Source organism: Clostridium sp. (assembly GCF_050717535.1).
GTDB lineage: Bacteria > Bacillota > Clostridia > Clostridiales > Clostridiaceae > Clostridium_AD.
The window spans coordinates 1-50,844 of record NZ_JBOITM010000004.1 but is presented as its reverse complement, the minus strand read 5'-3'; the positions used below and the strand labels follow the sequence as shown (position 1 = coordinate 50,844).

Here is a 50,844-nt window from a genome sequence, read left to right as displayed (position 1 = left end):
TTAGTTTCTATATCTGAGACATATTTATTAAAACATTAATTTCTATTGAACCGCCGTGTACCGAACGGTATGCATGGTGGTGTGAGAGGTCGCTAAATAAATTAATTATTTAGCTCCTACTCGATTAGACTTTTTTTAGAAAAATTATACTTCGGTTAAATCAAAGTTCGGTACGAAAGCTTTAGAGGCAGTTCCACACTCTTGAATAAAGCATTTGGTTATGCCCAAATTTAAGCAGTAGTCAATTAGACAATCATAGTGTTTTGGGTTTAAATTTTTATTTATTTCAGGATATTCAAATGCATGGTGCATAGGGGTATATTGATTCATTAAGCTAATATATACTGATTCACTAAAGGTAGTATATATATAATCTATAATTTTTTTAGAATCAAATAACAAGCCAGGCAGCATTAAGTGTCTAATTATTACTCCTCTTTGAATTATTCCATCATTATCAAATTTAGCTTCTCCTACCTGGGAAACCATTTCAGTAATAGCTTCTGAGGCAATATTAAAATAATTAGGAGCTTTTGAATATTTAAAGGCATATTTATTTCTATAATATTTTAAGTCTGGTAAATAAACATCAATAAATCCTTTTAGGGCTCTAATTGTTTCGATATCCTCATATGCATTTGAATTATAGAGAATAGGGATATTAAGGCCCTTGTTTTTAGCAAGTTTTAGAGCTTCTATTATCTGTGGTACATAGTGGGTTGGGGTAACTAAATTTATATTGTGAGCTCCCCTTTGCTGTTGCTCTAAAAAAATTTCGCTAAGGCGATATATGGACACTATTTTTCCAACACCCTCATGACTTATTTTATGATTCTGACAAAATACACAGCTTAGATTACAATTTGAAAAAAACACAGTTCCAGAACCAGATGTACCTGAAATACAGGGTTCTTCCCAGTTGTATAAAGTGACTTTTGCTATTTTTACATCTTTAGAAGCCCTGCAAAATCCTAATTCTCCATTTAATCTATTAACAAAACATTTCCTAGGACATAAATTGCATTTTTCTAGCATGTATAAAAAACATGAATTATTTAATTCTTCTTTACCGCTATTAATCATTTTTAGCTCCTTGTTTGATAATTTCAATTTTTAGATTTAACGACATTTGAGAAGAAAGTCGCCTACGTCTATAAGTGGTAGTTCTGTACTATAACAAAAATAAAATTTTAGTGGGAATCTAAATATTCTTTTGAAGTCATTAATATTGCAGCTTCGCAGAAGATGATTTAACCTATCACTTATAAGAATTGTACAATTGGATATATATAATGTCAATTCGCTTTTTTTGTAGTTCTTATATGAAATACAACACATTGAATTAAAAAAATAAGACTTATTGCACCAAAACCAGGATAAAGGACTTTAATTAAATTTCTGAATCCAATTTGCGAAATAGGCAAAGCTATAATAAGTATTAATAGTACAGCTTTTTTATAAGGAATATTAAATTTTTTTTCAAAGGCTTTTCCTACACTATATATATCAGAAACTTCAGTTGAAAACATTTCAAACCAAATTACACAAAGTAGAAGGATTTGCATTAACATACCAAAACGGTGTGTTATGTATAATAGTGGAATTTCGTACTTGAAAATTTGAGGTATGTTTAATAAAAGCATTATATTTATCAAATAGCTTAATAGAGTTAAAACTAATGCTCCTATTATAACTCCAGGGATAAGAACACGCTTGCGTTTCATTTCTTGGCTTAGTGGGACTAGTACACCACTACAACATAGCATATTAAAGCCAGCATAGAGTAAGGTTGAAAAAAACCATTGACCAGGAATAATATTATTTTTATAAGAGGGGATTTGTTTTATATAAGAAGTACTAACCATATCTTTGTAGAACACTAAGTATAAAACGAATATAGTTATAATAATTGTAGTGAGAACAGGAACTATAAATGAATTTATAGTTATTAGTCCTTTGGTATCCTTAAGTAATGTGTATAAAGAGATTATAGACATAAGTAAAATACCTATCCATTTTGAAACACCAAAATATTGATGAAGAAGTGCTCCGCTTCCAGCTAAGATTATGGAAGCACCACTGATTAAGAAGAAGCTTGTAAAAATATCTGTAATTACACCAAAAAAGCCTGGGCTTACAAGAGTTATAAATTCGGTATAGGAGCTTAATTTATGTTTTAGACTAATAGAGATTATAATAGAACTTAGTAAAATATAGATTAAGCCACAAATAAGAATTCCCCAAAAACTCACATATCCATAAGTACTGAAAAATTGAGTTATCTCTTGTCCTGAAGCAAGTCCTGCACCAACTATGGTACCGATAAATACAGCTGAAGTTTGAAATATAGAACCAATGTTTTTTTTCAAATTATCTCCTCCATAAAATTATTTGATAAGGGTAATAAATAAATTAGATACTTGTCTTAATAAATATATGTGTATTTATTAATAATAAATAATGATTTTATAAATTAAAAATTTATTTATAGGGAAACTATAATTACAAGGATAAATTTGATTTTGTAAAGCACAAGTATAAAAGTAATTATAAATATCATTATTGAATTAAAAGGGAGTGAGAATAATGAAAAAAATATTGTGTTGTTTACTAGTAATATTCTATGTTTTGTCTTTCACTGCATGTACAAAGAAAGAGGAAGAGGAAAAACCAAAGGTTAATGCTTTTGAAATCAAAAGTGCAACTAATGTAGTTAATAATTATATGGATTTTATAATGAGGGAAGATTATGAAAGTGGAAAGAAATTGTATACTAAAGAATTGCTTGGAAAATCTTTAGACTTTCAACTTAGTGAAATGAAGATAAAGGGATATAAAGTTACTGAAAGCAATGAGATTGGAAGAACTGGAGTTTTTAAGGTTAGAATTACAAGAACCTCTATGGTTAGTTCATCTTCTTGTTTGGATGAATATTCTATTAAAGTTGTTAAAGATGGAGCAGAATATAAAATAAGTGAGATTACAAATGCCCTACAGAAGGAAGCCTTTGTTGAAGGCATAGGTATAAGATTCCGAGACAAAAAGAATGTGAAAACAAATTTAATTATTGATGAAGCGGGATTTCCTAAATATATGTATTCAAGAGATGATGGTGCAGAGTTATATAAATTAATTGTGCCCTCAAAAGAATTCGGTGCAATCAATTTTAGTTATGAAGGAGAAAAACTTGCAATTAGTACCTATAAAACAAATTCATTCATTGGTGTTGTAAATATTGATGAGTCTTTAGCAGTCCAAGGCGATGCTACAAAATCAGGAGCTCAGTCTTCAGAAGGTGGAGGATCTGGAGTGGTAGCTAAGGAGAAGCCAATTGGTAAGGAGTTAATTCCAATAGATTTATTGCTGAATTGTAAAGTTGAATTTATGACTTTTTCCTTAGACGAGAAATTTCTACTTGTACAATATACTAAACAAAACGTTGGAAAATGTATTAGGGTTTATCAAGTAGACAATGGAGATATGATCCCTATTAATTTTGAGAAAGATTATCCTATTGAAAAAGTACAGATAGTATTTTCTTCTTTTGGTGAAGGAACTATGACGTATGAAGTGATACCTAAAGCAAATGTTAGTAATTCAGAAACAGATATTATTGGTAAATGGAAATTGGATTTAAAGGATTTTACCGTAGATAAATTATAATTAATACATTAACTATGGACATAAGGTATAATTAACATAGGGCTAATATCTTTAATAAAATAACTAGTCTAATGACTAGTTATTTTATTAAATGGTCCACAAACAAAGAAAGGGTGAGAATTAGTGCAGAAAACATGGGGTCACAAGAAATATCACAGCTTAAATTATTTTTTAAGGAATAAATTTGGGGATAAGGTTTTTAAAATTGCTTTGGACGGTGGTTTTTCTTGTCCTAACAGGGATGGAACTATTAGTAGCGCAGGTTGTTTGTTTTGTAGTGAAAGAGGTTCAGGAGATTTTGGTGGAGATAGGAGATTTTCTATTACAAGTCAATTTGAAGATATAGTTAGTATGATGAGTAAAAAATGGAAAACAGGAAAATATATTGCCTATTTTCAGGCTTATACCAATACATATGCTTCCATAGAAGTATTAAGAGAAAAATATGAGGAAGCAATATCACAGGAGGGGGTAGTAGCATTAGCTATAGCTACAAGGCCTGATTGCTTAGATGATGGGGTATTAGACCTTATAGAGGAGTATTCAAATAGAGTATACACTTGGGTGGAACTGGGACTTCAAACCATAAGTGATGAAAGTGCAAAGATTATTAATAGAGGATATAAATTGCCGAGATTTGAAGAGGCTCTTAAAAATCTTAATAAAAGAAAAATTGATGTGGTAGTTCACACTATTTTTGGTCTTCCTGGAGAAAGTAGATTGGATATGTTAAAAACAATAGATTATGTGGCGCATAAAGAAATAAAAGGAATAAAAATGCACTTGCTCTATCTTGTAGAGCATACACCAATGGTGAATCTATATAATCAAGGAAAACTTAGGTTTATGGAAAAAGATGAGTACATAGACATAATTGTTAAGGCAATCACTATGTTACCGCCTAATATGGTTATTCATAGATTAACTGGGGATGCGCCAAGGGAACTATTAATAGGACCAATGTGGAGTTTGAAAAAATGGGAAGTCTTAAATGGCATAGATAACAAACTAAAGGAATTAGATTTATATCAAGGAATTAATTTTAAGCTTTAAATGTACAACTAGTACAATTGGCTTAATTGGTTCATTTGTGTCTTTCTACAAATTAACTTTACCACTTTTGGGGGTTTTGAGAATAGATAAATATGTTTTAAAGGTTTACAATATATATATAGAAAACATTTAGAATGTACATGTAGGAGGAATAAATTATGTCAAATTTATCATTAAGGCACATATACAAAGTTTATACTGGAAATGTAACAGCAGTTAAAGATTTTAATCTTGAAATAGAAGATAAAGAATTTATAGTTTTTGTAGGACCATCAGGTTGTGGTAAATCAACAACTTTAAGGATGATAGCAGGTCTTGAAGAAATTACAGAAGGTGAAATATATATTGGTGATAAACTAGTAAATGATATGGCACCTAAGGATAGAGATATAGCTATGGTTTTTCAAAACTATGCATTATATCCTCATATGACTGTATTTGATAACATGGCATTTGGTTTAAAACTAAGAAAAATGCCTAAAGATCAAATAAAGCAAAAGGTTACTGATGTAGCTAAAACACTTGATATTGAACATTTACTTGATAGAAAACCAAAAGCATTATCAGGTGGACAAAGACAAAGAGTAGCACTTGGAAGAGCTATAGTAAGAAATCCAAAGGTGTTTTTAATGGACGAGCCTTTATCAAATTTAGATGCTAAACTTAGAGTTCAAATGAGAACAGAAATAGCAAAACTTCATCATAAACTACAAACAACTTTTATATATGTAACTCATGATCAAACAGAAGCTATGACCATGGGAACAAGAATAGTTGTAATGAAAGATGGACTAGCTCAACAAGTAGATACTCCTTCTAATATATATGAGCACCCAGTTAATATGTTTGTTGCTGGATTTATAGGAAGTCCTCAAATGAACTTTATGGAAGCAAAAATTGCAGAACAAAATGGTGAAATCGTACTTACTTTTGATGATGAAATTGTAATATTACCAAAAGATAAAGCTGATGTTATAAAAGAAAAATCTTATATAGGAAAAACTGTTGTAATGGGTATTAGACCAGAAGATATTGATAACACACCTGCATTTATCGAAAAAAATAAAAATTCAGTTATATCAGTTCAAGTTGAGGTTGCAGAGCTTATGGGTGCAGAAACTAATATATACATGAAAAAAGGAAATACAAATATTGTAGCTAGAGTTAATGGATCATCTAAAGTTAAAGTTGGAGATACAATTAAAATTGCAATAGATACAAGTAAAATTCATGTGTTTGATAAAGAAACTGAAAACACAATAATATAGGGGGAAATTCATTATGTACAATTTCACAGAATTCTTGAAGGATTTAAGTCATTCTTCAAATATACCATTTAATGTAGTTACAGAAGATGGTATTGCATTATACATTAGTGACTTAGATATTGAAAATTCACATATAACTAACTTTACTATTATGCTAGGGCGAGTTAAAGGCATAATCAGTTTGGAAAAGAAGTATGAAAATTGTACATCTTTACTTGAATATATTATTGAAAACAAATATACTCAGCATTTTTTAACTAAAGAACAAGCAGTTATTGATATCTTAGAAAATAGAGAAATTTCTATTGATAATATTAGTCTTAATTTACCTTTCCTTAAAAATGGGTGTTATGTATTATTAATAAGTGTAGACGGAAGTAATTATGAATCTCTTAACATAATAAAACAAATATATGATAATGAGCCAGTTGTAAGTTTAATATATAACGATAACATAATTGTAATTGGTGACTTTGATGAAGTAGAGGGCCACACAGAAAGTATAAAAGAATCTATCTCATCAGATTTGTATTGCAAATGTTATGTAAGTTATGCAGATATAACTTATGACATAAAAGGGCTTAAGAAAGCTTACAATGATGCTTTGCAATGTATGGAACTTGGAAAAAAATTCGATATAAAAGACCATACATTTAGTTACAATAAGATGTTATTTGAGAAAATTGTATATAATGTAGATGGTAAAATTAAGCAGGAGCTATTAAGCATGCTAAAAGACAAATTTGATGCTCTTGATAGTGAAATGATAATAACTATTGAGCAATTTGTAGATTGTGGTCTTAACATAAGTGATGCTGCTAGAAAACTATATGTTCATAGGAATACTCTTATCTATAGATTGGATAAGATTAAGAAAGAAACAAATTTTGATATAAGGGACTTTAAAGATGCCTCCGTATTTCTTATAGCCTTTCTAATATGGAAAGAAAATAAGGAATAATTATATAATTAGTTAAAAACTCTACTTTTACTCATTGTAAAAGTAGAGTTTTTTTTGGTAGGTAGGTAGGTAGGTAAAGGGACGGTTAACAATTAATTTACCTATCAAGAAAATAAATGGGGACGGTTAACAATTGTTAACATATTAGGTTATATTGAATTTTCTATAAAAACTTATTTCTTTTATTCCTAAATTCATTTACTTATGGTATATTTTTACTATTTAAATTAATAGAACATTAAGTTTTTAAATGCTTGTCCAACCGTGTTAAAAATAAAATAACTATTTATTAAATATGAAAATTTTTGTTTGTTATTATAAATTTATAAATATATGGGCTAATGAGATTAAATCAATAAATTTTATCTGCTTGCCTTAAATTACTTAACTTAATAGCACTTATATAATTGCATTCTTTCTAAGCATAAATTTAATGAAATCCTCCATAATATTTTCATGTTGTTTCTCAGTTCCAATTAACTCAATACCAATGCTAGTTAATTGAGAAACTCTAGCCTGTGTAATGTTACCAAGTTCGCTGGATATATCACTAAACTTAGAATTGCAGAGACTCCTCATTAATACAACTGCTAATGCTTTTGCACCTACAAGCTTTCTACTGTATTTTGTATGAAAATGAAACTCTAATATATTCATTTTTGATGCTATAAATTTCAGCACATCTTCGGATGTGAAATTTCGTTCAATTATTTTCCGACCACTTCTATATTCTGTTTTTTCATTTTTAAATTCAAGTTCTTCTTTTAATTTTTCATTGGTGCATCCCAAAATAAGGCTAATGTAATTTTTTCTTGCAATGTCAAGATTATTACCGAAAAAGCCCATAACAAATCCATAATCAATTATGTTGAAATGATCTCGTCTTTTACCTATATATATTCCTAAACTAGAAAAAGCATAGGTTTCAGGACAATCCTTAAATTTACCTATAGCTGTAGGATTATTATGTATATATAATGATACGGTCTTCAAGTATGAGTCATTATCAACTATTTTACTCTTGAATCTATCTTTAAAAAGATGTCCGTCCCTTTTATATTTTCTGTTAAAGTATGCTGCATAAGAACAATTTATTCCATGCATGACTTTTGATATGTCTGAGCCATTAGAATCAATCAATAAATGTACATGGTTATCCATAAGACAGTACCCGTAAACCCTAACATTATAGAGCTCTTTATATTTTTTCACAAGGGATAAATACTTTTCCTTATCTTCAGAATCCCTATATAAATTCACCTCACTGATACTTTTACACATAATATGATATATAGCATAAGCTGCTTTTAATCTTGCCATTCTTGCCATGAAAATCACTCCTATTCATTAGTTTTTATATAGATTATTCCCAATGAGAAGGGTAATATTCAAGGCATTAGTTCAATTAGTTGTTAACCGTCCCCAATTATTCTATAATTAAAGATGGTGAATCACAAAGGGGAGAATAAATATGAAAATAGATATAATAGTTTCTGCTGACGATATAAAGAAAGAAAAAATAGCAAATAAAACAGTGGTAGTAATAGATATGCTTAGGGCAACTAGTGTAATAACTACTGCAATGAATAATGGATGCAAAGGTGTTATTCCTGTTTTAACTGTAGAGGACGCATCTGAAATTGTGAGAAATAATAAAGAAGAGTTTATGCTTGGAGGAGAACGAAATGCGTTAAAAATAGAGGGGTTTAACTATTCAAATTCTCCATTAGAATACACTAGAGATACCATAGAAGGGAAAACACTTGTGATGACTACTACTAATGGTACTAAAGCTATAAAGGGCTGCACAGGGGCTAGTAACATCCTAATAGGTGCCATGCTAAATGCTAAGGCTATAGCAAAGAAAATATTAGAGTTAAATAATGATGTAGTAATAGTTAATGCAGGGACATATGGTGAATTTTCTATAGATGATTTTTTATGTAGTGGCTATATAATTCATTGTGTGTTAACAGAAATAGAGGCGGATCTTTCTGATATTGCTTTTACTTCTCATTATATTTATAAAAATAATGAAGATATCCACAGTTTTATAAAATACGCAAGTCACTATAAAAGAATTACAGAGCTAGGCCTTGGTGCGGATTTAGAATACTGCTGTAGAAAAGATATTATAGATAATGTTCCAGAATATAAGAATGGGATTATAAGTTAACAAAATTATGTAATGACAAAATATATAGTCTTAAACGCAATAAAAAAAGTATATATTACGTAAAATAAATTTTAGAATTACTTAGCGAAGTGAAAGCAGTTCTAGTAATATATACTTTTTTATTTTTAAACCACCTGGAATATATAAAATTTTAAGTAGTAAGATTCATCCGAATTCCATAATATTGGGTGATCAGCTGCTTGAGTTCTAAACTCTACTTGTCTAAGTGTTCGTTTAGCATCTAATGCTGCTTCAGCTATTGTATCTCTAAATAAATCAGGGTACATAAAGTGAGAACAAGAGCAAGTTACAAAATATCCGCCTGGCTTAACTAATTTAATACCACGTAGATTAATTTCTTTATATCCTCTTGTGGCACCATCTATAGTAGAACGTGATTTTGTAAATGCAGGTGGATCTAGGATTACAACGTCATATTGTCTTCCTTCTCTTGACCATTCTCGTAATACATCAAAAGCATTATGGGATTCAAATTTAACGATATCTGAAAGTCCGTTAAGCTGCGCATTTTTTCTAGAGCATTCTACTGCATAATCAGAAATATCTACTCCAAGTACACTTTTAGCTCCAGCTATACCTGCATTAAGTGCAAAAGAACCTGTGTGGGTAAAGCAATCTAAAACATCAGCACCTTTACATAATCTTTGGATAGCTGCTCTATTTTCCTTTTGATCTAGGAAAAATCCAGTCTTTTGACCATTTGCAATATCAACATGATATTTAACACCATTTTCAACAATTTGTATATCAGTATCAAAGGGTTCCGTTAAAAATCCTGTTGTTTGTTCCATGCCTTCAAGCACGCGAACTCTAGCATCGCTTCTTTCATATACACCCTTTGCATGATACTCATCTGTTAGTAGCTTAACAACTATATCTTTGTATTTATCTATACCTAATGCTAAAGATTGAATAACATAATAGTCTTCATATTTATCTATAATCATTCCTGGTACAAAATCCGCTTCTCCAAACAAAAATCTACAACTAGATGTATCTATAACTGTTTGCCTATATGTCCAAGCAGCACGAAGTCTTTTTCTGAAAAATTCTTCATCTATTTCTTCGTCAATATCTCTTGTCATTATTCTTATAGCAATTTTAGAAGCATCGTTTACGAATCCTTTGCCAATAAACTCTCCTCTAAAATTATATGCTTCTATTATATCTCCATTTTCATATTCACCATCAAAATTTTCAATTTCATTAGCATATATCCAAAGGTGACCGTTTTCGGCATTTCTGCCCTTACCTCTATATAAGTAAAATTTACAAGCCATACTTAATCCCTCCTGTACTTTTTAGGGTTGCAAAACAATATTTAATAAAAAATATCAAGTTATTTATCTATAGTAGTATACCACACTGTTTTAATTTGTAATATGAAATACATAAAATTCTTTTGACAAAAGTTCATTTATAAATTACACTTATATATGTGCGATTTTTAAATGCATACTGGAATTAAGGATATTTAGATAAAAATTGGATGAAATTTCTTTGATGGTAATCCATATATATAATGTCCAGTTATTAAAAATAAATAAGTGTATGAGTAGAAATACTTTTAAAATAGAAAAAATAATAAATATATAGAATTATACTATATTAAGGAGAAAAAACAAATGAGTAGATTAGTAGTAAAAAATATGAGTCATGGATTTGGCGATAGGTCAATATTCGAAGATGTATCTTTTAGATTGCTTAAAGGGGAACACATAGCCCTTATAGGAGCTAACGGAGAAGGTAAATCAACCTTTATGAATATTATTACAGGTAAGCTTATGCCGGATGAAGGTGACGTTGAATGGTCAAGTAACGTTAGATTTGGATATATGGATCAGCATACTGTTCTTGAAAAGGGAAAAACCATTAGAGAAATTTTAAGGGATGCTTTTAAATATCTGTTTGACCTAGAAGAGGAAATGATTAATGTAACGGAGAAAATGGGAGAAGCGACCCCTGAGGAACTAGAAAAGTTATTGGACAGAATGGGAACAATTCAAGATTTGCTTGATAATAATGGATTTTATGCTATTGATTCTAAGATAGATGAGGTAGCAGCAGGAATTGGACTTAAAGATGTTGGTCTTGAAAATGATGTCACAGATTTAAGTGGAGGACAAAGAACAAAGGTTCTTCTTGCAAAACTTTTATTAGAAGCTCCAGATGTCCTACTACTTGATGAGCCTACTAACTTTTTGGATGAGAATCATGTGGAGTGGCTTAAGAGATATCTTCAAAATTACGAAAGTGCATTTATCCTAATATCCCATGATATTGAATTCCTAAAAGATGCAGTTAATATAATATATCATGTGGAAAACAAAAAGTTAACTAGATATATTGGTTCTTATGAAGAGTTTTTGAGAGTCCATGATGCTAAAAGGCTTCAAATGGAAGCTGATTATGAAAGACAACAAAAGGAAATTAATAGACTTGAGGTATTTGTTGCTAAAAATAAAGCAAGAGCTTCTACTAGTGGTATGGCAAAATCAAGACAAAAGAAATTAGATAAAATTGATAGAATGGAAGTTACAAAAGATAAACCTAAACCACAATTTAATTTTAAAACTGCAAGAGCTTCAGGGAAGATAATATTTAGAACTGTGGATTTAGTCACTGGATATGACACCCCACTATCTAAGCCCTTAGATTTGTATATGGAACGAGGACAAAAAATTGCTTTAACTGGTGCTAATGGTGTTGGTAAAACAACACTGTTAAAGAGTCTTATGGGTGATATCAAAGCTGTTTCTGGTCATACAAACTTAGGAGATTATCAATATATAGGATATTATGAACAAGAAATAAAGGGAGTCAACCGCAATAATTGTATTGAAGAATTTTGGCAAGAGTTCCCTAGTTTCACTCAAGGCCAGGTAAGATCTGCACTTGCTAAGTGTGGACTTACGACAAAGCATATTGAAAGTAGAATTACAGTGCTTAGTGGTGGAGAGCAAGCAAAGGTAAGACTTGCGAAACTTCTAAATAGAGAAACTAATATATTAATTCTAGATGAACCTACCAATCATTTAGATGTAGATGCTAAAGAAGAGCTCAAGAGGGCATTAAAAGAATATACAGGAAGTATAATTATAGTTTGCCATGAGCCGGATTTCTATGAGGATGTAGTAACAGATGTATGGGACTGTGAGGAATGGACAACTAAAATAGTGTAACGATAACTAAATTTTAAGAGCATTATTTATAACAAATTGGTCGGATCTGATAGAAGACATACAATTAATTGTGTACATGGATGGACAAAAGCCTAGGATATATTTTTATAATATGTCCTAGGCTTTCTTTTATTTCATAGGGTAGAAAATATGAGAATCAATCAATATTTCTTCCTGATATAATTACATATCTTTTTCATTCTTATATTGTTCAATTTTCCATTTGCATTTCCAAACTATTTGTAATATTGTAAAACAAATTGCTGCAAGTAATGCTGTAAATATTCCAAGAATATAGGAACCAGTATTAATTGTTGCCAGAGCCTCTATAGTGAAACAAATCAATTCTATAACCAGAGCTACTTTGAAAAAGTTCTTAATCTTATTGTATTGAGTGATTTTTGATTCTATATCTGTATACATTTCAAAGGGACCATCCGATGCCATCTTTTGTAGATATACCCATCTCCACCATTGAGATATAACTTTTACTTCTGTATCCTCCATAAAAGCTGCATAATCACGTTTTTCCCCATTCCAGCTATCAAGCAAGTCTATTTGATAATTATATTCTCCGGGTTCACATTTTTCAAAAGTATAAAATCCAAGGAAGAATTTTTTGAATGCCCATCCATTTAAACACATTTTTTTCAACCAATCTTCTTCTTCGTCTTTGTCATAATATAGTTTGAATTTTAACATATAAACATATCCCCCTAATCATCCATCTTTTTTGCATTTCTTATAAGAACATTTAACCTTTTTACTTCGTTCTTGAACGTTTCTTTTCCTGTATTTGTAATAAGGTATTGCTTTTTTTTTCTGGATTCCTTATCCTCACTATAAAGAGTAATCCATCCTTTTGTAAGCATTGAATTAATAGCTCCGTATAATGTTCCTGGCCCTAAGATTACACTTTTACTTGTCATTTCGCCTACATCTTGAATAATACCATATCCATGATTTGGTGTGCGTGTGGCTAATAAGATGTAAAATAAGGCTTCTGTCAAAGGTGTACGATTTTCCAAATAGATCAACCTCCAATATATCGTGTGATGATATATTTAATATATCATCACACGATATATTTGTCAATGATATATTAAGAATAATGTTGCAAAAATTAGACATCATAAATAGTATAAATTACCCTAAAAAGAGCTAGAATAATTTCTAGCTCTTTTTAGGGTTTTAATAATATTTTACAGGGAAAGCTTCTCAGGTCTATAAGTGGGAGTTACATGCTGTAACAAAGAGAAAACTTCAGTGGGAGTCTAAATCTCCTTCTGAAGTCTTTAATATGCAGCTCCGCAGGAGATGATTTAATAGTATTTCTAGTTTAAAACTTGGAGGCCTAGGTCTAGTATATTAGCAAATAATGACAATGTATTAGTATTGGGAATAACATTATTTTTAACATCTAATAATTTTCCCAGACCATAATCAGTGCATATGCTGACAGTGGGGAAATTAATTTCACTCAAATCGCAAATAATATCATTTTCATTTAACTTTATTTTAGTTGACTCATTAATAGGTTCTAGTATGGTATAAAGTCTTGTAGAACTGTTATATCTTAGAACTTTTAGTATATCACTTATTAGTATATCGTAAGGTTTAACATTAATGTCATACTTTGAAGTGGTTGCAGCAATGTTATTTATAACAAAATAATAAATATTTCTTTTGTAGTTTACCTTATCCTTAAATTCTTGTAGTCTTTCTAAATTTAAATTTATATCTACTGTGATTTCATCACTTTCTAAAAGTTTAAAACAATCTTTTATGTAAGTTAATTCTTCTTTTTCATTAAGTTCTCTAGCTAAGATATCCATACAACTTTCATAAATATCTTCGAATGAGCTATAGGGTAAGGAATATTTTATATTTCCTAAAACAAGGTAAACTTTGAAAGAAGATTTATTACTATTTTTAGATGAATAATTGACCTCAACTAATAAAAGTTCATGGAGTAGTGATGTATCAAGTGTTATTTTCTCAATTCCATTACTTGATTGTAGAATGTAGTTATCATTAGTAGATAAGTTTTGTGTATGCTGATTTATTATATAAGTACTTTTAAAACCAGTCTCAGTAATTTCACCAACTCTTAATGAAGTTTTTAGGGGTAGTTTTTTTAAATTTATGTATGGTCTATTTAAACATAGGTTATTTTTAGATATTATTCTCATATTAAACTCCTTTAGTTCTAACAAGATTGTTAGCTTTATGTATAAATTATAACATAATTAGCATTCTAAAAAATAGAATACTTAATTTAATCACATGGAATTAGATATAAAATATTTACAACATTTCTAAATAGTTAAATTAAGGTAAATATATATTGACAATATCGAGTGTCGATAATATACTAAAACTATAGATATCGATACTCGATATTAAAGAGGTGATAAGAAGTGGCGAGAGAACAATTTCAAAATTTAACAGAACCAATGTATTACATCCTAATGTCTTTATTAAGGGAAATGTGTGGTGTAGATATTATGCAGGCTGTAGAAAAAATTTCCAAAGGCCGTGTAAAGGTTGGACCAGGTACCTTATATGCACTTCTTGGTAAATTTGAAAAAGAAAATATGATAATAGAGACAGAAGTAAAAGGGAGAAAAAGAAGCTATATAATCACTGAAAAGGGAAAAGGATTACTAATTGATGAGCATAGAAGGTTAATTTCTATGGTAGATGATGGATTATTGTATATGGAAAAATACCAAGGTAATTTAAAAGTAGAGAGAGGAGGGGGAAAGGGTGAGAAGTAAGGATACAAAGAGAACGTATGTTATATATTTACCCTATGAATGCTCTGCGATAGAAGAATATCTTGAGGAAATGGCAGAAAAGGGTTGGTTATTGCAATCTACAAAGAGAGGTTTCTTCAAATTCAAGAAGATAGAAGCAAGAAAAATAAAATACTCGGTGGATGTACTTGATAGGATTTCTGTTTTTGATCATAACGATAGTGATATAGCTTTAGAATATAGGGAATATTGCGAGAAGGCAGGATCGACTTATATATGTGAGGATGGCGCTACTCAAATCTTTTACACTGATAGTGATAGTGAAATTGTGTCTATTCATACTGATGAAGGGGAAAAATTTAAAGTTGTTTATAAATCTTCAATAAAGATTATATACACTCAAATGATTTTAATTATCTTATTTATCATTAGCATGTATCTGCAATTAACAGATAATACAGAAGCATTAGCAAGTAATATAGGTATATTCACATTAGGCTTGCTGTTTTCTATTATATTGATGAATTGTATACAAGTTATCAATTTTTATATTTGGGTTGTAAAAGCGAAAGGTCAGTTAAAGATAAACCAGCAAATGCCATATAATAGCTATAAGCAGTTAAAGAAAAAAAGTATACTAATTAGAACGTATAACATAATATTGATCATTATATTTTTAATATCATTAATTTTGGATAGTACTGGGAGTAGAAAACTTAATATTCCTTTGGCACTTATAATGCTGATCCCTATAATAATATTAAGCAATGTTAAAAAGTTCACTGACAAAAAAGATTATACAAAAGCTAGTAATAGGGGAATATATATTGGGAGCGCAATAGTTTTACTATTAGTTGTACCTAATCTTATCAGTGCGTTTGGAACCATTAATAATGACAAGCAAAGTAAATTGCCAGCGCAGAAAGTAAGCTTAACAATCATGGACTTTGGATATAATAAAAATGAAAATAAAAATTGGCATATTGAGTTTGATGAAAGTATATTAGCTAAAAGGACAAAATACACCTATGATAGCGGATATGATTCATTTGAATACACTATTTTTGAAAGTAAGTATCCTGTGTTAATTAAATTGCAAGAAAATAGCTTGGTAAGTAGATATAAAAAATATATGAAATATAAACGTGAGAAAACTAGTTTACCTAGTAACATTAGAGCTTATGTGGGTGGTATCTCGGGTAACTTTTATATATTAGCATCAGAGGACAAAGTCGTTTTTATCGTAAAAGGTACTAATATAAGTAAAGATAAATTTCTAAATATAGTATATAAAAAGCTATTTCAACAATGATATAGGTGCTTTTTACTTATTATGTAGCTGTTATAATCTTAAAAATTGGGTTGCTTAAAAATCATAATATTATCAATATTTAATTCTTTGTTAAACAATCTTCTAAAAATTTTTTCCACATGCAATAAGCCGTTTGTCACCTTTAATTAATTTAGTTTTATCTATTCCTACTTTTACTTTTATTTTTTTCATATAAAATCAACCTCACTTTATACGCATTAGATATATTATTATTATATCCTAATATATGTAAAATTATTCCTTGAAATTTATATGTTAAAAAATAAATATTGTAAATAACCTAAAGTAAATAGATTAAAATTAGAGATAAATTTAAATTAGAAATAGATTTAAATTAGTAATAAATGGAATTGGATAAAGTTAATTCCCAAATGTAATATAAAATGTTTTTAGCATTGATTTTTGTTATTAATTTCATAGCATTATAATCTGCATATTGAGCAAAATAGTAAAGTGATACTAGAATTAAATATTTTATTTAATGGAGGTATAAATGCTATGGGAGAAAAAAAGGATCCATCTTGTTCAAGCCAACAAGAAAAGGAGAAAAAGGTAAATAATTTAGGGACTAAACACAATAAAAAGACACATAAAAAAGACTGATATTAGATTGTTTTTAAAGGGCATACATTGTATAAAATATATGCCCTTTGCTACTCTTATGAGATTATATCATCTTGATTGTTAATGGTATCATCCTGGGTAAGTATTTTTTCTTTTTTTATCCATCCCTTGTTATTAATATTAGTCTGGGATTTCAGAGATATTTCATACCATGAAATATCAAAGATCTCAGCAGAATCTTGAATTTCTACAGTGATATTTTTTGCAAAGTTAGAGATAACTGGTGAATTTTCTATAGGGCTTAGATATAGACTACAAATTTCTTTTGTAGTACCTGTTTTAAAAAGTGGAACTTTATATTTTATTATAATAGGTCCCTGCGTACTTTGAGCGCTTGCAATTTTTGATTTGAATTCTCTGTTTTGTCTAGAAACAACCTTTAGTTGAGTTTTCTGAGTTGATAGTTTTTGATTCATTAGAGTGTAATATACACCAAAAGCTATCAAAACAACTGAAAATAGAAAAATAAGCAATAGTATCTCTCCCTTAAAATTACTTATTAAAACAATGATTTATGATGTTATAGAGTTTAACTCAAAAGTTTGTGCATATATTATATTTATGCTTAGTATATACTATTCTATATAAGACAAAAAAATTCATATAAAAAAACTCATGTGTAATCATGAGTTTTAAATGGCTGGAGTTAATTCACGATATTCAATTATATACATATCTGCATGACTCGTAATATCTTCCCTTTGTTCTTTGGAAAAATCATCATATACACCGACCACCTTCATTCCAGCAGACTTTGCACCTTTAACTGCAGGTAGTATATCTTCAAATACTACACATTCTTCTGGCTTTACACCTAATTTTTCAGCAGCAAGTAAATATACATCAGGAAAGTTTTTACCTCTAGATACTTCACTAGTGAGAGTTATGCTGTCAAAATAATGGTATATATCATTAGCCTTAAGCACAGCTTCTAATAATGGCTTACTATTGCTTGTAGCCAGTCCTATTTTTATATTTGAAGTTTTAAGTGAGGATAAAAATTCAACTACGCCAGGTTTTAATTTTACATTGTTAAGATACTCCACATAGGCAAAATCTATCCATTCTTTTTTAATTTCTTCTATAGTGTCTAATATACCAAAATTGGTTCTGAAATATTCTGCTGTGTCATCAAAGCTAAGATGCTCTATTTGGGTTTTTAGATCTTTCGGTAAAGCCATATTTCTATTTTTAAAATAATCTTCGTCTATTTTACCCCAAACCCACATAGAGTCGACAAGAGTACCATCTAAATCGAAAATTGCAGCTTTAATATTTGTTAGCATTAAATCACCTCTTATATAATTATAGTATTATGGAATACAGTTGAATTTAAAATTTCGTAAGTAGCTTTATTTAACAACAGCTACCACAGTTTGTCTGCGGTAGCTATTGTTATTTGTTTTCATTTATATTAAAAGAACCTATAAGTTAGTAATGAACAGGTAATTCCTAGAAAAGCGCCCACCATGACATCTGTAGGGTAATGAACCCCTATATACATTCTAGAGATGCCTACACAACAGGCTAATGGTATAGTTATAAATCCGAAAATAGGGAAATATAAAGCTATTATCACAGCTAATGAAAACGCGCCAATAGTATGTCCAGACGGGAAAGAGTATTTATCTATACCTATTTTTTTAATATTTAAATTTGGAATATCTATAAAAGGCCTTAATCTAGTCACAGTTATTTTAAGAAGTTTACCAATACCAGTACTAATTGTTATAGAAATCATAGCACGGGTAGCCATGACATGAAGCGCGGTAGTGCTTAATAAAAAAGCTAAAGTGCAGAAAACAAACATAAATGGAAAAGAGCCTAAGTAAGTCATAGCTGGCATTATAGTATCTAAAAACCTACACTTCCAAGAATTATTAATAATTCTAAGAAGGTTAATGTCTCTATGGTTTATATATTCAAATAATGCTTTCATAAAACCCTCCCTTGGACCCGAAAAATATTTATTCTAATTACTAAATATTGTATCATATCTTAGTCAGTAATTACATTGTAAAATATTAACTAAAATTATTTGCGGAATATTTTAGTTTTATTTTTACCTTAATGACAGGATCTAACTAGGACTTTAAAAACCCCATTATAGTATTTATTCACAATAAAAAAAGAGTTGTCGTTAAACAACTCTTTTTGGTCGGGGTGACAGGGATTGAACCTGCGACCTCATGGTCCCAAACCACGCGCGCTCCCAGCTGCGCTACACCCCGACGACTTCTTTATTATATAATAGGAAACGATAAATGTCAACAATATTTGCAATGATTTTTTCAAATGTAAGAAATATAGGATTTGTATGCTATGTTTTTTTCTTGAGTCTTTAACATTGGCATATGCTTTTGTAGGATTAATTATATAAAAGCATAGAGCAGTTTTTCATAGAACATTCTATGAGAAACTGCTCTATGCTTATTTTTTAGCATCTTTTTCTTTATCTCCAACACCTCTAGTAGGTACAGTAGACATAATGAAACCAACAAGTATAGACACAAGAGCAGGAGCTACTATGTTGATATATACTATATACCTTGTTTTGTATAAAACTAGAGCAGTAAGGGAAGTGACTAGTGCACTAGCTACAAAAATAATAATTACAAATTTTGCGAAAGAACTCATGAATTTTTCGTATAACCTATGACGAGTAGGTCCACTTATAACACTTCTAAATAGAAAATAAGAAGAGAAAATTATAATAATATCTACTATAGCCGAAATTAAAAAATTTTTCATGGTTTTTATGGTTAGATACTGGTGATTTTGACTATGAGAGGAATGCCATAATCATTCAAATCCAACCTACCTCCTTTTTATATTTTAAAATAATAGTTTTCAAACAAGTTAGTCATGGTGTAGTTGATGTTTAGTGTTACCAAATATTAATATTTTTACGCAATATATTTATAAAAACTGAAACTAAATTATATAAATAAAGTATTCACATAAGTAGAGTATTTTAACGGTGTTAAATTATGTGATTTTAAAAATTAGTTTCTAATATAACAATGAATTGTCAAATGAAATAAAAAAGAATAAACTATGCTTAATAGAAGAAACAAAAGAATATAGTTTAGTTATGGGCAACGAAAAAAAACCTCATGAGGAAAATCTAAATGTGAATTAAAAAAAAATAATAGGGGGAGAGTAGTGAAAAATGAGTAAGATAACGAGAACTTTAGAAAAGCAAAGGAAATATTTCGATTCTGGAGCCACGAGGGATTTGGATTTTCGGATAGAAAAATTGTGTGCTCTAAAAAAGTCTATTAAAAATAACGAGAAACAAATAGTGGAGGCTCTATGGGTTGATTTGCATAAATCTGAATTTGAAGCCTATGCTACTGAAATTGGAATAATTTTAGAGGAGATAAATTTTGCTATAAAGCATTTAAAGTCTTGGGCAAAAACTAAAAAAGTAAGAACTCCATTAACAAATTTTTTATCTTCAAGTTATATTTATTCAGAGCCTTATGGGGTTAGTTTAATTATTTCGCCTTGGAATTATCCGTTCCAACTATTAATATCACCATTAATTGGATCCATAGCTGCTGGTAATTGTGCTATGTTAAAACCTTCTGAGAATGCTCCAAAGACTACTGGAGTCATTATAAAAATCATTGAAGAAAGCTTTTCTCAGGAGTTCATTTGTGTGGTTGAAGCATACGGCGGTAAGGAATCTTCAGAGGCACTATTAAAAGAGAGCTTTGATTACATATTTTTCACAGGTAGTGTTCCTGTTGGTAAAATAGTGATGGAGGCTGCATCTAAACATCTTACTCCGGTAACCTTAGAACTGGGTGGAAAAAGTCCATGCATAGTGGATAAAGACGCTGATATAAAGCTAGCAGCCAAAAGAATAGCTTGGGGGAAGTTTATAAATGCAGGACAAACTTGTGTTGCTCCGGACTATATATTAGTACACAAAAGTGTTAAAGAAAAACTTATAACCGAAATGGTGGGATACATTAAGGAGTTTTTTGGAGAACATCCAGAAAAGAGCAATGATTTTCCAAGGATTATAAATGAAAGGCAGTTTGATAGGCTACTAGGATTATTAGGTGGTGGCAAAATTGTAACTGGGGGGGAATATGATAGAGCAGAAAAATATATTGCGCCAACTATTATTGATAATATAACTTGGAATGATCCTATTATGCTAGATGAGATATTTGGTCCTATTTTGCCAATTTTAGAATTTGATGATTTAGGGCAGGTTATAGAAATGGTTAATTCAAGACCTAAACCCCTAGCATTATATTTCTTCTCTAATAATAAGAAACACCAAGAATGGATAATAGATAGGATTTCTTATGGTGGAGGATGCATAAATGATACAATTATGCATGTAGCATCGCCATATTTACCTTTTGGGGGAGTAGGTGCTAGTGGCATGAATGCTTATCATGGAAGAGGAAGCTACGATGTTTTTTCTCATAAAAAAAGTGTAACAAAAAAGAGTAATAGTATAGATGTTAAAATAAGATATGCACCATATAATGATAAGATTAAATTATTAAAGAAACTTATGAAATAACATAAAATATAAGCCCTGCATTTTGCAAGGCTTATGGTTTTATTTAAGTTTATCTAATATTTTTTTAAATTCCTCTATAGGCTGTGCACCAACTATTGAGTAACTATCATTTATTATAAAAGTAGGAGTACTATTAATATCCATGCTGTGTGCATCATTAGTACTATTATTTAAAATAGTTTCAAAGTTCCTGTTTTTAACAGCATCAATAAGTTCCTCTTTATTTAGGCCCGAATCTTTAGCTAAATCGCCAAGTACATTTAGATCTCCTATATCCTTTGAATCTCTAAAGTAAGCATCCATTAATGAAGAATGATACTCTTTTAACTTTCCGTGAGACCGAGCAAATTCTGCAGCTTCTAAAGCATTATGGGAGTTAGGCATTCTTTCTAATCTTCCAAAGTTAATTCCATAAAGAGAACCTGAGCGATTAAGGTTTTTTAGCATACCATCTAAATTAGATTTGCTGAATTTTTTGGTAAGGCTTACACCGCTTACAGGAGTTTCGGGGTGTATTTCTAGTCCTAACCATTCCACATCAAGGTCATATTCACTTTCTAGCTTCTCGACAATACCTTTGCCGACATAACAGAAGGGTCAAATATAGTCGGAGAAAATTTTAATTTTTATACTCATAATAATACCTCCAAATTTTTTTATAATATAAATGTACACATTAATTACTATTATTTATTTATTTATATATTATAGTTGTATCAATAACTATTTTGAAGTAATAAAAATTATTTTTGCATATGTAATTTAAAGGTAAGATAAGAAGATGGGAATTAAGGGATATTAAAATAAATATGATATAATATATTGTAATAAAGGTAATAAAACAATTATATTGAATCTTTTATTGGAGGCATCTATGATTTATGAAAAAAGCAACCTAAAAGTAGTTAGTGATTTTGAAGTAAGACAAATACAAAAGGATGAGTATAACCGTGATTTAATAATTCCAATAGATGGTAGTTGCGTAAATTTATATTTATACAATGCTCCTAAATATATGGTTTCTAGGGTGCAATTTCCATCAGTTAAAAGTATACTTATTAGATTTTGTACTATAGAAGATAGTAATATATGTACGGTACACTTTTTAAATGACAGTGGGATTCATTCCGCTATGACAAACTTTGAAATGGATTATAGTATGTCATACATAGAAGTGAAAGCAAGAGAATTTTTTGTGGATATGAAAATCATTGAGAAAAAAATATGACAACAATCTTAGGAGGAAAACATGAAAGAAATTAAATTTAGTAAAGTAACAAAAAAGATAGCTATGAAGCAAGGTGCATTTAGCATTTTAATGAGCCTTACATTATTAATTGGAGTCGCGGGATCTTTTGCACGCGGAAGAACTGCGATTGCACAAATTTTCTTAATGGTTACAGTTGTATCTATAGGCTTTTCAATATCTTTTATTTTAAAACTTAGAAGACTGGAAAATTTAAATTATTTGATATTTCAAAAGGATAGATTTGAACTTAATAGTAATTTTGCGCCAAAGGGTAAAGTTATTCTGTTTAATGATATAAGTAAAGTTGAAATAACAAAGAAATACATAGCAATAAAAGTAGATAAAAGACCATATAATATCCCTTTACAAAATATTGAGCCTGAAAATAGAAAAGAAGTAGAAAAATTTTTCATGAAATATAATAGAAAATAAGAATGTAATATAGATAGTAATACCCTCATATCCACATATTAGTTTAAAAATATGAGTTTTATCTTTTGATAACTGAACCATGCACACACGTGATTTCAATCGTGAGTTAATGGTTCTTTTTTGAAAGATCATAAGAAGATTAAATAAACTTATATAGAAACATATGAAAGGCAAAGTCGTTATATTATTATTGCTAGAAAGGAAGTGAACATTTAGTGAGCTTTGGGTGTTTAACATTTCTCACTAAAGAGAATTTATGCATATAATAGAATATACTTCTGATGATTTTAAAAAATATAGTAAAATAATCAATACATTAATTATTCCAATAGGATCAGTGGAGGCACATGGACATCATTTGCCCTTAGGTAAAGATAATTATTCACAAATGAGACTTTAGCTGTTTTATATTACAAGGAAGAGCTTGTGAAAATGGGAAAAGCAATGCGAAATCCTAATAAGCAACTCATACCTGTAAGATTTATGGATAGGGGAAAAACTATTTTCCAAGATGCACTTACTGGAGATGCTACATTGGCAACAGTGGAAAAGGGAGAGAGAATCTTTAAATTATTAGAAGGCAAAATAATACAGAGAATTGAAACAATGCAGCAGGGTAAGTATTATTACAAGTAAAACCATACTAGGAAGCATTGTATTATAATATATAATCCACATGAAATAGAATTTAATATATTAATGCATAGTAGGAGGATACTCATGGGGGGGAAGGCAAAAATACTAATATTAGGGACCTATAATTTTGAAAATTTTGGACAGAATCTGATTAACCTTGAAATGGGAGATATTACTACTGATAAAAAGCAAGATGAAATTAAAGAAGTTGTGCAAATACTATCTCAATTTAAGCCAAATAAAATTGCAGTGGAATTAAATAAGGGGAAAGAAAAGGAGTTAAATGAGGTTTATTCAAGGTATTTCCAAAATAATTCCTATTTGTATAATGAAACAGTAAGTTATAGGAGTGAGATCGTTCAATTAGGGTTTAGACTAGGAAAAATGTTTAATCATAGTAAAATTTATCCTATAGATTATCCAGTAGACTTACCAGAGGAGTTATTTGAATATGTTGAAAAGAATTTACCACAGCTTTATGAGAAGTTTATGATGATAATAAAGGAATATGGGATAATAGAAAAAGAGTTCATAAAAAATAACACAGTTAGAGAAATTCTAAGGTATCTTAATGATCCAAAGCGAATTTCTAATGAGCATAGTAATTTATATTTACATTTAGCTCAGGTAAAGTCAGTAGATACTTATTACGGAGTAGACATGCTTACCCAGTGGTATAGAAGAAATTTATATATTTTAGGGAACCTACAAAGTATAGCTGAACCGGGAGATAGAATATTAGTTGTTTATGGGGCAGGTCATTGCAAAGTGCTTCAAAACCTTGTACGAGAGTATAATAAATTTGAATTGATAGATATTTTGAAATATTTGTAAAGTAAAAAACAGCAAGTCTCCTAAAAGGTAAGCTTGCTGTTTTTACGATTTTTAATATTAGCTATATTTCAATTGTAAGGTTTATTAAGCACCTTCATTCAAGAATTTATATTGAGACATATAAAGATCATAATATAGTCCTTTTAAATCGATAAGTTCATCATGAGTTCCAACTTCTACTATTCTTCCATCATCTATAACCATTATCTTATCACAATCTCTTATAGTTGACAGTCTGTGTGCTATTACAAAGGAAGTTCTATTAAATAGGAGCTTTTTAATGCCCTTTTGTACAAGCCTTTCTGTGGTGGTATCAATATTTGAAGTAGCTTCATCTAATATTAATATTCTTGGATTGGCCAAGAGTGCACGAGCAAATGATATAAGTTGCCTTTGTCCAACCGAAAGTCTAGAGCCTCTTTCATTTACCTCAGTGGCATAACCATTATCTAACTTCATGATAAAAGAATCCGCGTTAACTGCAACAGCGCAGGCTATTACTTCCTGATCTGAGGCATCTAATTTTCCATAACGAATATTTTCCATAATAGTAGTAGAAAAAAGAAAAGTATCTTGAAGCATTATACCCATTTGACTTCTAAGGGATTCAATATCAACATGAGACACATTTTTACCATCTACTAAAACCTCTCCGCTATCAGCATCGTAAAATCTACTGATTAAGTTTATTATGGTAGTTTTACCAGCCCCAGTAGGTCCTACTAAAGCAACAGTTTCGCCTGCTTTTATTTTAAAGCTCACATTATTTAATACGGAAACATCATTATCATAGCTAAAAACTACATTTTTGAATTCCACATCGCCTTTTATTTTAGGCATTTTTAAAGCCTTATCAATAGATATAATATCTGGCTTTATATCAAGTATTTCAAAGATTCTTTCCGCAGAAGAAAAGTTTGTTATTAATGTATTGTAAAAATTACTGATGTTCATAATAGGTCTCCAAAACATTGAAATATATGCAGTGAAGGCAACTAGTTCGCCAATAGTTAAGGCTTTTGATTTTATAAGAGGCACACTATACCAGTATACGAGTAGACTTCCAACCCCCCAAGATAATTCCACCATGGGCCAAAATAAATCATTTAACCTAACAGCTTTCAAAAAGGAATTCATCATATCGCTAACATAGGTTACAAAGGTTTTAGAGGTTTTGTCTTCAGTGGCAAAAGATTGAACTATCCTTATACCAGAGAAATCTTCATGGGTAAAGGCGTTAAGATTAGACCGTTTAGCTCTATATATTTGCCAACGCTTTCTGGAAAATATTTCTATAGAAAAAAGACAGATAACTAGCACTGGTAAAAATGAGATAGAAATTAGGGCTAATTTAATATTCATAGAGAACATAATAATTGTTACAAACACAAGAGTTAAAATTTCGGGGATAAAGCTAGTGACGCTATTATCAAAGAGATCTTGCAGAGAGTTTACGTCTCCAATAACTCTTGCAAGTATTTTGCCAACGGGTCTATTATCAAAAAAAGTAAAGGATAATTTCTGAATATGAGTATACAATTCTTGTCTTATATTCAGCAGGGCAGAGTTAGTAACTGATGCCATAATATTAATGCGTGCTCTAGAGGCAATCAGTGATATTATATTGAAAACTAACATAAATCCAGCAATTTGTATAAGTCCTGGTATATTAGAAGTTACTATATATTTGTCTATGGCGAGCTTTAAAATATATGGGTTTAGTAGAGAGCATACCATTACGAGTATCATAAGTAGAATAACTAAAACCACTTTAAATTTAAAAGGCTTTAGATAACTAAATATCCTTATTATTAATTTTCTCTTTGAAGTTTCCTCAAACTGTTCATCTTGCTGCGTTGAATTTCTAGCCATTATACTACCACCCCTTCTAGGTCCATAAAGTCTGTAAATTGTTGATTGTACACATCATAGTATTGTCCTCTTTTTTCAAGGAGAGTCTGGTGATTTCCGATTTCTACCACACGACCATTCTCGAGGAATAATATTATATCCGCATTTTTGACTGCAGAAATTCTATGTGCAATTATAAAAGTAGTTTGTTTATTATTTCTATTATGAAGATTTTTAAGGAGATTGTATTCAGTGTCCATATCTAGGGCTGAAGTGGCATCGTCTAGTATTAAAATACTAGAATCTTTAACTAGAGCTCTTGCAATAGAAAGTCTTTGTTTTTGGCCACCGGAAAGTCCTAGTCCTCTTTCTCCAATAATTGTGTCATATCCATCAGGCAGGCTATCTAAAAATTCATCCACACAAGCGTCTGAGCAAGCTTTTTTTATTTCCAAAGAGGAGGCTTCAAGTTTTCCAAAACGGATATTCTCGTAAATGCTCTCTGAAAATAAGAAGGTATCTTGAGCAACTACAGCCATAATAGACCTCAAATCATGGAGGCGTATATCACGTACATCATTTCCATCTACAGTAATTGAGCCTTTGGAAATATCATAATATCTACCTATAAGATTTACAAGAGAGCTTTTGCCAGAACCAGTTGTTCCCATTATTGCCACAGTGCTTCCAGCGGGTATATCTAAATTAATATTTTCCAATATATAATTTTCATTATATTTAAAAGAAACATTTTCAAACTTTATGGCACCTTTGATTAAAGGCATATGCAATGCATCATCTTTATCTTTAATTTCCGGTTCCACGTCCATTATGTCAAAGATTTTTTTAGCAGAAGTATTTGCTTGAGTTATAATATTTGTAAGCCAACCTATCATTCTCATAGGCCAAATTAGCATCCATACATATTGGCTAAAAGCTACTAATTCACCAATAGATAGGCTTTCACCAATTACCATCACCCCACCAACACATACTACAGCTAGAACAGACATGTTACATAAGAATTCTATCATAGGGAAATGTTTGCTCCATATTTTAGTTTGTTTCATATTAAGATCATAATTTGTTCTGTTATGGTTTAAAAATTTTAAGCTTTCATGCCTTTCTCTAGCAAAGGCTTTTACAAGCCGTACACCAGCAATGTTTTCTTGGGCTGTTGTGTTCAAAACCGCATTATGGTCACTTATGGCGCCATAAGCCTTCCCAACCTCATTTTCAAGCTTCATTGCTATATAGCCAATAAGAGGCATGGTTATAAGAGTTACCAGTGCAAGCTTCCAGTTCATGCGAAAGATTAGCACAGAGGCAGCTAAAAAATAGATTATCTGTTCTATAGCAAGGCCTATTCCAAAAGCGATAGACCGCCATACGTTATCTACGTCAGAACCCATTCTTGACATAAGCTCACCAGTGTTCATGCTATCAAAATATTTAAAAGGCAAACTTTGAATATGATCAAATAGATCTGTTTTTAAATCTATGCTCACTCTAGAGGATAAATAATCTAAGCTGTATTCTCTAATATAGCCAAGTATTGACCGAGTAAGAGTAATTCCAGCAAGTGATATCAACACAAAGTTTAGAAGATTATATTCACTATTTCGTAGAACCTTATCAATCATAATTTTTACTAAATAAGGATTAAACATATCTAGTGCTATGCTAATTAACATTGCAATAGTAGCTATAATAATAAGGAGTTTGTATTTTGTAACATATTTCAAAATTCGTTTCATAAAAATGTCGCCTCCTTGAATGGTGGTTATAGTTTTAGTTTTTATATGTTAAGAAATAGAATTTAATCTATTTCTTAAAATAATTTTATAAGTTTTAATACTAAATTATAATAATCAGTATCGCAATATAAAAGATTATATGCGTTTATATAATATTACATAATAATACAAGGCATTGTTCAAGCAATTATTGCATAAATATAGTGGCTTTCGCCGATAACGACTGAGTAGATCTCTGTTTTTAAAGAATGCAAACCCCATAGTGATTCCTCCTAAATTAGATTTTGATTTTGTTAAATTTTTAGATTTGTACATTGTAATTCCTCCCTTTATTTGTTTTTAATATTTATAATTAATCACTTATGTGATTAGTTAACATAAAAAAGCCATGGAAATATCCATGGCTTAAAAATCATTAATCTTATGCTACGTCAATATGTTAGCATAATAAATTAATTCATATAAAAAGGTCATGGGCACATAGCCCATGACCAATGTTTATAATTTCATAAAATACTTTAATAAAGATAAACAATTATGAAAAGATAATTTCCATTAAGGTAGAGCTATCATATAAAATTTTAGACATAAAAATATTGCTAAATGTAACAAAATTAGATGTAACGTTGGCATTAGCATACATTTTTTTATTCATCATGATGACTACCTCCTTTTCAAATTTAAAATTATTAATAGTTTTTTCAATTGATTCCTTTTTAAGAATACTTTATTTTACAATGGATGTCAATACTAAAATTGGAAAAAATTTAAATTAATTATTTTAAGTACATTTCTCCTATTTTAAATACATCTCCTGCACCCATTGTAAGAAGCAAATCTCCCTCTTTTAAATTATCTTTTAGATATTGAACAATTTCAGGGAAACTATGAATATTTACGCAATTTACATTCTTTGACCTTATTCTATCACCCAGCATATCAGAACTTATTACTCCAGTATCTTTTTCCCTTGCAGCATAAATATCTGCAAGTACTAAACTATCTATGTCATAAAAAGAATTTGAGAAATCTTCAAATAAACTTATGGTTCTTGAATAAGTATGTGGTTGAAAAACACAATAAATTTTATTGTGAGGATAATTTTTTGCAGCGTTTAAAGCTGCTTTAATTTCTGTAGGATGATGAGCATAATCGTCAATAACAGTAACACCATCTTTAGTTCCTTTTAGTTCAAACCTTCTATGTGTACCCCTAAAATTAGAAAGCCCAGAAATGATTGAAGCTTCAGAAAAATTAAGGCACAGGGAAGCGCCTATACTTGCAAGAGCATTTAAAACATTATGCAGGCCGGGCACATTAAGATTTATTTGAAATAGTAAAAGCCCATCTTTGTATACATCAAATGTGGCACAACCTGACTCGTTATAGCTGATATTTTTAGCTTGAAGGTTTCCTTCATTAAGACCATAAGTAATTATATTACAGTCATAATTATAGTTGTGGAGGATAGTTTTAACATTTTCATCCTCTATACATGCAATTAAATAGCCTTCCTTAGGGATAAGATCAATAAATTTTTTAAAGGTAGCTTTAATGTGATTTATGTCCCTATAGTAATCTAGGTGATCTGCATCTATATTTGTTATTGTTGCTATATAGGGAAAGAACTTTAAAAATGAGGCTTTATATTCACAAGCTTCAGTAATAAAATAATCACTATTTCCAGCTAGGACATTACCATTAATAGCATCCAGTTCTCCACCTATAAGTATGGTAGGGTCTACATCTTCAATTAAAATTATGTGAGCAATCATGGAAGTTGTAGTAGTTTTACCATGGGTACCCGCTACAGCTACATTATATTTATGTCCCTTCATAATTTGACCTAAAAATTCAGCTCTATCCATTAAAGGTAAATTTAACTCCACAGCTTTAATATATTCAGGGTTTTCAGGAGAAATAGCAGCAGTGTAAACAACTAAATCTGCATCTCCTATGTTATCTCCATTATGGCCTATATAAATTTCAGCACCACTTTTACTAAGTTTATCTGTTATATGTGATGACTGCATATCAGAACCAGAAACCTTATAATTATTGTTTATAAGTATTTCAGCAAGCCCACTCATACTTATACCGCCGATTCCTATAAAATGAATCTTCTTATTTTTATCTTTTATAAAATCAAAAGACATTATATCAACTCCTTAAAATTATTACACTTATTTAGTATATGAAATTCTATTAGTATTGATTATAACAAATTAATCAATATAAGGCACACTAAAATAAATATTAAATCAATATGAAAGTCTTTTTCGAAGGCTTATGACCTTCTCTTAATTATATACAAAATCATATAAAAACAACACATAAAACGAACAATATTTTTAAAATGGACATAACTAGGATACTCGAAATCGCAAAAACTGATAATAATCAATAATTCATTGAAAATGAATAAACAGTTTATATGTAATAAACACAATGTTTTGAAATTAGTTTAATAAGCATTGTAATAGTGATAAAAAAGATTTACAATAAAATTACGAATGATAATTAAAATTTAATCGATAAAATTCGCAAAATAAAGATATGGGTGATATATAGTGAATAAATATAGTAGAAATCAAAGAGTTACAGGTATTACTAAGATATTAACGGAAAATCCTAATAAGATAATAAATCTAAAAAGTTTTACAGAACTATTTAATGCAGCGAAATCCACAATTAGTGAAGATATTGTTATTGTTCGCGAAACTATAAGTGGGCTATCTATGGGAAAGATAGAAACAGTTGCAGGTGCAGCTGGTGGAGTAAGGTATATTTGTGGAGTCTCAAAGCCTGAAAGTAGAATATTTGCTGAGGAATTATGTGAAGTTTTAAGTCACAAGGACAGGGTAATACCAGGAAATTTTATTTATATGACTGATATTATGTATAATCCAGAAATAGTGCATAAAGCAGGAGTAATTCTTGCAGCTGCTTTTAATGAGTTGCACATTGATTATGTTGTAACTGTAGAGACTAAAGGAATACCACTAGCCTTCGAAGTAGCAAAGATGCTGGGGGTCCAATTAGTTATTGTAAGGCGTGATCCTAAGGTTACTGAAGGAAGTACTGTTAGTATCAACTATGTGTCCGGTTCTAGCAATAGAATTCAAACTATGTCCCTTACAAGAAATTCTATAAAAAAAGGAAGTAAATGTATTTTTATAGATGACTTTATGAAGGCTGGGGGAACGGCAAGAGGCATAATTAATTTGCTTAAGGAGTTTGAAAGTGAACTTTTAGGAATTGGAGTTTTTATGGATAATGTTGAAAGTGGGCATAAATTAATTGAGGAGTACATATCCATTATTCAGTTTAAGGGAATAAATATAGAAGGTAAATCTGAGCTAACTCCATCAAAATTCTTCGAAAAAGCATAATATTCAAAAGATTTAATATTTTTTTACAATTTAAGAAGGAAAAACCTAAGTTATATAGAAATAGTATAATTATAACGCAATATAAAGCAACTTGGAGGTGGAGTGTATGGAAATTACAGACGTTAGAATTAGAAAAATAGCTACAGAGGGTAAGATGAAAGCGATTGTATCAATAACTTTTGATAATGAATTTGTTGTTCATGATATTAAGGTTATAGAAGGGCAAAGCGGACTTTTTATTGCTATGCCAAGTAGGAAAACTCCAGATGGAGAATTCAAGGATATAGCTCACCCAATAAATACTGGAACAAGAGAGAAGATTCAGACAGCTATTTTGGCGGAGTATGAAAAAGTAAAAAGTGAAGAACCTGTAGTAAAGGCAGTAGCAAAAGAAATAGAAAAAGTGGAAGAAAATTTAGAAGTATAAAAAGGGTGAAAACCCCTTTTTATTTTTTTGAAAAAAAATATAAAAAACTGATAAGTCGGTTGCAATTAAATGTTATATAAAATATAATATAATAAGTGTTTTAATTGAATTTAATATAAGATATAATGTTTATATATGTCGAATTATTGTATAAAGAGGTGTTTTATTTGTATAAATGCGCTATAATATTAGCTGCTGGTGAAGGGAAAAGAATGAACTCGAATACTCCTAAGGTTCTGCATAAGGTTTGTGGTAAAGAAATGATAAACCATGTTATTGACACTATGAGAAGTGCAGATATTGAAATGGTTGATGTGGTAATTGGAAGAGGAGCGAAGGCGGTTAAAGAAGCAACAGAGTGTAGAAAAGTTAATTACTCCCTTCAGAAAGATCAGTTAGGGACAGGACATGCAGTAATGTGTACCAAAGAATTTTTAGAAGGTAAGGATGGCATCGTGGCAATATTTGTTGGAGATGGTCCACTAATTACTGAAAATACTGTTAGAGAAATGTTAGATTATCATGAAAAAGGTGAGTTTAAAGCTACTATATTAACTTCAAAGATGGATGATCCTGCAAAATATGGAAGAATAATTAGAAATGAAAATAATGAGGTTGAAAAAATAGTTGAGTTTAAAGATTGTACAGAGGAAGAATTATTAGTTAAAGAAATAAATTCAGGAATGTATTGCTTTGATATAAAAGAATTACTTAATAGTTTAAATAGATTAAATAATAATAATGCACAAGAGGAATACTATTTAACAGATGTTATTGGCATTTTAAAAAGCGGAGAGTTTAAGGTTGGGGCTTTTGATGTACCAGTTGAGGAAATCACTGCTGTTAATTCTAAGGTTGAGCTTTCAGGGGCAGAATCCATAATGAGAACAAGGATTAATATAAAACATATGGAAAATGGAGTTACAATAATGGACCCTAAAAGCACTTATATTGATACAGAAGTGGAAATAGGAAAAGATACTATTATCTATCCAGGAAATATATTACAAGGAAAGACAATTATTAAAGAAAACTGTGTTCTTTATCAGAATAATAGAATTGCTGATAGTACTATTGAAAATGGAGTTTCAGTTCAAAGTTCTGTAATAATTGAAAGTAAAGTAGGTGAATACACTACTGTAGGACCATATGCGTATATTAGACCAGAAAGTAATATAGGAAAACATGCTAGAATAGGAGATTTTGTTGAAATTAAAAAATCAACTATAGGAGATAATACAAAGGTATCCCATCTTACATATATAGGTGATGCAGAGGTTGGAAGTGGATGTAATTTTGGTTGTGGAACTGTAGTTGTAAATTATAATGGGAAAGCAAAATTCAAAACAATAATAGGCAATAATGCGTTTATAGGATGTAATACTAACTTAGTATCACCTGTAAAAGTTAATGATAATACATACATTGCAGCTGGATCTACAATTACAAATGAAGTTCCTGAAAATGCTTTGGCCATAGCTAGAGCAAGACAGAGAAACATTGAGAATTGGGTAGTAAAAAGTGGACATAATAAATAAGGCAGAAAGTACAGCATTTAATAAGTAAAATATAAAGGGAGGTGGAAAACTGATTTTCGTAGTAAAATGGATATTTATAGGCTGCTAAAGCATGCAAAATGTAAATTAGTGGTTAAATATTATGATACTACCCTTCTATTTAATGTATGGAATGAAAATAATATAAAGCATGCTTAAATATAATTTATATTATTTTGAAAATCAGGATTACAGATGATAAACCACGGCAAAAATATTAAAATTTTTACAGGAAATTCAAATCCTAAATTAGCCGCAGATATAGCTGAAATACTAGGATTAAAAGTTGGAGATTCAAATGTCACAACTTTTAGTGATGGTGAAATATCTGTTAATATTCATGAAACTGTTAGAGGTGCTGATGTGTTTGTTATACAATCAACTAATGAACCAGTAAATGACAATTTAATGGAATTACTTATTATGATTGATGCCTTTAAGAGAGCTTCAGCAGGAAGGATAACGGCTGTAATACCATATTATGGGTATGCAAGGCAAGACAGAAAAGCAAAAGCTAGAGATCCAATTACAGCGAAACTTGTGGCAGATATTATAACCACTGCAGGAGCTGATAGAGTGCTTACTATGGATTTACATGCAGCTCAAATACAAGGGTATTTTAATATTCCTGTAGATAATTTAATGGGAACACCAATACTTGCAAAATATTACATTCAAAATGGATTTAAGGATAGAGATGATGTAGTTGTAGTAGCACCAGATCTTGGAAGTGTTGCTAGATCAAGAAAATTTGCAGATAAACTACATGCATCAATAGCTATAATTGATAAGAGAAGACCAAAGGCTAATGTTTCAGAGATTATGAATGTTATAGGTGATATTAAGGGAAAAACCTGTATCATGATGGATGACATGATAGATACTGCTGGAACCATAACTAACGGAGCTAATGCACTAGTTAAACTAGGAGCAAAGGATGTTTATGCTTGTTGTAGCCATGGGGTTCTATCTGGGCCTGCTATTCAAAGAATAAATGATTCAGTAATAAAACAATTAATAATATTAAATACCATTGATTTGTCAGAGGATAAACATTGTGATAAGTTCATTACATTATCCGTAGCACCAATTTTGGCTGAGGCTATAAGGAGAATATACGAGGATGTTTCTGTAAGCAAACTATTCGAGGAAGACTCCAATTTATAAAATACATATTTTAAGATAGTGATGCTGAATTATTTTTATAATTAAGCATCACTATTTTTTTTCCTTTAATTAAATCTTAATGTTGTTTAGGCAATGGTGATATAAAATTTGTAATCAATATAAGCATCGGATGTGTAAAAATTGTAAATTAACGGTGTATAATAGTGAATAATTTGTAACATTTTTATAAAAACTGATTAGTTAACATTAAAGTATGATAAATTAATGATAAGATAAATTATTTTTAAAATGAATTATTATTAGAAATCACAATAAAAATAAACTAATCATATTGGTTGGTACTTTCATTAATGAAAAAATAGAAAAATAACAGAGGCAAAAATATACGTGAATAATAGATTGAAATAATAGAAAAATAATTTGGAGGTAAGGATATGGAAGGAACTATAGGAAAAATATTAATAGTTGATGATGATAAGAATATTGCTGAGGTAATTAAGATGTATCTTGAAAACTCGGGATACGCAACAAAAGTAGTACATGATGGTAGGGCCGCTCAGGAAGCATTTTTAAGTTATAAACCAGATTTGGTACTACTGGATATAATGTTACCTTATATTGATGGCATAGATGTTCTGAAATGGATAAGAAAAGAGCATGAAACACCGGTTATTATGCTTACGGCTAAAGGAGAAACCTTTGATAAGGTATTAGGGCTAGAACTGGGAGCGGATGACTATGTAGTGAAGCCTTTTGAACCAAAAGAAATAATTGCAAGAGTTAAGGCTGTGCTTAGACGTTACAACTTGGATAATGGTGGTAAGGAAGTTTTGAATTTTGAGGATTTAGAAATTGATATTAATTCTTATAATGTTACGTATAAAGGTGAAGAAGTAAAAATGCCACCTAAAGAATTTGAATTAGTACATTATTTAGCTCTTAATAAGAATAGGGTTTTTACTAGGCAACAGTTACTATGTGAGGTTTGGGGATACGATTATCCTGGAGACTCTAGAACCGTGGATGTACATGTTAAAAGGGTAAGAGAAAAGCTTCAAGGAGGACCTAATTGGCAGATTGAGACGGTGTGGGGAGTAGGATATAAATTTGAGGTGAAATAAATGGTTAAAAAGGGTCTGTTTTCCAAGATGCTGGCCACCTATACTATTATAATATCTATGAGCCTTATAATTATTGCTTCTTTTCTATCTTATTGGTTTCAAAATTATTTTTTTGATGAGCGGAAAGACCAATTTTTGAGTAACTCGAATATGATACAAGATTATGCTAAGAAGTATATGGCAGGGGAGGTTACATCGCAGCAGGTGAATGATATAATAACCATAATTGGTGATTATATAAAGTCGGATATTTGGCTTACAAATAGCTCAGGATTTGTTTATGCTGTATCTAATCAAGAACATAAAGAGTTTATGGGAAAACAGGTATTTGCTAAGGAACTAGGGGAGCTTAGACTCGGTCATACTTTTGAGGTTACAGGACCTTATGCTGGAATATTTGATAAGGCTGTAAGAGTTTACGGTACACCCATAATGGAGGCAGGTACATATAGGGGTTCTATAATATTATATAATTCCATTGAAGAATTAAGTCAATCCTTGAAACGGGTTTACGAAATAATTTGGATATCATCAATTTTTGCAATAATACTTTCTTGTATAATTATATATTATTTTTCACAAAAAATAATCATAAAGCCCTTAGCGGAGATTAATTCTGTAGCTAGAAAAATATCTAATGGAGATGTAGATAAGAGAGTTTATTTGAAATCAGATGATGAAATAGGAGAACTTGCTCAATCCTTTAATTTTATGGCCGATTCCATAGAGAAAAATGAAAAAAACAGACGTGAATTTATATCAAATGTATCTCATGAGATTAGATCTCCCATAACCTCAATTAAAGGATTTATTAGCGGAATACTAGATGGTGTAATTCCGGAGGAAAAGGAAAAATACTATTTGTCTATTGCCTATGAAGAAATTCAAAGATTAACTAGACTTGTAAATGACTTACTTGATATGTCTGCAATTGAAGCAGGGGAGTTTAGTTTAAGAATCATGGAAGTGGATATTAACGAAATAATTAGACTTACAGTTATAAATTATGAAACAAAAATTAAGGGAAAAAGGGCCTCTGTAGATGTATGCTTTGAGGAGGATAATTTATTTGTAGCGGGAGACAAGGATAGATTAGTTCAAGTGATTACAAATTTATTAGATAATTCAATAAAATATGTAAATGCCGGCGGTAAAATAAAAATAAGTTCAAAAACTAAAGGGAAAAAGGCCTTTGTTTCTGTGTTCAATGATGGGCCTAAAATAGCAGAAGAAGATTTGTTGCATATTTGGGATAGATTTTATAAAGCAGATAAAGCAAGAACGGCGAAAGATAGTACTGGGCTTGGATTATCTATAGTGAGAAATATAATAACCCAATTACAGGAAGATATATGGGTTGAAAATAAAGAAAATGGTGTTTGCTTTACCTTTACTTTAATGAAAGTGAAATAAGCTACTTCATGATTTAACGATATTTCAGAAGGGAAGTCGCCTACTTATATAAGTGGTAGTCTAAATCTCCTTCTGAAGTCGTTAATATGCAGCTCCGCAGGAGATGATTTAATTATAACCATTAGGGGGTGATGTTATGGGTAATAAGAATAAATATGAATTGCGTGAAGAAATAGAGGATGCTATGTGGAAAAATGCAGAGTCTGGTAATGATATCTTTGGTGAAATTAAATTTAGAAAAAGCAATAAAAAAAGTTATGTTAAATCATTTTTAAAAGTAATTAGTTTTATACTAATAGCATCTCTTTCTGGCGGAATTACAGCTCAGTATGTAATTAATAAAGAAAAAGAGGGAGATGTTAGCCCAAGTGTTCTTGGTAACAATCTTCTGGGAATATCAGACAATTCTATTTTGTCGGTTTCCCAAAAGGTATCACCAGTAGTAGTTGGCATAAGTAATAAAGAAGGAGGAGTATGGGAGACTCCAGAAGAAAGTGGTTCGGGAATTATATATAAAAGTGATGGGTTTATTGTTACTAATTACCATGTGGTTGAAGGTGCAACAGAAATAAAGGTAAAACTTAGTAATGATAACGTCTTGAAAGCGACAGTAGTAGGAAGTGATGCTATATCTGATCTGGCAGTTATAAAAGTTGAAGCTAACAACTTGCCTGTTGCAAAATTTGGTGATTCTTCAAAGCTTAAGGTTGGTGATTTAGCCATTGCCATTGGTAATCCAATAGGAGAGCAGGTTTCAGGAAGTGTTACTGCTGGAATTATAAGTGCAGTAGATAGAAGGATTAATATAGTTGATAAAAAAACAGGGGAACAAACTATATATAAAGTAATACAAACTGATGCAGCGATAAATCCAGGCAACAGTGGGGGAGCATTGTGCAATAGCTCTGGAGAAGTTATTGGCATAAATAGTTTTAATGTTAATTCGGTCATTGGAAGTGAAGGAACGGGATTTGCTATTAGCACAAATGAAGCTAAAGAGATTATTGATGATCTGGTGACTTATGGTAAAGTTATTAGACCGGCTATAGGTATTAACGGAGGAACTGCAATTTCAGTGGGCGATGATGGTGTAGAGGGAGTATATGTACAAGATGTTCTACATGGCAGTGGTGCTGCTGTAGCTGGGATTATGCCTACTGACATTATAACTGAAATAGGCGGAAAGAGTATTAAAAACATGGAGGATTTAAGTAAGGTATTGGAAAATTACAAGGTTGGAGGGAGTTTATCTTGTAAGATTTGGAGAGATGGGAAGATTAAAGATATTAGTATCATTCTCTCTGAATTAAAGCCTCATTAAAATTTGAATCCCCAAAAAATATATTAAAGTGCTAAAAAAAAGAATTATGTTAATAATACAATTAACATAATTTTAACACGAAACTAATTTTTATATAAATTTATGGATTAAATATTTTTTCGTATAGTATTACAAATAAAATAAAAAATAATTATGTGATAGATAGGTGGCTTAAACATAATTATATTTGGAGGCAATAATGTACTTGGTAATTGGACTGGGAAATCCAGGAGATGAATATAGACATACGAGACATAATGTAGGATTTGATGTAATTGATTTAATGGCAGGCAAGTATAATATTTTGGTTAATAGGATAAAATTCAAAGGTGTATGTGGTGAGACTAATATAGCAGGGGAAAAAGTAATTCTAATAAAACCTAATACATATATGAATTTAAGCGGTGAGTGCGTACGAGAAGCTGCTTCTTTTTATAAGATTCCCAGTGAAAATATCATCATAATATATGATGATATTAGTTTGGATGTAGGCAAATTAAGAATACGAAGCAAGGGTAGTGCTGGGGGTCATAATGGCATAAAAAGCATTATTAGTAACATGTCCTCAGATGTATTTCCAAGAATAAAAATAGGCGTAGGACAACCAGAAAGGTCGTTAATACCTTATGTTTTAGGACGATTCTGTAGTGAAGATCGAATACTTGTAGAAAAAACCTTTGAAGCTGGCATAAAAGCTGTTGAAACACTAATAGCAAAGGGGTGCACTGAAGCTATGAATGAATTTAATGGGTTTATTGCTTAAATAAAATTATCATTAAAATATTATTATATATTTATGCAGTGAGTGAGAGGTGTTAAAATGAGACTTGATGGGCTTATGAAGCCGTTGAAAGATAGCAATCAATTTAAAAATATATTAAAAAATATAGAAGAAAAAACATATCCTATAGGTGTGTATGGACTTTCAGAATCAGCTAAAAATTATTTGGTTAATGGTGTGTACGAGCAATTAGACAAATCCATATTAATTTTAACGCATAGTGATGTAGAGGCTAAAAACATATATGATGACTTATCTTTTTATGTAAATGATGTATATTATTTTCCAACCAGAGAAGTGGGTTTTTATAATGCAGATGCAATATCTGGGGATCTAAGGTGGGAAAGACTTAAGGTAATGAAAAAGATTACTCAAAAGGGTAAGAAAATAATAATTACATGTATTGAAGCTTTGGCAGCTACTTATATTCCTATAGAGTTATTACAAAAGTATATTTTTAAATTATCGGTAGGAACCACATTGAATTTAAAGAATTTCACTGAGAAATTAATTCAGTGTGGTTATGAAAGAGTAGATAGAGTAGATAATAAAGGACAATTTTCTATTAGAGGGGGGATTATAGATTTATACCCTCCTATATCTGCGTTGCCTTTTAGAATAGAACTTTTTGATGATGAAATAGATTCTATAAGAACCTTCAATAGTGAAACTCAGAGAAGTATTGATAAGGTTAAAAAAATAGATATATTTCCAGCAAAGGAAATAATACTAACACAAGAAAGAATGGAAAAAGGATACAATGAAATAAAGAGTGATTTTGATACTATACTAGGTAGCTTCCATAAGAAAAAGGACAAAGAAATTATAGAAAGAATAACGTCTTTAGTTAATTCTAACTTAGAAGCACTTAAAGAAACCTGGAGATTTGAAGACATTGATAGTTACATGCCTTATTTTTATGATACTACTTCTACTTTTTTAGATTACATGAAGGACGCATTTATAGTAGTTGATGATACACAAAGGTGCTTTGGTAAGCTAGATAGTGTATATTTTGAGTTTCAGGAAAACTATCAAAACTTTTTAAAACGAGGAAGTATACTGCCCAAACAAGCAGGACTATTAATTAATCAGGAACGTATATATGAAGATTTAGAGGCTCTAGAAGTTATGACAATAAACGGCATTGCTAAAAGCACAAAAATACTTAAGCCCAGGTCCATAATATCTTTCTCACAAATTACCATTCATGATTATCATGGTCAATTAGATATGCTTATTGAAGATATAAAGGATAAAAAGATTAAAGGGTATAAGACGGTAATCCTTTCGGGTACAAGAACTAGAGGGGAGAGACTTATAGATATACTTAGGGATAGGGGAATTGAGAGTGTTTATAGTGATAGTATTTCAGAAATCCAGTTTGGACAGGTAGTTGTAACTTTTGGTAATCAATTAAAAGGATTTGAATACCCGGAACTAAGATTATGTGTTATCTCAGATAGTGAGGTTTTTGGACAATCAAAAAGAAAAACTACTAGTCGTGCAAAGAAAAAGGGCGTAAGTAAAATTAAAAGTTTTACGGAACTTAAATTGGGGGACTATGTTGTTCACGTAAATCATGGTATAGGTGTATACAGAGGAATTAAGCAATTAGAGGTGCATGGTCATAAAAGAGATTATTTAGACCTTGGGTATAATTCTGGAGATACTCTTTATGTTCCAGTGGAACAATTAGATTTGGTACAAAAATATATTGGAAGTGAGGGTAAAGCTCCAAAGATTAGCAAACTTGGTGGAGTAGAGTGGGTTAAAGCAAAAAATAAGGTGAAAAACTCTATTGCAGATATTGCAGAGGATTTGGTAAAGCTTTATGCATCAAGAGCTACACTTAAAGGGTATAGGTATAGCAAGGATACTGTATGGCAAAAGCAATTCGAAGAAGAATTTCCATTTGAGGAGACTCCAGATCAGTTAATAGCAATTGAGGAAATTAAGAAAGATATGGAATCTGATAAACCTATGGATAGACTCATATGCGGGGACGTTGGATATGGTAAAACAGAGGTAGCCATTAGAGCGGCTTTTAAAGCAGTTATGGATGGAAAACAAGTAGCATTCTTAGTGCCAACTACTATACTTGCTGAGCAGCATTATAAAAATCTTACTAAAAGATTCTCAGATTTTCCCATAAAAATTGAAATGGTAAGTAGATTTAGAACACCAGCACAACAGAAAGTTGTTCTTAAGGCTACCAAAGAAGGAAACGTGGATATACTAATAGGAACTCACAGAATAATTCAGCAAGATGTAAAATTTAAAGATTTAGGGGTATTAATAATAGACGAGGAGCAAAGATTCGGAGTTACTCACAAGGAGAAAATAAAGAGTATAAGAAAGAACATAGATGTAATTACACTAACAGCAACTCCAATTCCTAGAACACTACATATGTCACTTACTGGAGTTAGGGACATAAGTATAATAGAAACACCACCAGAGGAAAGGTATCCAATACAAACTTATGTGGTGGAGTTTAATGATCAACTGATAAGAGATGCAATACTCAGAGAACTAAATAGGAATGGTCAAGTTTTCTTTGTGTATAATAGGGTAGAAACTATTAAGGAGATGGCAGCATTTGTAGGTAAGCTAGTGCCAGAAGCTAGAGTGTGCATTGCACATGGTCAAATGACAGAAAGAGAATTAGAATCTGTTATGATAGATTTTATGGAGAATAAGTATGATATATTAATGTGCACTACCATCATAGAGACAGGTATAGATATCCAAAATACAAATACCATGATAATTTATGAAGCGGATAAGATGGGACTTTCACAACTCTATCAATTAAGAGGTAGAGTTGGGCGTTCAAATAGAATTGCCTATGCATATTTTACTTATAGAAAAGATAAGGTATTGACTGAAGTGGCGGAAAAAAGACTTAAAGCAATTAAGGATTTTACGGAGCTAGGGTCAGGCTTCAAAATTGCAATGAGAGATCTTGAAATTAGGGGCGCTGGTAATATGATGGGCGCAGCTCAACATGGCCATATGGCTGCGGTAGGCTATGATTTATACTGTAGGATGTTAGAAGACACAGTTAAAAAAATAAGAGGTGATGTGGAAGAGGAACAAATTGAAACCTCTGTTGAGATTGTTATAGATGCATATATTCCTAGTACTTATATTGAGGATGAGTCACAGAAAATTGAAATTTATAAAAAAATTGCAGCTATTGAGTGCCATGAGGACATGTTAGATATACAAGAGGAAATAGAGGATAGATTTTCGGATATACCATTATCAGTTGGTAATCTTATGGACATTGCATATCTACGATGTATATCAAAGCAGGTGGGAATAATAGAAATTAAGGAGGTGAATGAGGAGGTAGTATTACAATTTGATAGGAGTGAAAGAATAAATGGAGAGTTAGTTAAGGCCCTAGTTAGTAAATATAATAGAAATATTGTATTTAAATTAGGAGATAAACCAGTATTTGCATATAAGTACAAAAACTTAAAGAAAGAAGAAATCCTTTCAAATCTTATAGAGATTATTAAGTTTATAAAAAGTATCGTTGAAATAAAGTTGAAATAAAGTAAATTTGTGATAAAATAAATGTGTGTTAAAATTGATATGTAATGTATTGTAACAAAACCTTAAATGCCAATATTACATACAGAATGGGGGAAATATAATGAAAAATGTAAAAAAAATAATTACTGCAGCTTTGATAGCTATATTTGCTACGTCTTTAGTTGGTTGTAATATGATTGAAAAAACTCCTGCAGGTATTGCTAAAGGTACAGTAGCGACGGTTTTTGGTGCTAAAATAACTAGAGGACAGGTGGATGAACAATTAGCAGCTGTTATTAAACAAATTGAAACGCAGTATGGAGCAAATTATAAAGACAATGCTGAGGCTATGACACAAGTAACAACTCAAAAACAGAAGGTGTTAGAAGGCCTTATTACTGAAGAAATAGTAATTTATAAAGCCAAAGAGTTAAAAGTAATGCCTACTGAAGCTAAATTAAATGAGGAAATTGCTAAACAATTAGCAGAAATCAAGAAAAGTTTAGGGACGGATGCTAAGTATGCGGAAGCGCTAAAACAGGCTAACCTTACAGAAGAACAATTAAAATCAAGAATAAAGCCAAGTATTATTCAAGATGCATTATACAATGAAGTTACAAAAAATGTTAAAACTGATGAGACAAAAGAAAAAGCATACTATAATAGTAATTTAACACTTTATACAGAAAAGCCAAACAGAGTTCATGCAGCTCATATTTTGCTTAAAACAGAAGCAGAAGCAGTAGCTGTTAAAAAACGCTTAGATTCTGGTGAGGATTTTGCAAAGGTAGCAAAAGAAAAGAGTACAGATCAATCTGCTGCTGAGAATGGTGGAGATTTAGGATTTGTAGAGTATAATGATACTCAAATGGATAAAACTTTTATGGCAGCGGCATCCGCTCTAGGAGTAGGTAAGATTTCAGCTCCTGTTCAAACTCAATTAGGATGGCATATAATAAAAACCATTGCAAAAGAAGAGTATCCTGTAAAGAAATTTGAAGCGGTTAAGGCAGAAGTAGAAAAAGCTCTTATTGCACAGGGAAAAGAAGCAGCATGGAAAGCAGCCATGACAAAATGGCAAACAGAAGCTAAGATAACAAAAAATGAAAAAAATCTATAGGATTTTATATCTATAAAGTTATAGAGAATACCTTAATACTTAGGTATTCTCTATTTTTTTTTGCCTTATTTATAATATTAAAATAAAACATATATAAATGTGCATAAAATTCCAACTTTAGAAAGATAATAATAGTGCAAGTATATTATATAAGATTTTATTTAAGGAGGGAATTATTTAAATGAAAGCAACGGGCATAGTAAGACGTATAGATGATTTAGGCAGAGTTGTTATCCCTAAAGAAATAAGAAGAACTCTGAGAATACGAGAAGGAGATCCGCTTGAAATATTTACTGATAGAGAAGGTGGAGTTATTTTAAAAAAATACTCTCCTATAGGGGAATTAAGTGAATTTTCTAGAGAGTATGCTGAATCATTACAGCAAACTATAGGTAACATAATAATTATATGCGATAAAGATAACATAATATCTGTAAGCGGAGGCGCTAAAAAAGAGTACGTTGATAAAAAAGTTAGTATGGAGTTAGAAAAAGTAATGGAAGATAGAAAAGCTGTTGTACTCGGGGAAGGCTCGGAAAAAGTTATAGCCTTGTATGATGATGAGATGGAAAATAAATATAAGGCTCAGGTAATAGCTCCTATAATAACAGAAGGGGATGCAATTGGGGCGGTGCTAATAATATCAACAGAGGCGGAAGCTAAATTTGGAAATTTAGAATTGAAATTAGCAGAAACTGCAGCATCTTTTTTAGGAAAACAGATGGAACAATAAAAGTAAATACCGAAAAAGTATATATTACTAGGCAAAATGAAACATATTTGCGGTAATATATACTTTTATTTTTTTGATATAAGTAATAATAAGTCCTTGAATTAAATAATTATAATCAGAGAATGTAATTATTACCTACCCCACAGGAATACAAGGAGGTTATTATGAAGAAACATTCATTGATAAAAGGCACAATTATACTTGGACTTGCAGGAATATTTGCAAGATTTTTAGGGTTATTTTTTAGAATTCCAATACAGGCGCTTATAAAAGATGAGGGCATGGGATACTATCAGATGTCATATCCGCTTTATATGACGTTTGTAGCGTTAGCTTCAGGTGTTCCCATAGCTATGTCTAAACTTATTGCGGAGATGAACGCTAGAAATGATAGGGAGGGAGTAGGACAGGTATTAAGGCAAACACTTTTCTTTATGCTTACATTAGGGTCAGTGGTTACTATGCTAATGATAATGTTTGCAAAGCCTATTATATCTATTTTAAAATGGGATCCTAAATCCTATTACTCTTTTACAGCAATTGCAATAGCACCAATTTTTGTTTCGGTTATGTGTACCTTTAGGGGATTTTTTCAAGGGCTACAGAATGTTAGACCTACCGCTATTTCGCAAATAGTTGAACAAGTTGGAAGAGTTGTGGCTGGAGTTTTATTTGCATATTTATTGTTCCCAAAGGGAATTGAATATGCTGCTGGAGGGGCAGCTCTTGGGACTTTAGTTGGTGCAGTTATGGGAAGTATATATCTAATGTTAACTTATTTTAGAATGAAAAAAGAACTTCCAGTAAGAAAAACATCAAATAAAAAAAATATTTTATCTGATTTAGGTAAGGCTGCACTTCCAATATCTTTAGGTGCTGCAGTTGGTACTATTATGTCATTAATAGATTCTGTTTTAGTACCACAGCAACTTCTAAAAGCTGGATTTACACAAACACAATCAGCGGTAATGTATGGCCAATTGACTGGAAAGGCATTTACCCTGATGAATGTACCTTTAGCTCTTTCAGTGGCACTATGCGCGTCTCTGGTGCCTATAATTGCAGAGGCCTTTTATTTAGGGAAAAGGGGAGAACTCATTAAAAGAGTAGACATGGCTATGAAATTGTCAAACGTTATCTCACTTCCATCAGCACTTGGTATGTTTTTTATGGCTTATCCTATAATGCATTTGGTTTTTATGAAAGATGCAGCAGGGTATGAAATCCTGAAATATATATCAATATCCATACCGTTTTTAATTTTAACACAAACCAGCACAGCAATACTCCAAAGTATAGGCAATTACATGAGACCTGTATACAATTTAGCACTGGGGTGCATTATAAAGATTATTGTAACATACGTATTAGTTACATTATCATCTGTAAATATCTATGGTGCAGTTATAGGAACTATTTTAGGATATGTTACAAGCTGTTTATTAAATATTAGGGAGCTAAAGAGTGTATTAAATATAAAAATTAAGATGATGGATGCTTTTGTAAAACCAGCTATTGCTGCGGGTATAATGATAATTGCAGTTGTATTTAGTAACGCAAATGTCTATAATTATACAATGAGTAGAGGATTATCTTGTGTGGTATCAATATTAATAGGGATTATCATTTACGTAATATTAATTTTTTTGCTAAGAATATTTGAATATCAGGAAATTAAAAATAAGCTTTCTAGGCAAAAATAAAAAACAAAGGAGTGAAAGCTAATGATTAAAGTAGTGGGACTTGGTCCTGGTGCAATAGAATCACTAACTATAGGAACAGTGGAGATTCTTAAAGAGGGTAAAAACATTTATTTAAGAACTGAAAAACACCCTACTGTGGAATATCTAAAAACCCTATCAATTAAGTTTGAAACTTATGACCACAGATATGAAGAATATAATAATTTTGATGATATTTATAAGGCCATTGCAGAGGATCTTATCAAAAAACATGAAAAATATGGAGATATTGTTTATGCAGTGCCAGGAAACCCTCTTGTGGCAGAAACTTCTGTTAAACTTCTATTAAAACAATGTGCAGGAAATAGTATCCCAATAGAAATCTTTCCCGCAGTTAGTTTTATAGATGCGGTTATACAAAGTCTTAAACTCGACCCTATTGAAGGACTAAAAATTATAGATGCCTTTGATATAAAAAATCAAGTTTTAGATAAAAGAGTAGGACTTTTAATAACACAAGTTTACAATAAATCTATAGCAACGGATGTAAAACTTGCGCTACTTGAGTATTACAAAGATGATATGGAAATTTATTTTGTTAGAGCAGCGGGTATAAAAGGTATGGAAAATACTAGAAAAATTAAATTATATGAGCTAGATAGACAAGAAGATATCGATTATCTAACCTCAATATATGTACCAAAAGAATTAGAAGCAGCAGTGGATTTTCAGGATTTGTTGGCAGTTATAAATACCTTAAGGGGCGAAAATGGATGTTTATGGGATAAGGAGCAAACCCATGAATCTTTGAAGAAATGTCTTATTGAAGAATGTTATGAAGTTTTGGAAGCCATCGATGAAAAGGACGAGGATAAAATTATTGAGGAATTAGGCGATGTATTACTACAGGTGGTATTTCATGCTCAAATAGGAAAAGAAGAAGGATATTTCAATATAAATGATGTTATTAAGGGCATTACAAATAAGATGATAAATAGGCATCCTCATATTTTTAAAATTGTAGAAAATAAAAGTCCAGAGCAAGTTTTAGAAAACTGGGAAATTCTTAAGATGGAAGAACAAGGATTTAAAAATTATACTGACACTTTAAAGCATGTTCCGAAAAATTTGCCGGGTTTAATGAGAGCACATAAGGTTCAAGAAAAAGCATCGAAAATAGGCTTTGACTTTGACTCAGTTGAACCTGCTATGGAAAAGGTGTTAGAAGAATTGCAAGAAGTAAAAGATGTATATAAAGGTAAAAATAGGGCAAAAATACTAGAAGAAGTGGGAGATTTGGTATTTTCTACTGTAAATGTTGCTAGACTACTTGACACAGACCCCGAATTTGCAGTAAATTATACTATAGATAAATTTATCAAGCGCTTTCAGTACATAGAAGAAAATGCAAGTAGTAGAAACATAGATTTAAACAATATGTCACTTGCAGAAATGGATGTTTTATGGAACGAATCTAAAAGGTGATAAATTTATTTAAGAAATAAAACTAGTTTAAAAAGAAGGAATTCTAAAATTGGTGAAGAATATGCTATCTAATAGTGAAAAATATGCTGCTAAGTAGTGTACTCACTACAAGGTAGTGTACTCAATAATAAGGAGGTAACAAAAGTGAATAAATCAGAATTAATAACAAGTATCGCAGACAAATCTAAGTTAACAAAAAAAGATGCAGAAGCAGCTCTAAAAGGTATTATAGAAAGTATTGAAGAAACATTAGAAAAAGGTGAAAAAGTTCAACTAGTTGGATTCGGAACTTTTGAAACAAGAGCAAGAGCAGCTAGAATGGGTAGAAACCCAAGAACAAAAGAAGAAATTCAAATTTCAGCATCAACAGTTCCAGTATTTAAAGCTGGTAAAGAATTTAAAGATATAGTAAATAAATAGTTTTACTGTGATGTGAAAAACCTAGATATTTATCTGGGTTTTTTATTTTAAAATTTGTTTTATAAATGCTTAAAATAGTAAATAATATTATAAAGGAGAAGCATATATGAGATTAGATAAATATTTAAAGGTTTCAAGAATTATTAAGAGAAGAACTATAGCAAAGGAAGCTTGTGAAAGTGGCAGAGTTTCTATAAATGATAAAGTAGCAAAAGCAGGGACAGTGGTGGCTGAAGGTGATACTATAGAAATTAAATTTGCAAATCAAATTTTAAAAGCTAAAATTATAAATATTGCCGAGCATGTAACAAAAGATAGTGCAAAAGAAATGTATGAAATAGTTTCAGGAAGAGAAGACAAAGAATAAATGTTGTTTATAATTCTTAATTAAGTTTAATAAGCATATATATTTTATAGGAATATAATGGTATATGACTAATTGTGAATAGGATTAGCTTCTTAATTTACAATTTTTATTATTAAAATTGATAAGGAGGATATTATGGAAGTAAAGAAAGAAACCAAAATAGAGGATAGAAAAAGCAATTTAGTGCTTGAAAACAGAAAAAAACTCACTATTAATGGAGTTATCGAAGTTATAAATTTCAATGAAAATCAAATATTATTGAATACAGATGTAGGAACAATGATAATAAAAGGAAAAGAATTAAAGATGAATAAATTAGATGTTCAAAATGGGGATGTAGTCATAACTGGTAAAGTAGATGCATTTGTGTATACTAGTGACAAAAGCAAAGTGAAAAAAGATAGTATAGTATCACGATTGTTCAGGTAGAAGAGTTATGATAATTTCATTGATAAACCAAGTTAGACTTATAATTTTCAGTTTATTATCTGGAATAATAACTGGTATATTTTTTGACATATACAGATTAATAAGAGGATTCGAAAATCCTAACAAATTTTTAACCATAATACAAGATTTACTATTTTGGACATTAACTTCTATAGTCGTTTTTATATTTTTGATGTATACTAATGAGGGTTACATAAACTTTTATGTGTATGTATGTTTGATAATAGGGGCATATCTATATTTAAAACTCTTAAGTAGGGCTTTCATAAAACTGCAATATAAAGTTCTAAAACTCAATGGGAAAGTATTTAGAATTGTATGGAATCACATTTTATATCCAGTAAATTTATTGTTTTATAAGCTTGGAATAAAAAAAAATAGTAAATTATAAAGAAATAGCTTGAAGAAATGTGAAATACAATTTAGAATAGATTTATAAAGTTTATAGAATACTCATTCCATTGAAAGGAAAAGGGTATGTAATATGAAAAAAAATTTTAGTATTAAGAGTGTGGTATTAGTTTTTGCTGTGGTGTATGTATGTTATGTTTTAATTTACCAACAGACAACAATGGTAAGACAAAAGAATGAGTTACAAAAGTATAATGTTGAATTGCAAAAGAAAAAAGAAGAAAAAAAAGTATTGCAGGATGAAGTAGAGTTATCTAAAACTGACAAATATATAGAAAAATTGGCAAGAGAAATTCTAGGTCTTGTTAAAGAAGGTGAAACTCCTGTAATGGATAATAAAAACTAAATGCTATAATTATTGTTATGCTTATTATTATATTAATATATAAAATAAAACATTATTTTTGAGGAGGAGTCTTTTTAATATGACCTTAATGGCTGGAAGCATTGTAGAAGGTAAAGTAGTAAACATCACCAATTTTGGTGCGTTTGTAGAAGTGGAGGGCAAGACAGGACTAGTGCATATATCTGAGGTTTCAGATACGTTCGTTAAAAATGTTAATGATCATCTTAAAGAAAATGATATAGTTAAAGTTAAAGTAATTTCTGTAGATGATAATGGTAAAATTAGTTTGTCTATAAAACAAGCCGGAGTACCTAAAAAATCTATTAAACCAATGGAGATAGATTGGGAAAAGGAAAAAAGCAAATCAAATGCAAGTGGGTTTGAAGATATAATGACTAAATTTCTAAAAGACAGTGAAGAAAGATTTCAAGACGTTAAAAAACATCAAGAGGGAAAAGGCAGAGGATATAGTAAAAAAACGTCAAGTTATTAGAGAAATCTGTAGGAACTAATTATTTAGTTCCTATTTTAAAAAATAAAAAGTTATTGACAATAGTTTGTACTTCATATATAATAAAAAATGTTGCTGACAAGTAACGTATTGAATGCTAGCAAATGTTTAGTAAGTTAGTAAGTAACTAGCAAGACGCAAAAAAAAATATTGTCAATAAGCTGGAGTGGCGGAACTGGCAGACGCACAGGACTTAAAATCCTGCGGTGGTTAAACACCGTACCGGTTCGATTCCGGTCTTCAGCACCAAGTATCGCGGGATGGAGCAGTTGGTAGCTCGTCGGGC

The 50,844-nt window shown here is 30.5% G+C and carries 47 protein-coding genes, 2 tRNA genes and 1 pseudogene; 34 read left to right on the top strand and 16 right to left on the bottom strand.

What is annotated here, in order from left to right; all coding sequences use genetic code 11:
- Positions 1-144 precede the first annotated feature (144 nt).
- Both ACREVU_RS01120 and ACREVU_RS01115 read right to left on the bottom strand, forming a co-directional pair.
- On the bottom strand, positions 145-1,035 hold the full coding sequence (locus tag ACREVU_RS01120; RefSeq protein ID WP_431549796.1) for a radical SAM protein: 891 nt from the start codon (positions 1,033-1,035) through the stop codon (positions 145-147).
- A gap of 260 nt (positions 1,036-1,295) precedes the next feature.
- A complete protein-coding gene (locus ACREVU_RS01115) occupies positions 1,296-2,369 on the bottom strand; it encodes a YkvI family membrane protein (protein ID WP_431549795.1) in 1,074 nt (357 codons plus the stop codon).
- Positions 2,370-2,586: 217 nt separating this feature from the next.
- Here ACREVU_RS01115 and ACREVU_RS01110 point away from each other — a divergent pair, with 217 nt between their 5' ends.
- From ACREVU_RS01110 to ACREVU_RS01095, 4 genes are all read left to right on the top strand, one after another.
- Entirely contained in the window at positions 2,587-3,663 is a 1,077-nt protein-coding gene (locus tag ACREVU_RS01110; RefSeq protein ID WP_431549794.1) for a hypothetical protein, read from the top strand.
- Positions 3,664-3,786: 123 nt separating this feature from the next.
- The gene (gene mnmL, locus ACREVU_RS01105; RefSeq protein ID WP_431549793.1) at positions 3,787-4,716 is read left to right on the top strand and encodes a tRNA modification radical SAM protein MnmL/YtqA; all 930 of its coding nucleotides are present in this window, start codon (positions 3,787-3,789) and stop codon (positions 4,714-4,716) included.
- A gap of 158 nt (positions 4,717-4,874) precedes the next feature.
- A complete protein-coding gene (locus tag ACREVU_RS01100; RefSeq protein ID WP_431549792.1) occupies positions 4,875-5,984 on the top strand; it encodes an ABC transporter ATP-binding protein in 1,110 nt (369 codons plus the stop codon).
- A 13-nt stretch (positions 5,985-5,997) separates the two neighbouring features.
- Positions 5,998-6,945: a PucR family transcriptional regulator gene (locus ACREVU_RS01095; protein ID WP_431549791.1), complete on the top strand. Its 948-nt coding sequence runs from the start codon at positions 5,998-6,000 to the stop codon at positions 6,943-6,945.
- Between the two features lie 399 nt (positions 6,946-7,344).
- On the opposite strand, the gene ACREVU_RS01090 is transcribed toward ACREVU_RS01095, so the two are convergent.
- The gene (locus ACREVU_RS01090; protein WP_431549790.1) at positions 7,345-8,274 is read right to left on the bottom strand and encodes a transposase; all 930 of its coding nucleotides are present in this window, start codon (positions 8,272-8,274) and stop codon (positions 7,345-7,347) included.
- 142 nt (positions 8,275-8,416) lie between these two features.
- Between ACREVU_RS01090 and ACREVU_RS01085 the strand changes: the two genes are divergently transcribed.
- Positions 8,417-9,121 (top strand): 2-phosphosulfolactate phosphatase family protein, encoded by a 705-nt coding sequence (locus tag ACREVU_RS01085; RefSeq protein WP_431549789.1) that lies wholly within the window; start codon positions 8,417-8,419, stop codon positions 9,119-9,121.
- A gap of 125 nt (positions 9,122-9,246) precedes the next feature.
- Here ACREVU_RS01085 and ACREVU_RS01080 read toward each other — a convergent pair whose 3' ends face one another.
- Positions 9,247-10,422, bottom strand: coding sequence for a class I SAM-dependent rRNA methyltransferase (locus tag ACREVU_RS01080; protein ID WP_431549788.1), 1,176 nt, complete (start codon positions 10,420-10,422; stop codon positions 9,247-9,249).
- 345 nt (positions 10,423-10,767) lie between these two features.
- Here ACREVU_RS01080 and abc-f point away from each other — a divergent pair, with 345 nt between their 5' ends.
- Complete coding sequence (gene abc-f, locus ACREVU_RS01075) at positions 10,768-12,324, top strand: ribosomal protection-like ABC-F family protein (RefSeq protein WP_431549787.1); 1,557 nt, start codon at positions 10,768-10,770, stop codon at positions 12,322-12,324.
- A 183-nt stretch (positions 12,325-12,507) separates the two neighbouring features.
- Here the strand turns inward: abc-f and ACREVU_RS01070 are convergent, their stop codons facing one another.
- The 3 genes from ACREVU_RS01070 to ACREVU_RS01060 all read right to left on the bottom strand — a co-directional run bounded on the left by ACREVU_RS01070 (position 12,508) and on the right by ACREVU_RS01060 (position 14,516).
- Positions 12,508-13,026: a DUF2812 domain-containing protein gene (locus tag ACREVU_RS01070; protein ID WP_431549786.1), complete on the bottom strand. Its 519-nt coding sequence runs from the start codon at positions 13,024-13,026 to the stop codon at positions 12,508-12,510.
- 14 nt (positions 13,027-13,040) lie between these two features.
- Positions 13,041-13,352, bottom strand: a complete 312-nt coding sequence (locus tag ACREVU_RS01065; protein ID WP_431549785.1) for a PadR family transcriptional regulator — start codon at positions 13,350-13,352, stop codon at positions 13,041-13,043.
- Positions 13,353-13,658: 306 nt separating this feature from the next.
- The gene (locus ACREVU_RS01060; RefSeq protein WP_431549784.1) at positions 13,659-14,516 is read right to left on the bottom strand and encodes a hypothetical protein; all 858 of its coding nucleotides are present in this window, start codon (positions 14,514-14,516) and stop codon (positions 13,659-13,661) included.
- A 228-nt stretch (positions 14,517-14,744) separates the two neighbouring features.
- On the opposite strand from ACREVU_RS01060, the gene ACREVU_RS01055 reads away from it, so the two are divergent.
- Together ACREVU_RS01055 and ACREVU_RS01050 are read left to right on the top strand one after the other, a co-directional pair.
- Entirely contained in the window at positions 14,745-15,104 is a 360-nt protein-coding gene (locus tag ACREVU_RS01055; RefSeq protein WP_431549783.1) for a PadR family transcriptional regulator, read from the top strand.
- The gene (locus ACREVU_RS01050) at positions 15,094-16,395 is read left to right on the top strand and encodes a DUF2812 domain-containing protein (RefSeq protein WP_431549782.1); all 1,302 of its coding nucleotides are present in this window, start codon (positions 15,094-15,096) and stop codon (positions 16,393-16,395) included. Before ACREVU_RS01055 ends, ACREVU_RS01050 begins: the two co-directional genes overlap by 11 nt.
- A gap of 680 nt (positions 16,396-17,075) precedes the next feature.
- Here the strand turns inward: ACREVU_RS01050 and ACREVU_RS01045 are convergent.
- The 5 genes from ACREVU_RS01045 to ACREVU_RS01025 form a co-directional block, all read right to left on the bottom strand.
- A complete protein-coding gene (locus ACREVU_RS01045; RefSeq protein WP_431549781.1) occupies positions 17,076-17,513 on the bottom strand; it encodes a hypothetical protein in 438 nt (145 codons plus the stop codon).
- A gap of 159 nt (positions 17,514-17,672) precedes the next feature.
- A complete protein-coding gene (locus ACREVU_RS01040; RefSeq protein ID WP_431549780.1) occupies positions 17,673-18,326 on the bottom strand; it encodes an HAD family hydrolase in 654 nt (217 codons plus the stop codon).
- 128 nt (positions 18,327-18,454) lie between these two features.
- Positions 18,455-18,979 (bottom strand): phosphatase PAP2 family protein, encoded by a 525-nt coding sequence (locus tag ACREVU_RS01035; RefSeq protein WP_431549779.1) that lies wholly within the window; start codon positions 18,977-18,979, stop codon positions 18,455-18,457.
- A 216-nt stretch (positions 18,980-19,195) separates the two neighbouring features.
- Positions 19,196-19,271, bottom strand: a tRNA-Pro gene (locus tag ACREVU_RS01030).
- Positions 19,272-19,470: 199 nt separating this feature from the next.
- On the bottom strand, positions 19,471-19,791 hold the full coding sequence (locus tag ACREVU_RS01025; protein WP_431549778.1) for a hypothetical protein: 321 nt from the start codon (positions 19,789-19,791) through the stop codon (positions 19,471-19,473).
- A gap of 421 nt (positions 19,792-20,212) precedes the next feature.
- Between ACREVU_RS01025 and ACREVU_RS01020 the strand changes: the two genes are divergently transcribed.
- Entirely contained in the window at positions 20,213-21,589 is a 1,377-nt protein-coding gene (locus ACREVU_RS01020) for an aldehyde dehydrogenase (protein WP_431549777.1), read from the top strand.
- 39 nt (positions 21,590-21,628) lie between these two features.
- On the opposite strand, the pseudogene ACREVU_RS01015 reads toward ACREVU_RS01020, so the two are convergent.
- Positions 21,629-22,174, bottom strand: a pseudogene (locus ACREVU_RS01015) (DsbA family oxidoreductase); the annotation flags it as partial.
- Positions 22,175-22,463: 289 nt separating this feature from the next.
- Between ACREVU_RS01015 and ACREVU_RS01010 the strand changes: the two are divergent.
- From ACREVU_RS01010 to ACREVU_RS00990, 5 genes are all read left to right on the top strand, one after another.
- The gene (locus tag ACREVU_RS01010; RefSeq protein ID WP_431549776.1) at positions 22,464-22,817 is read left to right on the top strand and encodes a hypothetical protein; all 354 of its coding nucleotides are present in this window, start codon (positions 22,464-22,466) and stop codon (positions 22,815-22,817) included.
- A 21-nt stretch (positions 22,818-22,838) separates the two neighbouring features.
- Complete coding sequence (locus ACREVU_RS01005; RefSeq protein WP_431549775.1) at positions 22,839-23,270, top strand: hypothetical protein; 432 nt, start codon at positions 22,839-22,841, stop codon at positions 23,268-23,270.
- Positions 23,271-23,526: 256 nt separating this feature from the next.
- On the top strand, positions 23,527-23,670 hold the full coding sequence (locus tag ACREVU_RS01000; RefSeq protein ID WP_431549774.1) for a creatininase family protein: 144 nt from the start codon (positions 23,527-23,529) through the stop codon (positions 23,668-23,670).
- A 32-nt stretch (positions 23,671-23,702) separates the two neighbouring features.
- Entirely contained in the window at positions 23,703-23,906 is a 204-nt protein-coding gene (locus ACREVU_RS00995; RefSeq protein WP_431549773.1) for a hypothetical protein, read from the top strand.
- 84 nt (positions 23,907-23,990) lie between these two features.
- Positions 23,991-24,740 carry a DUF5694 domain-containing protein gene (locus ACREVU_RS00990; protein WP_431549772.1) on the top strand — a complete coding sequence of 250 codons (750 nt, stop codon included), beginning with the start codon at positions 23,991-23,993 and terminating at the stop codon, positions 24,738-24,740.
- Between the two features lie 84 nt (positions 24,741-24,824).
- Here the strand turns inward: ACREVU_RS00990 and ACREVU_RS00985 are convergent, their stop codons facing one another.
- The 3 genes from ACREVU_RS00985 to murC form a co-directional block, all read right to left on the bottom strand.
- Complete coding sequence (locus tag ACREVU_RS00985; protein ID WP_431549771.1) at positions 24,825-26,612, bottom strand: ABC transporter ATP-binding protein; 1,788 nt, start codon at positions 26,610-26,612, stop codon at positions 24,825-24,827.
- Positions 26,612-28,348: an ABC transporter ATP-binding protein gene (locus ACREVU_RS00980; RefSeq protein ID WP_431549770.1), complete on the bottom strand. Its 1,737-nt coding sequence runs from the start codon at positions 28,346-28,348 to the stop codon at positions 26,612-26,614. The genes ACREVU_RS00985 and ACREVU_RS00980 overlap by 1 nt, the downstream gene beginning before the upstream one ends.
- Positions 28,349-29,124: 776 nt before the next feature.
- Positions 29,125-30,504, bottom strand: a complete 1,380-nt coding sequence (gene murC / locus ACREVU_RS00975) for a UDP-N-acetylmuramate--L-alanine ligase (RefSeq protein WP_431549769.1) — start codon at positions 30,502-30,504, stop codon at positions 29,125-29,127.
- Positions 30,505-30,918: 414 nt separating this feature from the next.
- Here murC and purR point away from each other — a divergent pair, with 414 nt between their 5' ends.
- The 20 genes from purR to ACREVU_RS00875 all read left to right on the top strand — a co-directional run bounded on the left by purR (position 30,919) and on the right by ACREVU_RS00875 (position 50,807).
- On the top strand, positions 30,919-31,740 hold the full coding sequence (gene purR / locus ACREVU_RS00970; RefSeq protein ID WP_431549768.1) for a pur operon repressor: 822 nt from the start codon (positions 30,919-30,921) through the stop codon (positions 31,738-31,740).
- A gap of 106 nt (positions 31,741-31,846) precedes the next feature.
- Positions 31,847-32,167 carry a septation regulator SpoVG gene (gene spoVG, locus ACREVU_RS00965; RefSeq protein ID WP_431549767.1) on the top strand — a complete coding sequence of 107 codons (321 nt, stop codon included), beginning with the start codon at positions 31,847-31,849 and terminating at the stop codon, positions 32,165-32,167.
- A 167-nt stretch (positions 32,168-32,334) separates the two neighbouring features.
- A complete protein-coding gene (glmU, locus tag ACREVU_RS00960; protein WP_431549766.1) occupies positions 32,335-33,705 on the top strand; it encodes a bifunctional UDP-N-acetylglucosamine diphosphorylase/glucosamine-1-phosphate N-acetyltransferase GlmU in 1,371 nt (456 codons plus the stop codon).
- Positions 33,706-33,918: 213 nt separating this feature from the next.
- Positions 33,919-34,890 carry a ribose-phosphate pyrophosphokinase gene (locus ACREVU_RS00955; protein WP_431549765.1) on the top strand — a complete coding sequence of 324 codons (972 nt, stop codon included), beginning with the start codon at positions 33,919-33,921 and terminating at the stop codon, positions 34,888-34,890.
- Between the two features lie 395 nt (positions 34,891-35,285).
- Positions 35,286-35,972, top strand: a complete 687-nt coding sequence (locus ACREVU_RS00950) for a response regulator (RefSeq protein WP_216163256.1) — start codon at positions 35,286-35,288, stop codon at positions 35,970-35,972.
- Complete coding sequence (locus ACREVU_RS00945) at positions 35,973-37,385, top strand: sensor histidine kinase (RefSeq protein ID WP_431549764.1); 1,413 nt, start codon at positions 35,973-35,975, stop codon at positions 37,383-37,385. It begins immediately after the preceding gene.
- 136 nt (positions 37,386-37,521) lie between these two features.
- On the top strand, positions 37,522-38,706 hold the full coding sequence (locus ACREVU_RS00940) for a S1C family serine protease (RefSeq protein WP_431549763.1): 1,185 nt from the start codon (positions 37,522-37,524) through the stop codon (positions 38,704-38,706).
- A 199-nt stretch (positions 38,707-38,905) separates the two neighbouring features.
- Positions 38,906-39,469, top strand: a complete 564-nt coding sequence (gene pth / locus ACREVU_RS00935; protein ID WP_431549762.1) for an aminoacyl-tRNA hydrolase — start codon at positions 38,906-38,908, stop codon at positions 39,467-39,469.
- A gap of 57 nt (positions 39,470-39,526) precedes the next feature.
- Entirely contained in the window at positions 39,527-43,054 is a 3,528-nt protein-coding gene (gene mfd, locus ACREVU_RS00930; protein ID WP_431549761.1) for a transcription-repair coupling factor, read from the top strand.
- Between the two features lie 100 nt (positions 43,055-43,154).
- Positions 43,155-44,153: a peptidylprolyl isomerase gene (locus ACREVU_RS00925; protein ID WP_431549760.1), complete on the top strand. Its 999-nt coding sequence runs from the start codon at positions 43,155-43,157 to the stop codon at positions 44,151-44,153.
- 181 nt (positions 44,154-44,334) lie between these two features.
- Positions 44,335-44,886: a stage V sporulation protein T gene (gene spoVT / locus ACREVU_RS00920; protein WP_431549759.1), complete on the top strand. Its 552-nt coding sequence runs from the start codon at positions 44,335-44,337 to the stop codon at positions 44,884-44,886.
- A gap of 164 nt (positions 44,887-45,050) precedes the next feature.
- Positions 45,051-46,589 (top strand): putative polysaccharide biosynthesis protein, encoded by a 1,539-nt coding sequence (locus ACREVU_RS00915; RefSeq protein WP_431549758.1) that lies wholly within the window; start codon positions 45,051-45,053, stop codon positions 46,587-46,589.
- Positions 46,590-46,610: 21 nt separating this feature from the next.
- On the top strand, positions 46,611-48,053 hold the full coding sequence (yabN, locus tag ACREVU_RS00910) for a bifunctional methyltransferase/pyrophosphohydrolase YabN (RefSeq protein ID WP_431549757.1): 1,443 nt from the start codon (positions 46,611-46,613) through the stop codon (positions 48,051-48,053).
- A gap of 144 nt (positions 48,054-48,197) precedes the next feature.
- The gene (gene hbs, locus ACREVU_RS00905; RefSeq protein WP_216163239.1) at positions 48,198-48,473 is read left to right on the top strand and encodes a non-specific DNA-binding protein Hbs; all 276 of its coding nucleotides are present in this window, start codon (positions 48,198-48,200) and stop codon (positions 48,471-48,473) included.
- A 106-nt stretch (positions 48,474-48,579) separates the two neighbouring features.
- Positions 48,580-48,840, top strand: coding sequence for an RNA-binding S4 domain-containing protein (locus ACREVU_RS00900; protein ID WP_431549756.1), 261 nt, complete (start codon positions 48,580-48,582; stop codon positions 48,838-48,840).
- A 135-nt stretch (positions 48,841-48,975) separates the two neighbouring features.
- Positions 48,976-49,269, top strand: a complete 294-nt coding sequence (yabP, locus tag ACREVU_RS00895; protein WP_431549755.1) for a sporulation protein YabP — start codon at positions 48,976-48,978, stop codon at positions 49,267-49,269.
- A 7-nt stretch (positions 49,270-49,276) separates the two neighbouring features.
- Complete coding sequence (gene yabQ, locus ACREVU_RS00890) at positions 49,277-49,681, top strand: spore cortex biosynthesis protein YabQ (RefSeq protein WP_431549754.1); 405 nt, start codon at positions 49,277-49,279, stop codon at positions 49,679-49,681.
- A 93-nt stretch (positions 49,682-49,774) separates the two neighbouring features.
- A complete protein-coding gene (locus ACREVU_RS00885) occupies positions 49,775-50,047 on the top strand; it encodes a septum formation initiator family protein (protein ID WP_431549753.1) in 273 nt (90 codons plus the stop codon).
- Positions 50,048-50,126: 79 nt separating this feature from the next.
- Positions 50,127-50,540, top strand: a complete 414-nt coding sequence (locus tag ACREVU_RS00880; protein WP_431549752.1) for a S1 domain-containing RNA-binding protein — start codon at positions 50,127-50,129, stop codon at positions 50,538-50,540.
- A gap of 178 nt (positions 50,541-50,718) precedes the next feature.
- Positions 50,719-50,807: transfer RNA gene (locus ACREVU_RS00875), tRNA-Leu, on the top strand.
- The last annotated feature ends 37 nt before the right edge of the window (positions 50,808-50,844 follow it).

Bases quoted from the DNA above. Each gene is read 5' to 3' on its own strand.
- spoVT (WP_431549759.1), top strand. From the start codon at position 44,335: ATGAAAGCAACGGGCATAGTAAGACGTATAGATGATTTAGGCAGAGTT.
- ACREVU_RS01025 (WP_431549778.1), bottom strand. From the start codon at position 19,791: ATGAAAAATTTTTTAATTTCGGCTATAGTAGATATTATTATAATTTTC.
- ACREVU_RS00950 (WP_216163256.1), top strand. From the start codon at position 35,286: ATGGAAGGAACTATAGGAAAAATATTAATAGTTGATGATGATAAGAAT.
- ACREVU_RS01005 (WP_431549775.1), top strand. From the start codon at position 22,839: ATGAAAGAAATTAAATTTAGTAAAGTAACAAAAAAGATAGCTATGAAG.
- ACREVU_RS01095 (WP_431549791.1), top strand. From the start codon at position 5,998: ATGTACAATTTCACAGAATTCTTGAAGGATTTAAGTCATTCTTCAAAT.
- abc-f (WP_431549787.1), top strand. From the start codon at position 10,768: ATGAGTAGATTAGTAGTAAAAAATATGAGTCATGGATTTGGCGATAGG.
- ACREVU_RS00945 (WP_431549764.1), top strand. From the start codon at position 35,973: ATGGTTAAAAAGGGTCTGTTTTCCAAGATGCTGGCCACCTATACTATT.
- ACREVU_RS00990 (WP_431549772.1), top strand. From the start codon at position 23,991: ATGGGGGGGAAGGCAAAAATACTAATATTAGGGACCTATAATTTTGAA.
- ACREVU_RS00955 (WP_431549765.1), top strand. From the start codon at position 33,919: ATGATAAACCACGGCAAAAATATTAAAATTTTTACAGGAAATTCAAAT.
- ACREVU_RS00940 (WP_431549763.1), top strand. From the start codon at position 37,522: ATGGGTAATAAGAATAAATATGAATTGCGTGAAGAAATAGAGGATGCT.
- ACREVU_RS01085 (WP_431549789.1), top strand. From the start codon at position 8,417: ATGAAAATAGATATAATAGTTTCTGCTGACGATATAAAGAAAGAAAAA.
- ACREVU_RS01000 (WP_431549774.1), top strand. From the start codon at position 23,527: ATGCATATAATAGAATATACTTCTGATGATTTTAAAAAATATAGTAAA.
- ACREVU_RS01120 (WP_431549796.1), bottom strand. From the start codon at position 1,035: ATGCTAGAAAAATGCAATTTATGTCCTAGGAAATGTTTTGTTAATAGA.
- ACREVU_RS01100 (WP_431549792.1), top strand. From the start codon at position 4,875: ATGTCAAATTTATCATTAAGGCACATATACAAAGTTTATACTGGAAAT.
- ACREVU_RS00995 (WP_431549773.1), top strand. From the start codon at position 23,703: ATGGGAAAAGCAATGCGAAATCCTAATAAGCAACTCATACCTGTAAGA.
- ACREVU_RS00880 (WP_431549752.1), top strand. From the start codon at position 50,127: ATGACCTTAATGGCTGGAAGCATTGTAGAAGGTAAAGTAGTAAACATC.
- ACREVU_RS01110 (WP_431549794.1), top strand. From the start codon at position 2,587: ATGAAAAAAATATTGTGTTGTTTACTAGTAATATTCTATGTTTTGTCT.
- ACREVU_RS01020 (WP_431549777.1), top strand. From the start codon at position 20,213: ATGAGTAAGATAACGAGAACTTTAGAAAAGCAAAGGAAATATTTCGAT.
- ACREVU_RS01070 (WP_431549786.1), bottom strand. From the start codon at position 13,026: ATGTTAAAATTCAAACTATATTATGACAAAGACGAAGAAGAAGATTGG.
- ACREVU_RS01040 (WP_431549780.1), bottom strand. From the start codon at position 18,326: ATGCTAACAAATATTAAAGCTGCAATTTTCGATTTAGATGGTACTCTT.
- ACREVU_RS01010 (WP_431549776.1), top strand. From the start codon at position 22,464: ATGATTTATGAAAAAAGCAACCTAAAAGTAGTTAGTGATTTTGAAGTA.
- ACREVU_RS00885 (WP_431549753.1), top strand. From the start codon at position 49,775: ATGAAAAAAAATTTTAGTATTAAGAGTGTGGTATTAGTTTTTGCTGTG.
- yabN (WP_431549757.1), top strand. From the start codon at position 46,611: ATGATTAAAGTAGTGGGACTTGGTCCTGGTGCAATAGAATCACTAACT.
- ACREVU_RS00915 (WP_431549758.1), top strand. From the start codon at position 45,051: ATGAAGAAACATTCATTGATAAAAGGCACAATTATACTTGGACTTGCA.
- ACREVU_RS00900 (WP_431549756.1), top strand. From the start codon at position 48,580: ATGAGATTAGATAAATATTTAAAGGTTTCAAGAATTATTAAGAGAAGA.
- ACREVU_RS00985 (WP_431549771.1), bottom strand. From the start codon at position 26,612: ATGGCTAGAAATTCAACGCAGCAAGATGAACAGTTTGAGGAAACTTCA.
- murC (WP_431549769.1), bottom strand. From the start codon at position 30,504: ATGTCTTTTGATTTTATAAAAGATAAAAATAAGAAGATTCATTTTATA.
- ACREVU_RS01090 (WP_431549790.1), bottom strand. From the start codon at position 8,274: ATGGCAAGAATGGCAAGATTAAAAGCAGCTTATGCTATATATCATATT.
- pth (WP_431549762.1), top strand. From the start codon at position 38,906: ATGTACTTGGTAATTGGACTGGGAAATCCAGGAGATGAATATAGACAT.
- yabQ (WP_431549754.1), top strand. From the start codon at position 49,277: ATGATAATTTCATTGATAAACCAAGTTAGACTTATAATTTTCAGTTTA.
- yabP (WP_431549755.1), top strand. From the start codon at position 48,976: ATGGAAGTAAAGAAAGAAACCAAAATAGAGGATAGAAAAAGCAATTTA.
- ACREVU_RS01035 (WP_431549779.1), bottom strand. From the start codon at position 18,979: ATGAAAGCATTATTTGAATATATAAACCATAGAGACATTAACCTTCTT.
- mfd (WP_431549761.1), top strand. From the start codon at position 39,527: ATGAGACTTGATGGGCTTATGAAGCCGTTGAAAGATAGCAATCAATTT.
- spoVG (WP_431549767.1), top strand. From the start codon at position 31,847: ATGGAAATTACAGACGTTAGAATTAGAAAAATAGCTACAGAGGGTAAG.
- ACREVU_RS00925 (WP_431549760.1), top strand. From the start codon at position 43,155: ATGAAAAATGTAAAAAAAATAATTACTGCAGCTTTGATAGCTATATTT.
- ACREVU_RS01080 (WP_431549788.1), bottom strand. From the start codon at position 10,422: ATGGCTTGTAAATTTTACTTATATAGAGGTAAGGGCAGAAATGCCGAA.
- ACREVU_RS00980 (WP_431549770.1), bottom strand. From the start codon at position 28,348: ATGAAACGAATTTTGAAATATGTTACAAAATACAAACTCCTTATTATT.
- ACREVU_RS01060 (WP_431549784.1), bottom strand. From the start codon at position 14,516: ATGAGAATAATATCTAAAAATAACCTATGTTTAAATAGACCATACATA.